The following is a 56,816-nucleotide window of genomic DNA, read 5'->3' as shown; positions in this document are numbered from 1 at the left end:
AGGTGGGCAGGTCGGACGAGGCCGGCTGGCGCTCGTCGGACACCGCGCGCTCGTCCTCGCGTCCGCCGTCGCCGCCACCGTCCAGCAGCCCGGTGCCGACGGCGACGGCGCACACCAGGGCGACGAAGGCCGCCGCCAGCGCGATCGCCAGCGGGCGCCGCCGGCGGTGCCCGGCCGGCTCCGGTCTCGGCGCGACCCCTGGGCCCTCGTCCGGGCCGCCCGCGTCCTGGCCGGCGCCGGTCGCGGCGCCCGGCGTACCGTCCGCGTCGCCCGCCCCGGGTCCGGCCGACGGGTCGTCGTCGAACAGCCGCAGGTCATCGGGGTTGGGGCCCGGGTCGACCGCGCCGAAGGCGGCGGTCGTGGCCCGGTCGTCGGATATCTGGGGCAGTGCGGCGGTCGCCTCGGCGTCCGGTCCCTGGAGCCCGCGCGCCGCGCAGGCGCAGCCGGGGCGACCGTCCGCGCGTGGCGGTGCGAAGCAGTGCGGGCAGAGTTCTCCCGTCACGGTGTTCCCTCCCTCGGAGTTCGCTGGCGATTATGCAGACCAAACACGTGTTCGCGCAGGCGGATGGCCCGGTGGGCGCGGCGCCCAGCAGGCCGTACCCGGGCAAACAGGTGAGGATGGGGTGGAGAGGCTGACCGCCGTCGGCGGATCAGCGGTCGCGCAGCCGGACCCCGAGGAGGCGCCATGGCCGAGGACGCCCGCCCGCCCGATCCCGGGCCCAGCGGGCCCGCCGCCTCCGGCCCCGCCACCGCGCACCGTCACCCCGGCCACGACCACGAGCGGCGCGCCGTGCTGGTCGCGATCGGCGCGCTGCTGCTGGGCATGCTGCTGGCCGCGCTCGACCAGACGATCGTCTCGACGGCCCTGCCCACCATCGTCAGCGACCTCGGCGGCCTGGACCACCTGTCCTGGGTGGTGACCGCGTACCTCCTCGCCGCGACCGCCGCGACACCGCTGTGGGGCAAACTCGGCGACCAGTACGGGCGCAAGGGCCTCTACCAGATCGCCATCGCCGTCTTCCTGGTCGGCTCGGCCCTGTGCGGCGTCGCCCAGAACATGCCCCAGCTCATCGGCTTCCGCGCGGTCCAGGGGCTGGGCGGCGGCGGGCTGATCGTGCTGTCCATGGCGATCGTCGGTGACCTCGTGCCGCCCCGCGAACGGGGCCGCTACCAGGGCCTGTTCGGCGCCGTCTTCGGAGCCACCAGCGTGCTCGGGCCGCTGCTCGGCGGCCTGTTCGTGGACCATCTGAGCTGGCGCTGGGTCTTCTACGTCAACCTGCCGGTCGGCGTCGTGGCGCTGCTGGCGATCGCCACCGCGCTGCACATCCCGCGCCACCGCACCCGGCACACCATCGACTACCTGGGCACCTTCCTCATCGCGGCCGTCGCCGCCTGCCTGGTCCTGCTCACCTCGCTCGGCGGGGTCAGCTACGACTGGGACTCCTGGCAGATCACCGGGCTCGGCGTGCTGGCCGTCGTGCTGCTGACGGAGTTCGTCCGGGTGGAGCGGCGCGCGGCGGAGCCCGTACTGCCGCTGCGGCTCTTCCGTGGCCGCACCTTCGCGCTCTGCTCGGCCATCGGCTTCGTCGTCGGCTTCGCGATGTTCGGCAGCATGACCTACCTGCCGACCTTCCTCCAGGTCGTCCAGGGCGTCTCGCCGACGATGTCCGGCGTGCACATGCTGCCCATGGTGCTCGGGCTCCTCATCGCCTCCACGGCCTCCGGGCAGATCGTCAGCCGCACCGGCCGCTACCGCGTCTTCCCCCTCGCCGGCACCGCCGTCACCGCGCTGGGCCTGCTCCTGCTCCACCAGCTCGACCGGCACAGCGGCGTGGTCGAGATGAGCGCGTACTTCTTCGTCTTCGGATTCGGGCTCGGGCTGGTCATGCAGGTCCTGGTGCTGATCGTGCAGAACGCCGTGGACTACGCGGACCTGGGCGTGGCCACCTCGGGCGCCACGTTCTTCCGCTCCATCGGCGCCTCGTTCGGCGTCTCCCTCTTCGGCACGGTCTTCGCCAACAAGCTCGGCTCCCGCATCACCGACGCCCTCGCCGGGCAGCGGCTGCCGCCCGGCGTCGACCCGGACTCGCTCAGCGCCGACCCGCGCGCGGTCAGCCAGCTCCCGCCCGCCGAACGGGGCGGCGTACTGGACGCGTACGCCACCTCCATCACGGACGTGTTCCTGTACGCGGTGCCGCTGGTGCTGCTCGCGCTGGTGCTCGCCTGGTTCCTGCGCGAGGAGCCGTTGCGCGGTTCGGTGACCGCCCCGGAGGCCAGCGAAGTGCTGGCCAGCAACCCGGTCGAGCGCACCTCGCGCGACGAGGTGGCCCGCGCGCTGTCCACCCTCGGCAGTCGCGAGGGCCGCAAGCACGTCTACGTCACCATCGCCGAGCGTGCCGGCGTCGAGCTGCGGCCGGCCGCCTGCTGGCTGCTGCTGCGGATCAACCAGCAGGGCCTGGTGGAACCCGCGCTGCTGGCCGAGCGCGCCGACCTGCCGCTCGGGGTGGTCACCGAGGCCGCCCGGCAGCTTGAGGAGCGGCATCTCGCGGTTCGCGAGGGGCTGGAGCTGGTGCTGACCGCACGGGGCCGCGAGGTCGCCGCGCGGCTGGTGCGGGCCCGCGAGGAGTCGCTGGCCGCGCTCCTGGGCGACTGGTGGGGCCCACACCGCCCGACAGACCTGGTGGCGCTGGTCCGCGAGCTGACGGGGGAGCTGTGCGGCTCCGACGGCGAACGCCCGCACAACGGCGACGCCTATCGCCCCCGGACCGGCGTGCGCCGTCGCGTGGTGTGAGCGGATGGCCCGCCCGGCGCGCTCGCCGGGGCGCTCCCGGGCGGCGCCGGCTGACGGAGCGGGGTGGTCGGCCAAAGGGGCGGGGCGGACAGCGGTGGGCCCACGGCGAGGGCCGACGGCTCAGGCCAGGTCTTTGGTGAACCAGCGCTCGGCGTACGGGTCCTCGTTGTAGCGCTCGGACTCGACGTACCCGTGCCGCGCGTACAGTGCCCGCGCCTCGACCAGGTCGTCGCGGGTGTCCAGGATGACGCGCCGGGCGCCCAGCTCCCGGGCGGCGGTGTGGGCGGCGGCCAGCAGCGCGGCGCCGCCGCCGGTGCCGCGCTCGGCGGGGCGTACGTAGAGCCGCTTGAGTTCGGCGGTGTCCGCGTCGTACAGCCGCACCCCCGCGCAGCCCGCCGGCTCGCCCCCGTACCGCCCGACCAGGAACACCGCGTGCGGCGGGACGAGGTCGTCGCTGTGGTGCTCCAGGAGACCCGACTCGATCTCCTCGGCGGTCGAGGGCCGGCCCTCGTGGAGCAGGTAGTAGCGGTCGCTCACCTCGGTGAAGTACGCGCGCAGCAGCGTGGCCGAGTCCGCCGCGTGCACGGCGCGCGCGGTGACCTCCCACGTCGGTCGGGGGGCGGGGGCAGCGGTCATGCGGGCCATTGTGAGCACCCGGCGCGCGATGTCGCAGCGGGTTTTCCCGGCACCCGGGCCGCGCGCCGCCCGGCCCGGTCGCCGGAGCGGGGCCTCAGCCCCTGGGTGCGGCCTGCTGGACGACCTCGAAGGACCACAGCGTGGAACCGGAGGCGGCCGGCTTCGGTCGCTCGCCGCCCTCGCCGCCGTGGCTGGCCTTCATGGTGCCCTCCATCCACGCCGTGAAGTCCTCCTCGCTGCGCCATCGGGTGTAGACGAGGTACTGATCGGTGCCCTCGACCGGGCGCAGCAGCTCGAACCACTCGAAGCCGTCGGAGTTCTCCACGGCACCGGCCCGGGCGGCGAAGCGCTTCTCAAGGGTTTCCCGCTGCTCGACGGGAACGGTCAGGACGTTGATCTTGACGACGCTCACAGGACACCTCTCACACCCGGAGGCCACCACGCGGTGACCTCGCCTCGATCTTGTGGGAGCAGTCTCCTACATCGCCCCGGGCGCCCCGGCGGCCGGCCGGCGGCGCGCTCGGTGGCGGCCCGGCGGCTACTTCGGCAGCTCGACGGTGAAGGAGGGTGCCTCGCCCCGGGCGTTGGCGTCGTAGTAGTGGACGAGCCCGCCCCGCCGCACGACGTCGAGCACCAGCCGGCCCGTCACGGACTGCCCGGGCCGGTACGTCGTGTCCAGTTGCTGCCCCTGGCCGACGCCCTCCAGCGTGGTGGCGTCCTGCGCGGCCGTCCGGGCGTCCTCCCACTTCATCATCCCGTACGCGGCGAAGTCGGCCGGTGCCTTGCCGACGTTGGCCACGGTGAGGGTGAGCGAGACGTACTGCCCCTTCTCGGGCTCGTTCGTCGTGTCCACCTGCGCCGGGCTCACGTACTCCGCGCCGACCACGGTGACCTTCATCGTCGAGGTGACCTCGAAGTCCTCGCCGTACTCGTCGGTCTCCCCGACCTCGTACGTGCCCGACTCACCGACCGCCAGCGCCGGGGCCGTAGGCGCGGGCGCGGCGGACGCCGTCCGCTCCTCGGGGACGTCCAGCGAGTCGTCGTCGGCCGCGCCGGTGGTGCCCTCGCCGTGCGCGGACGCGGATATCGCCTCCTTCGACGGGGCCGGGCCGCTGGCCCCGTCGTCGCCACCGTCGTCGGAGCAGCCGGCGAGTACGGCCCCCAGCAGCGCCGCGGACGTCAGGACAGCAAGGGCGCGGGACACGCGCATGGGGACCCCCCGGGAACCACGAGCGGCCCGAGCGCCGCTGGTGCGGGGCTCAGTATGCACCGAAGTGCACGGGTAGGACCCTCCTGTGCCGGGGCGGCGACGGCGGCCCGGGGACCCCGTGCCGGCGCCCCCGACGCCCTACGTCGGGGGCGAAAAGCGGGTGCGACGGCCCGGCCCGCCGTGCCACGCTCCCCACCGGCGCCGGCCCGCGCCCGGCCTCGGCGCGCGGCAGGCCGGTCGCCGCCCTGGGCGGTCGCCGGCCGGCCCCGCCGTCCCGACCGGAGGAGCCCGCGTGTCCACCACCCCGCCACCCGTGTCCGACCTCTTCTCGCGGGGGCGGCTGACCGCCATCCCGCGCCGGGCCGCGCGCCGCGAACAACTCCTGCGACATCTGACCGAGACGCTGTTCCAGCCGGCCCGCGCCTACCGGGAGCCGGAGGTGAACGCGGCCCTGCGCACGGTGCACGACGACTGCGCGGCCCTGCGCCGCTACCTGGTCACCGACGGCTGGCTCACGCGCACCCCGGACGGCGGCAGCTACCGCAGGTCGCGCTGAGCGCGTGCCCCGCCCGGCCCCGGCCCCGCCCGACGACCCCCGCGAGCGCCACGGAGCGCGACCGGCCGCGCCCGCCCGCCGCGGCACGCGCCCCGTGCGCGTCCGCGCGCTGGCGGTGCGCGGACCCGGCCCGCGCGACGCGCTAGCCGTGCGGGCGCAACCCCCGGACGACCTTGTCCACGCTCGCGCGGGGGCCGCGCACCGCCAGGCCCGCCAGGTCCAGCTCCGCCGCCGGAACGGCACGCACCGCGGCCCGGTTGTCCTCGTCGTTGTCCGTGCCGAACAGCTCCACCGGGAACAGCGCCGTGGCCACGCCCCGGGTGAGGGCTCGTGTGTGCGTACGGGACAGGGCCGGGGCGGGAGCCGCGTAGACGAGGACGGGTTCGCGGAACATCGGCGGGTAGCCGTTGCCCGAGCCGTCCTCGTACGGCTCGCCGACGACGTCGTCAGCGGCGTGAGCGATGCCACTGGAGAGGAAGGCGGCCACGTTCAGCTTCTGCCAGACGGCGAGGTCCTCCCGGACGATCACCGCGATCTTGGTGTCAAAGCGCATGTCAGCAGGGTGTCGGCGCGCGCGGGCCGCCGTCTTGGACGCTGGTGCGCCCCCGCCGCGCCCCCACCGTCGTACGCCGTGCGGCGCCCGCTCGCGGAGCGGCGGCGCCGAAGGTCGCGGCACAATGACGTGATGGAGACGGCGAGGTCGACGGCGGCACGGGCGCGGCAGCGCGCCCGCCACCGGTGCCGCGACCCCGGCCCCCTGGCGCGCGCCCCCGGGCCCGCCGCGCGCCCGCCGGCCGGCGGGCCGCCCCGGCGACCCAGTGGCGAGACGACGTACGGGAAAGTGGTGAAATTACTCCCGGCGACGTAGGCGCACAGGGGCGGTTACCCGGCGAACGGCGGACGGCTCACAGGCAACCGGCAGTGGCACTCAGGCGACGCGAGGGTTTTTCGCGTCTTTTCTGTGGGCTCAGTAAGTCTCGAACATTGGATGCGAGTGACACGGCGAGTGGGGGAGCAGCGGGGCGTGACGGACGTGGAGCGGAGTGGACTGGGCAGATCCCCAGGCGGGCGGTCGACTCCGACCGTCCGGTCGCGGACGGGCATGGCGCTCGCCGCACTGTGGGTGCTGGCCGGTCTGCTGGCCGCCCGCCAGGCGGCGGCGGTCCTGCGCCTGCCGCCCGACCAGCGCCTGACCGACCTGGAGACCTGGATCGGCGAGCGGGGCGTCCTGCACGTGCGCGGCTCGCTCTACGACACCGACGCCTTCACCGGGACCCCCTTCGCCGGCCTCGTCCTCAAGCCCCTGACCCGGGCCGCCGAGCAGAGCCTGGGCGTCGCCTGGACGTTCGGGACGCTGGGGCTGGTCGTCGTCCTGGGCCTGGTCGCCGCCCGCTCCCTGCCGGGCCCCGTCTCCCGGCGTACCGCGCTGCTCGCCGCCCCGGTCGCCATCAGCCTGATCGTCCTCTCGCTGCCGGTACGCAACGCCTTCACGCTCGGCCAGGCCAGCATCATCCCCGTCCTGCTGGTGCTGCTGACGCTGCTACCCAAGACCTCCGCCCGCCAGTCGGCCCTGCTCATCGGCGTCGCCGCGGCGCTCCAGCCGGCCCTGCTGCTCTTCGCCGGGCTGTTGTGGCTCACCGGTCGTCGCCGGGTCGCCGCGCTCACCGGCGCCACCTTCGCCGCCTGCTCGGCGCTGGCCTGGGCCGTGATGCCGCACGACTCGTGGACGTACTGGGTACACCACGTCGGCGGCGCGGGCCTGGGTGACAACGCGGCCAGCCTCGCCAACCAGTCCCTGCACGGCCTGTTGCTGCGCGCCGGGCTGCGCGGCCCGCTGGAGCTGGCCCTGCTGGCCGTGCTCGCCGCCGCGGTGATCTGGGTGGGCCTGCGCCGCGCCGCGCACTACGCCCGCGACGGGCAGGTGCTGTTGGCCGCCGCCATCACCGGCTGCGTCGCGCTGGCCGTCTCGCCCACCTCCTGGCAGCACCAGCTCCTGTGGATCCTGCTGGCCGTCGTCGGCCGCGTGGGCAGGCGGCAGGCCGACCGGCTGGTGTGGCCGGTGCTCGTGGTGCTGGTCATGACGCTGAACCGCACCGCCCTGATGCCGGCCGGCGTACGGGGGCTCGGCTTCGTCGGCGACAACGCGCAGCTCCTGGCCGCGCTGGCCGCCGCCTGTCTGGTGCCCTTCCTCGCGCGCAGCGCCCCGGAGTGGAACAGCCCGCTGCCGACGCCGAACGCCGAGCCCGCGCGCACCCGGTACTCCTGGGTGCCGCTGCTGGCGTTCTGGCGGCGCCCGCTGTCCCGGCCCAACCTGCTCCTGGAACTGATGCTCATCCGCGTCGGCTACTGGGGCTACTCGTTCATCCGAGGCCACGCGCCCGACGAGCGGAGCCTGGCCGAGGGGCACGGCCGGCAGATCCTCGACATCGAGAGCTGGCTGCACATCGACGTGGAGTACTGGTTCAACCACTTCGTGGCCGACACGCCGTGGCTCGAAGCGAGCATGAACTACTACTACTCGACCTTCCACTTCCTGGTGCCACTGGCACTGCTGGCCTGGCTCTACGTCTGCCGCCCGGCCACCTACCGCTGGGCGCGCACCCCGCTGGCCTTCGCCACGCTGATCGCGCTGATCGGCTTCTGGCTCTACCCGCTGGCCCCGCCGCGCCTGATGGACATGGGCTACATCGACACCGCGCACGGCCCGCAGGACCTGAACGACCCCGACTTCGGCGCGCTGACCAAGCTGTCCAACCAGTACGCGGCGATGCCCTCGCTGCACGTCGGCTGGTCGCTGTGGTGCGGCGTGGTGCTGTTGCTGGTGGCGCCGAAGATGTGGATGAAGGTGGCGGGGCTGCTGTACCCCGTGCTGACCACGGCGGTCATCGTCGGCACCGCCAACCACTACCTGCTGGACGCGGTGGGCGGCGCGGCCGTCGTCGCGGCCGGCTTCGGCCTCCAGTACGTGCTGACCGGCGCGGGCCGCCCGCCCGTCGAGGAACCCACGTCCGTGGACGTCCGCGGCAAGGCGACCGCGTTCTGGTCCGGCCTGCGGGCCAGGATGCCCGGCGCGAACCCGACGCTCCCGGCCGCCGTGCCGACGACCACTCCAGCCGACTCTCCGACGGCGGCGCGCACACCGGCGGCGGCGACACCGGCCACGGGCGGGGCGGCCGGCGCCTCCCCGGACACCTCGCGGGCGGCCTCCCCGCCCGCCGCATCCGACGCCGACCCGGACGACCGCCCGGCCCCCGCCGACGCGGCCCGGTAGGCACCGGGCGCGCCGGGGCCTGTGCCGACGGGCCCGATGACGGGCGGCCCGCTCCCACGCGCCGGCCGGGCCTCCGGTGGGCGAGACCTCACCAGGAGCCGGGCGCGAGCCGGCGTCGCGGGTCAGCGTCGGGAGCCGGGCGCGGGTCGGTGTCGGTGGCCGGAGGCGTCAGGGCGTGTTCCGTGGGGGGACGGGTGGCGCTGTCGGCGGGGCGCCCGGCCCGTTCGGGCCCCGGTCGCCGTGGCCCGGCCACCACGCCGTGTGGCCGATCAGCGCCGTCAGGCTCGGTGTGAAGATCATGGCCATGATGAACGCCGCCACCGCGATGCCGAACGACAGCGCGAAGCCCATCTGGGAGAGGGTGGCGTTGCCCGCGAGCATCAGCGTCGCGAACGTGCCGGCCAGGATGACGCCGGCGGCGGCGATGGTCGGCCCGGAGTGGCGCACGGCGGTGCCCGCCGCGTCGCGCGGGTCCCGCCCCTCGCGTGCCTCCTCGCGTAGCCGCGAGACCATCAGGATGTTGTAGTCGGTGCCCAGCGCCACCACGAACAGGTACATGATCACCGGCAGCATGAACATCAGCCCCGGCTGGGTGCCGATCCGCTGGAAGAGGATCGACGTCGCGCCGAGGGTGGCGCCGAACCCGAGCGCGACCGAGACCATCAGGTACCAGGGCGCCACCAGGCTGCGTAGCAGCAGCCCCAGGATGATCATGATGCAGAGCGCGGCGACCGGGAAGACCACGGCGTAGTCGCGGTCCACGGCCCGGTTGATGTCCACGTACACCGCCGTGATGCCACCCACCAGGGCCCGGGTGTCCCGTGGTGCCGCCTCGTCGGCCGTCGGGCGCAGCCCGTCGCGCACCGTGTTCAGGGCCGCGTCGGAGGCGGGCGGGTCCGCGAGCACGACCTCGTACGCGGCGGTCCGCCCGTCCTCGCTGAGCTTCGCCGGGTCGACCGAGCCCACGCCGTCCACCTGTCGCAGCCGGCCGCGGAAGGCGTTCACGTCGGCGCGCTCCAGCCGGCCGCCGCCGGTGGAGTCCAGGTAGACGGAGGTCGGGTCGGTGGTCCCGGCCGGGAAGCCCTTCTCCATGTCGCGCTGCGCGACCATGGACTCCTTCGTCTTGGGCAGCGAGGAGCCCGCGAGGTCGAAGTTGGCCCGGTAGCCGAGCGCGCCCGCCGTCAGCGCCCCCATGAACACGGCGGAGACCAGGGCCCACACCGCCGGCCGGCGGGCGAGCGCCGCGCCGAAGCGGGCGAAGCCGGCGCCGGAGGGCTCGGCCTGCCACGAGCGCGAGGGCCAGAACACCCGGGTGCCCAGCAGGGAGACCACCGCGGGCACCAGCGTCAGGCCGGCGAGCAGGGTGACGAAGACGGCGATGGCCAGCGCCGGGCCCATCGACTTGAGCATGCCGAGCGTGGACAGCGCGAGCGCGGCGAACGCGACGATCACGGCCCCGGCCGCCGAGGCGATGGCCTCGCCGACCCGTTCCACGGCGTGCACCATCGCGCTCTTGGCGTCCTCGCCGCCGCGCACCGCCTCGCGGTAGCGGAAGAGCAGGAAGAGGATGTAGTCGGTGCCGACGCCGAAGAGCACGACGGTGAGCAGTTCCTGGATGGACCGGTCGGCCTTCATGTCGAAGACGTCGTTGGCGCTGGCGATCAGGCCGGTGGCCATCGGCGAGATGAGGCCGATGAGCACCACGGGCAGCAGCGCGATGATCGGGCTGCGGAAGATGGCCAGCAGCAGGACGACGATGATGACGATGGTGCCGACGGCCACCAGGGTGCCGGCCCGGTCGGAGGACTCGCGCTCGTCCAGGGCCTGCGCGGCCGAGCCGGTGACGCCGGCCTTGAGGTCGGTGCTCGCCAGCGCCCCCGGCAGGTCGTCGCGGAGCGTCTGGACCGCGTCCTGCTGCGCGGTGTCCTCCGGGTTGGTCAGCTTGGGCATGGCCACGATCGCGGTCTGCACCCGCTTGTTGGGCGAGGTCGGGGTCGCGCTGACGTCCTGGACCTCGGGGATCTTCCGCCCGGCCAGGTCGGCGCAGATCCGTCGTACGTCGGCGGAGTCCGCCGAGGTCAACCGGGCGCCGTCGGAGCGCTGGAAGACGATGATCGCGCCGATGTTCTGCTGCTGGGGGAACTGCTCCTCCTGGAGGTCCATGGCCTTGATGGACGCGTACCCCGAGGGCAGGAAGCTGGCCTCGTCGCTGGTGGCGGTGAGTTTGGGGGCGAACGAGAGGACGGCCGCCGCCGCCAGGACCCAGGCGGCGATGACCCACCACGGTCGTCGCACCACGAACCGGCCCAGAGCTGCGAACATGCCTGCCCTCCCGCTCGCCCCCGATCGGATCGTCGCGTTCAGCCAGCATCCGCCGCCGCGTCGCCGCGCGCATCTCGACGGCGTACGGGCCACCGCCGCGCGGGGCCGGCGGGCGGGCGCGGGCGGCGCGGGACCCGGCGGGCGGGCCAAGGGCGCCCGGCGGTGGCGCGTCGGCCGGCGGGCCCGGGGGCGGTCAGGCGGGGTGGCGGTCGTTGAGGAGGCGCTGGAAGAGGACGTGGTCCTGCCAGGCACCGTCGATGTGCAGATAGCGCTCCGCCGTGCCGAACCGTACGAACCCGCACTTGGCCAGGACGCGCTGCGAGCGCACGTTGTGCGTCAGGGTGCCGGCCTGGACGCGGTGCAGCCCCAGGTCCCGGTCGGCGATCTGGCACACGGCCCGCGCGGTGGCGGTGGCCAGGCCCCGGCCGACGTGGCCGGCGGCGATCCAGTAGCCGAGGGAGGCGCTCTGGAAGGGGCCGCGCACGATGCCCGACAGCGTCGCCGCGCCGGCGATCTCGTCGCCGTCGACCAGCACCCAGGCCGCCACGCGCCCGGCGCGCCGCTCCGCCGCCTGCTCGCGCAGCCGCGCCCGCTGGCCCTCGGTGGTGAAGAAGTCCTCGGTACGCCGCGGCTCCCAGGGCCGCAGGTGCTCGCGGCTGGCGCGGTACGCGGCGGCCAGCGCCGCGGCGTCGGACTCGGCGGCGGGGCGTATCAGCAGGCCGTCGACGAGCGGGGTGGCCCCGGTGAGCGAGGCGGGGGTGGGGGTAGCGACCATGGCGTCACCGTAGGCCACGGCCGCCTCGCCGAGCACGGGAGTTATGGCGGCGGTCCGGGGCCGGCGGCGGGTCGCCGTCTGGTCTGGCCGAACGCCCCGACCGGGCGCCGGCGGAGGCCGGGCCGGATCGGGGCGCGGACGGTGTCGGTCAGGCGGTCACGGTGAGCGCGGCCGTCGGGTCGGTGACGTCCGAGACGTCGTACGCGGCGCTCAGCGAGGCCGAGGTGACGTCGGTCGGGCAGCCGGCGCCGCCGGTGATGGCCACCGGGACGCTGGACTGCGGGTAGGTGAGCTTGGCCGGGGCGCCGTTGGCCCAGGTGCCCGGGACGTTCGCGGCGCCGGAGGTGCCGGTGCAGGTGATCGCGCCGGTCAGGCTCATGACCAGGCCGCCGTTCGGCACGGTCAGGTTGGCCGCGATCGTCGTGCCGTGCTGGATGGAGATGCCCCAGGTGCCGGAGGTGGCGATGGAGACGTTCACGCCGGGCACGTTGGTGGTGCAGGACTCGAAGGTGGGCGCGGTGATGGTGCCGGCCACCGGGCCGCTCGCGTTGGTGTTGTTCGGCGCGGCGGGTATCTGGTTGGCGCTGCCGCTACCGGCCGGCTGAGAGGTGGAGACCTTACAGGTCACGGTCATGTCGCCGGCCTTGATGACGATGTCACCGGACTGCTTGGCGCCGAAGTAGTGGCCCGCCGGGGTCACCGTGGTGGACCCGGCCGCCGCCTGGGCCAGCGGCGCGGCGGTGGCGGTGCCGGTGAAGGGGAGTGCGAGGGCCGCGACGGCGGCGACGCCGGCGGAGGTGGTCAGAACGCGGGAGCGGTGCGTGCGGTTCGTCATGAAGGGGCTCCTTGAGAGCGGCGTTGCGGAGCGATCTCCGCGCACAACATGAACCGAGCTCATTACGCGATGTAACGGGCCTGAGCCTAAAGCTGCCAATGACCATTGACAAGATCAGCGCGAGCGGTTTTCGGCCGAGGGAGCTGGTTCTGACGAGCCGTCGGATCGTGGTGAACGACGCTGTTACGCCAACGAAGTGCAGGTACGCCTTCGTTGTCATCCATCGCTTGAAAGTCGTACTTGGCGGGATCGCACCGGACGCCGGACTCCGGATGTCGGCATGGGGTGTTCGACGTCGCCGAGAGTCGCCGGGCCGGGCCGGGCCGGGCCGGTCGGGCGGTGCGGGGGCTCGCCCCGAGGTGAGCCCGCGCGTGGGCGGGGGCTCATCTCGGGCGCGCGGCGCGGGCCTCGCGGGGGCGCGAGGGGGTGTGGTGGGCGGGGCCGAAGGGGCCTGGGGGTGGCGGGTGTTCAGGTGGTTGCGGGTGGTCAGGGTTCGGCGGGTGGGGCGGGTGCGTTGGCGGGTGGGGGTGGCGTGCCGTACTCCGTCGCCACCGCGTGCTCCACCGCCCGGGCGAACTCGGCGCCCAGCGCCTCGCCGGCCAGTGGGCGCAGGGTGGCCACCGCGTGGGCGACGCGGTGGGCCTCGGGCGGGGTCGGGCCGGTGCCCGTCGGGGCCGGGTCAACGGCCCGGCCGTCGAGGGCGGGCGCGCCGTCGGGCGTGTGCGCGCGGACGGCGGTGACCAGGTGGTGGGCCAGCTCGGCGGTGTGGGCCCGCACCATGGCACCCGCCGTCAGCAGCGCGTCCAGCGGCACCCCGCCACGCACCAACTCGGCCGCCGCCTCCATGAGTTCGCGGCTCGCGTGGGTGATGGTCTCGCCGTCGATGCTCAGGTAGCCGAGCTCGGCCGCGCGGCGCAGGTTCTCCTCGGTCGCCTGGTCGCCGAACCGCTCGCGCAGCTCCGCCCGACAGGTCGCCTCCGGCGCCGGGCCGAGGCCCTCGCGCGCGGGCCGCGCGGGTCGCTCCGGAGGGGCGGGCCGCTCCGGGTCGGTGGGTCGCTCCTCCTCAAAGCCCAGGAACTCGGCGAGGCAACTGCCCCGGTCCCAGGCGGCGAAGAGCTCGGCTATCCCGTTGACCGCGTAGCCGCGCGCGAGGAGGTCGCTGATCAGCCGCAGCCGGGCCAGATGGGCCTCGGAGTACAGCGCCACCCGACCCTCGTAGCGCGGCGGCGGGAGCAGCCCGCGCCCCTGGTAGTAGCGCAGGTTGCGCACCTTGACGCCTGCCGCGCGTCCCAGCTCCGCCACGCGGTACTCCCGGCCGTGCCCCGATGCCTGGTTCACGCGAGCGAGTGTAGGGTCCCGACATCACCGCCGGGTGTCAGGTCGACGAAGCGCAGGCGCCTGGCAGCAACCTGCCCGCCCCGTTGTCGCTTCCGCGCCCCCGCCTCCACCCGTCGCCGCGCCCATCGGCCCCCCGCGTCACCTCCCACGTCCCGTGCGCACGTGCTCCGGGGCGGACGAACGGAGCCGCCCGAGGGGCTAGTTGGCCCCCGTCGCCCGTACGCCGCCCGCATCTCGCCCGTACGCCGGGCAACGGGAGCGAACGCCGGGTGGGGGGGCGAACGCCGGGCGGGCCCGTACCCCGGTCGCCTCGGGTCGAGCCCCGAGCCCCGAGCCCCGGGCTCCGGTGCGCGGGCCGGCCGCGAGCGATGGCGTGTGGCCCGCGCCGGGAGCGATGGCGTGTGGCCCGGCCGAGCGCCGAACGCGACCGCCTTGGGCAGTACGCCCGTCCGCCCTCGGGAACCCGTACGCGGCGGGGGAGGCGGTGGCCGCGAGGCCGCCTCGCGTACCTCCGTCGCACGCCCCTCGCGCCCCGGCGTGGCTGGCCTCCGCGGACTGCGCGCCCGTCCACGAGAACGCGTACCGGTCCCGCACCCGGGGGCGCGCCGGCCGGCGCGCTCCGCGTCAGGGGGCGAGGAGAGGGCGAGCCATGGTCGAGGAAGCCGTCATCGCCGAGGCGGTACGCACCCCGATCGGCGGACGCGGCGGAGCGCTGTCCGGCGTGCGCCCCGCCCACCCGCTCGGCACGCCGTCCGGCGCACTCCTCCCCCGTACCGGCCTCCAGGCCGAGGACGTCGAGCAGACCGGCAGCGGCACCCCCACCCACGCCGGGGAGCGGTCGACGCACGTGGCCCGCCACGGGTGGCGGGCCCGGGGCCTGCCGTGCGTACGCGACCGCCGCGACCACCGTGGACTGCCTGTGTGACTTCTCGCGGCAGGCCAACCACGTGGTGGCCAGCGGGGTGGTCGACGTCGGTGTCGGCTCCGGCGTGGGGGCCGTGTCGCGGGCGCCGCTGGGCGGCGACCACCGGCACGGGCCCGGTCGGGCCCGGCCTGACCCGTGGCCGGTGGTGGGCCTGTCGGGTCACGTCGAGGCGGCGAGCGCATCGCCTGACACCGTGGCCTGGCCCGTGACCCGTGCCCCGGTGGGACACGGCGGGTCCCGCCTCGCGGGAGCGGGCGGCTCGGGCCTGGGCCGGGGGCCGGTTCACGCGCGGGACCTTTTCCGAGTGGGTGCCGCCATCCGGGACGAGCCGGTCGCCGACAGGCCGGCTGGCGGGTCCCGGAGCGCGCCGAGGGGCTGCGGGAGACCAGCCTGGCGGCGTAGGGCGAGCCACGGCCCGTGACGCCGGCCGCACCGCACCCGGCGGGCACCTCCGCGCCGCTCCTGGACGGGGCGCGTACCGTCCCGTGGGCCGCCCGGGCGGTCGCACACGCGCCGGGCCGCGCCCCCGGGCCCGCGTCCCGGCCCAGACCCTGGTCGGCGCCGATCCGTACTTTCACCTCGATGGCCCCGTCGACGCCACCCGTGCGGTCCTCGGCCGGGCGGGGACGGCGCTCGCGGACGTCGACCGGGTCGAGCTCAACGAGGCGTTCGCCTCGGTGATGTCGTCCCGGGCGCAGACCTTTGAGCAGGGCCTGGAGAAGGTGAACGCCAACGGCGGCGCGATCCCCTCGACCACCCCGTCGGCGCCACCGGCGCCCGCCTGGTCACCACGGCCACCGCCCCGCACGAGCGGGAACGCCGGGACGAGGAGGTCGCGCCCACCACGACGGGCGCGGGCGGCGGCCTGACCCACGGCACGCTGCCGCGACGCCTCTGACCGGCGCCCCCCGAGGCTCCACCACTCCCGAGCCTCCTCCGCCCCCAAGGCTCCGCCACCGAGCCTCCGTCGCCTCCGGGCCCCTCCGCCCCTGGGCCTCCGCCGCCGCCTGGTGCGGCCGTCGCCCCGTGGCCCCGTCGCGCCGCCGCCCCGTCCTCGGCCCGCCACCCTTCTCCGATCCGCCGCCCCGTCCTCCGCCCGCCGCCCCGCTCCAGCCCGTCGGCCTGCCCTACGTCGGGGGCAGGGGCCGTTCCGTCCTGCCCCGTCCCCCCGTCCATCGCCTTCGCGTCCGTCGTCCCTGGGGTGTCGTCGGGTGACGACGGTGCGCCGGATCACACGCCCCACGGGCCCATCGCGCACCACCGCGTCGTAGCCTGCTGGCCTGTTGACTTCTCGCCTCGGTGGCGTGGTGTGGGCCCAGGCCCCGCCCTCGGCCGCCGTGGTCGGTGTGGTGGGAGCGGTGTCATGCGCGGAACGGACCTCACGATCAGGCGGGCCACGGCGCGCGACGCGCGGCGGCTGACGCGGCTGGTCCGCGGCTCGTCGGCGTACGAGGGCCGGTACGCGTCGATGGTCGCCGGCTACCGGGTGGGTCCCGACTACATCGAGGCCCACCAGGTGTTCCTGGCCGAGGACGGGACGGATCGGCTGCTCGGGTTCTACGCGCTGGTTTTGGACCCGCCCGAGCTGGACCTGATGTTCGTGGCGGACGCGGCCCAGGGGCTCGGCGTCGGGCGCGGGCTGGCCGAGCACATGAAGGCGCGAGCGCGGGCCGACGGCGTCCGGCGTGTCCGCGTCGTCTCGCACCCGCCGTCCGAGGGGTTCTACCGCAGCGTCGGCGCGCGGCGCGTCGGCACCGTCCCCGCCTCCCCGGTCGTCTCCTGGGAGCGGCCCGAACTCGTCTTCGCCCTCGACTGAGCCCACGCCACCGCGCGAGGGGAACGCGCCCGGGGGAGTACGTCCACGGCGGGCGGCCTACGGGCGCGCCCGGCCTGGCGGTGGCGGGCCGTCGGGGCGCGCGGTGCCGGGGTCGGTCACGGCGCCGGCCGGGGCGGGTCGAAGGCCACCGGCGCGTCGAAGGCGGCCCGTCGGGTGGCGCGGCGCAGGGCCGCCAGGATGGTGCCGCCCAACGTGCCCACGAGAACGACCGTCAGCACCGCCCGGGGCAGGTCCCAGCCGAGCGAGGTGGCCAGGTGGTAGGCGAGGAAGCGGGAGAGGTTCTCCGGGAGCGGGTCGCCGGGGACGAAGGAGACACCGGAGCCCAGGCCGCCGATGTACGGCCAGCCCTGGAGGTTCATGACCAGCCCGTACAGCGCTGAGGCGAGGGCTCCGTACACCGCCAGCAGGGCGAGTTCCGCGCGCCCGCGCAGCCGGTGCGCCCCCGGCAGCAGCCCGGCGCCCATCGTGACCCAGCCCATGGACAGCATCTGGAACGGCATCCACGGGCCGACGCCCCCGGTCAGCAGCGCGGACGCGAACATGGCCACCGCGCCGAGCACGAACCCGAACCCGGGCCCCAGCACCCGCCCCGAGAGCACCATCAGGAAGAACATCGGCTCGATGCCGGCGGTGCCCGCGCCCAGCGGGCGCAGCGCGGCGCCGGCGGCGGCCAGCACGCCCAGCATGGCGATGGCCTTGGCGTCCAGGCCGGTGTCGGCGATCGTCGCGACCACCACCGCGAGCAGCAGCGGCAACAGCGCGGCGAACAGCCAGGGCGCGTCCCGCGAGTGGGCCAGCCCCGACTCGGAGTCGGCCAGCAGCGGCCAGCCGAACGCGGCCACCCCGACCGCGCTGACCAGCGCCAGCGCGACCACCGACCGCCAGCCCAGCCGAATCGGCCGCGCCTGCCGCTGAGGCCGCGCCCCGTCCCCGCCCCGCCCGGGGCGCTCACCGTCCCCCCGGTGCGTGCCACGGTCCACCCGCGCGGCGGAGTCCGGCTGCGCGGCGGAGTGCGGGCGCGTGGCGCGTACGCCGTGTTCCCCGCGTACGTCGCGCCGCCTGCGTCCCGGCGCCCTCACGCGGGGGCCGCCAGGGCGTGGGCCACCTGCGGGACGGTCAGATAGGGCAGCGGTGCGAGCACCTTGGCGACCTGGGGGGCGAAGGCCGGCGAGGAGACGACGACCTCGGCGGTCGGCCCGTCGGCGACCACCTCGCCGTCGGCGAGGATCACCACCCGGTGCGCGAGTTCGGCGGCGAGTTCCACGTCGTGGGTGGCCAGCACGATCGCGTGCCCCTCGGCCGCCAGCGCGCGCAACACCGCCACCAGCCGGGCCTTGGCCGCGTAGTCCAGGCCCCGGGTCGGCTCGTCGAGCAGGATCAGCGGCGGCCCGGCGGTCAGGATGACGGCCAGCGCGAGCGCGAGCCGCTGCCCCTCGGACAGGTCCCGGGGGTGGGCGGCGTCGACCACGCCCGGCAGCAGGTCGCCGACCAGGGCGCGACAGGTGCCCGGCGGCGCGTCCGCGTCGCGGTCGGCGGCCACGCACTCGGCGGCCACCGTGTCCGCGTACAGCAGGTCGCGCGGCTCCTGCGGTACCAGGCCCACCCGGCGCAACAGGTCGGCCGGGCGCGTACGGTGCGGTACCGCGTCGCCGACCCGCACGGTGCCCGCCGCCGGCTCGTGCAGTCCGACGAACGCCGACAGCAGCGTCGACTTGCCGGCCCCGTTGCGCCCCATCAGGGCGACGCACTCGCCGGGGCGCACCGTCAGGTCCACCCCGCGCAGGGCGTCGATCCGCCCGCGCCGCACCCGCAGCGCCTCGGCCCGGCCGGCGGGCGCGCCGGACGCGGGCGGCGGCGCCTGGCCCGGCGCCGGCGGCGCGCCCAGCCGTTCGCGCAGCGCCCCGGCCCTGCGCCGGGCGTCCCGGACCGACAGCGGCAACGGCGACCAGTGGGCGAGCCGGCCCAGAGCCACCACCGGCGGGTGCACCGGCGAGCGGGCCATCATCTCCCCGGGCGCGCCGACCAGCGGCGCCGCGCCCGGCTCGGGCAACACGATGACCTGGTCGGCGTACTGCACGACGCGCTCCAGGCGGTGTTCGGCCAGCAGCACGGTGGTGCCCAGGTCGTGGACGAGGCGTTGCAGCACGGCCAGCACCTCCTCGGCGGCGGCCGGGTCGAGCGCGGAGGTCGGCTCGTCCAGGACCAGCACCCGGGGGTGCGCGGTGAGTACCGAGCCGATGGCCACACGCTGCTGCTGGCCGCCGGAGAGGGTGGCGATGGGGCGCTCGCGCAACGCCGCCAGGCCCAGCAGGTCAAGGGTCTCCTCGACGCGGCGGCGCATGGTCTCCGGCGGCAGCCCGAGCGACTCCATGCCGTACGCCAACTCGTCCTCGACGGTGTCGGTGACGAAGTGCGCGAGCGGGTCCTGGCCCACGGTGCCCACCACGTCGGCCAGGTCGCGGGGCCGGTGGGTGCGGGTGTCACGGCCCGCGACGGTGACCCTGCCGCGCAGCGTGCCGCCGCTGAAGTGCGGCACGAGCCCGGACACGGTCCCCAGCAGGGTGGACTTGCCGACCCCGGACGGGCCGACGAGCAGGCACAGCTCGCCCTCGTCCACGGTCAGGTCCACCCCCTGGAGGGCGGGCCCGGCGGCGCCGTCATAGGTGAGCGACACCTGCTCGAAGCGGATCACCGCTCGGTCTCCTTCGTTGTCGGGGCGGCGCTCGGGCGCGCGCCGTGGGGCGCCGGGGCCCGGCCGCGAGCGCCGGGGCGGGCCGCGTCCTCGGGCTGGTCGTCGTCGGACCGGGACGGACGGCCGGCTTCGGGGCCGGCCTTCGGCACCCCGCTGGCCGCGTCCGCGGGCACGGGGGCGACGAGGGCGGGCAGCAGGCCCAGCAGGATCGATGCGGCCGGCCACAGCGGCAGCGTCGGCGCGGTCAGCGGCACGGCGGGCGGGTGCAGGGCCGTGGGCGCGTACGAGCCCGCCCAGATCATCAGCCCCGCGACCGCCACCCCCGAGCCGGAGACCCACCAGGCCCGCGCGCCCCACCGGTCGGGCCGGTAGCGGGTGCGCGCGGAGCGGCGCCCGCCCAGCCACAGCCCGCCCAGCGCCGCGAGCAGCCCGCCGACCAGCACGGGCGCCGCGTACCCCGCGCCCTCGGCGGCGAGCAGGCCGTAGGTGCCGGCGCACACGCCGAGCAGGCCACCGACGCTCAGCACGGTGGTGGTGTGCCGCACCGCGCGCGGCACCTGGGCCGTGCGCCCGTAGCCACGGGCGTCCATGGCGGCGGCCAGTGCCACCGAGCGCTCCAACGCCCCCTCCAGAACGGGCAGCCCGACCTGCGCCAGGGCCCGCAGCCCCCGGTCGGACCGGCCGCGCAGCCGCCGCGCGGCCCGCAGCCGCTGGACGTCGGACACCAGGTGCGGCGCGAACGTCATGGCGACGACGACGGCCACCCCCGCCTCGTACAGGGCCCCCGGCAGCGACTTGAGCATGCGGGCCGGGTTGGCCAGCGCGTTGGCCGCGCCCACACAGATCAGCAGCGCGGCCAGCTTCAACCCGTCGTACAGCGCGAACACCAGCCCCTCGGCGGTCACCCGGCCGCCGAGCCGCACCCCCTTGGCCCAGTCCGGCAGCGGCACCTCCGGCAGCGTGAACAGGGTGTGGGTGCCCGGGATCGGTGAGCCGAGGAAGACCGCGAAGACCAGCCGGATGCCGATCACCACCAGGGCGATCTTGACGAACGCGCCGTACGAGCGGGCCCACGGGGCCTGTGTCCGGCGCACCGCGACCACGTACCCCGCGACCGCCACCAGCAGGCCGAGCAGCAGTGGGTTGGTGGTGCGGGAGGCGGCGACGGCCAGCCCGAGGGCCCACACCCACCACGCCCCGGCGTGCAGCGCGCCCGACCGGGTGGCGACCGGCGCGCGGACGGCCCGCAGTACGCCGGCGGTCCGTCCCCCGCGCGGGCCGGGGGCATCGGCGCGGTCGGCGACGACGCGGGCGCGCGGGCGGCTCTCGGCGCTCATCCGCGTCGGCGGCGCGCCTGCCACAGCGCCGCCGCGCCGAGCGCGAGGACGGCGGCGACGCCACCGATCAGCCCGGCCGACGGCCCGCCGTCGTCCGTGTCGTCCGTCGCGCGCCCGCCCGCCGTCGTGCCCGGCGTGGGTGAGGCGTCGGCCGAGGCGTCCCCGTCGCCGGCGCGGCCGACCTGTTCGCCGCAGCCGCTCGTGGGGTAGCCGGCGATCGCGCACAGCAGGGCGGCGGAGTTGTACCGCAGCGGCTTCGCCACCCGGGCCAGCGCGTCGGCCGCGGTGCCGTCGTCGCCCACCCGCGCGCACGCCGTACGGGAGGCGGGCGGCCGGTCGCCGCCCGGCGCGTCCCCCGGCGTGCCGAAGTCGAGGACGACCGCGATCCGCTTCGCCCCGTCCCGGGCGGGGGTGTCGGCGCAGATCGCGGCGAAGTCCGCCGGGCCCCGGGGCCGCACCGCGTCCCGGGTGTCGCGGCTGACGGCGAACCGGAAGCCGACGGTGTCCCCGTCCCCGGGCCGCGGGGTGGCCGGTCCCTGCGTGGCGTACGTCCACGCGCCGCCGTCCCGCTCCCAGAACGACCAGTAGCGGTAGCCGTCGGCGGCGGCCGGCGTGGCGCCCCACAGGCCGAGCGATGGGAGTGCCAGGGCGAGGGTCGTCAACGCGGCGGCCCCGCCGCGCCGCGTCCGGGGAAGGGCGGGGCGCCGTGCGCGCGCGCCGGCGGCCGGCCCAGCCGACCCGACCCGCCCGCGCGCCGTCGCCGCGCGGCGGGCGGGCCCGGCCACGGGCCCCTCCGTCGCCTGCCCCGAGCCCATCAGAGCTGCTGCTTCTTACGCCCGCTCAGCAGGAAGCCGATGCCGACGCCGGCCACCAGACCCACGCCGACGATCCACCAGACGCTGACGCTGGTGCTGTCGTCGTCCTTGTCCTTCTCGTCCTTGTCCTGGTCACCCTTGTCGCCCGCGTCCTCGGAGGAGGTCGCGGGGGTGGGGCCGGTGGCGTTGAGCTGCTCGACCAGGTCCTGGCCGCCGAACGCGCGCGGGTCGCCGCCGGCCGCGTGGCTGGCGAGCACCAGCTTGGCCAGCGCGCCCGGGTCGCCCTTCGCCCAGGTCAGCGTGCCGCTCTTGGCGGACTGGAGCCAGGTGAGCGGGCCCTGTGCCGCGCCCTTGTGGTCGCCGGCCGCCAGCGCGAGCACCGCGTCGGCGGTGCTGCCGTGGTCGGGCTGCTGCTCGGCGCCGGGCATCGCGGTCGTCAGGTGCTGGCCCCCGGCGGAGAGCGTGGTCACGAGGTACGCGGCGGCGGCATCGGCCGCGGCCTTCGGCTCCTTGTCCCCGTCCGTGTCCTTGCCCGCCGCGTCCTTCGCGTCGCTGTCGCAGGCCAGCGGCTTGGGGGCGGCGCCGTCCGACTCGGCGGGCTCGACCTGGAATCCCTCGCCCCGCGCGGCGAGCGCGCCGTCGGCGCTGGCCAGCGCGTTCGGGGCGAGCTTGCCGCTCTTGTCCGGCTGGTAGCCGAACGCGCCCCGGTCGGCCCGCTTCGCGTCGCAGCCGAGCTGGAAGCCGAGCAGCGCGTCGTACGGGTTCTTGCCCCCCTTCGCGGTGACCTCGCCCGGCTCCCGGTCGGCGGCGGCGAACGCGCCGACGGCCACGGCCGTGGAGTTCGGGTCGCTGGGGCTGCCGGGGTTCATGCCCCAGCCACCGTCCGCGTTCTGGTGCCGGGTGAGCCAGTCGAGTCCCCTGGTCACCTCGGCGGCGCGCCCCCCGACGGTGGCCAGCGCCTGGACGGCGGCCCCGGTCGCGTCGCTGAACTCGCCCTTCCTCGCGTCGCACGGGCTCTTGGGGTCGGCCCGGTAGGGGGCGAACCCGCCGTCCGCGCACTGCTGTCCGGCCAGCCAGTCGATGGCCTCGGTGGCCGGGGTGACGCCCACCGCGTCCTGCGCGAGGAAGGCCAGCGACTGCCGCCACACGCCGTCGAACTTCGGGTCCTTCGCCCCGTACAGCCCCTTCGGCTGCTGCTGCGACCCGGGCTGCGCGGCGGAGGACGTCGCGGGCGACGGCGACTCGTCGGCGGTGGCGACGGGCGTCGCCGCCACGCCCAGGACGGCGGCGCAGGCCAGCGCCACGGCGCCGCGGCGCGCGTGGACGGCGAGGGAGGGGGCCATGGTCGGTGCCTCTCGGTGGGTAGCGTCGCGATGTCCGTCATCGCGGCGTCGGTCGTCGCGGTGCGCAGCCGCCCACGTCGCCCTCCGCGCGACGGACAGTCGCGCGGTGGCACCGGGCTCAGCTCCGCAGACCTCGACGGGCGCCGGCGACCGGGCCGGGCCCTCGCGAGGCACGGCCGGCTCCGGGAGCCTTCTCGCCCCGGCACGGGTGGTCCGGCTCGCACGGCCGCGCCACGGGGGCACGCCGCGCTTACGGTTGCGGGTCAGCGCCGGTCTTCCACCGGCTTTCCCCGTCCCGGGGCGGGATGAAGTTGTCCGCGACAGCTTATCCGCCGCCCCCGGGCCCACCGCCGCCCACCGCCCCACGGCCACCGCACGTCCGCGCCGCCGGCCGGGAGGTGGCCGGCCCGAGAAGGGGGGCACGCCGGCGTACGTCGCCCGCGACCGGGGCGGCCCACGCCTCGCCGGACGGGGCGCGGGCCGGCCGAGACGGGCGGGGCGGGCGCGCGTGGCCGGCCGCGTGCCGTACGCGACCGGGGGGCGGGCCCGCGATCCCGTCCGCCGCCGGGGGCGGTGCCAGCACGTCGGCCCCCACCGCCCGTGAGGGGCGGCGAAGGCCGATGTGGTCAGGCTGTCCGGCGAGGCCGGGCGTCAGGTCAGCACCAGTGCGGGGCCCGGCCGATGTTGGCGATGTAACGGGCCGCGCCCCACGCCCACTTGCCGTTGTCCAGCAGGTACCAGCGCGGGTTGCCGTCGATGTTCTGCCCGTTGACCTTGCACACGATGTTGACGATCGTGCCGTACGGGAGAGCGCCGACGACCTTGTGCTTCTGGCTCGGGCCGCTCCGGATCAGCAGGCCCGACTTCGCGATGACGCGGCCCTTGTAGTGGGCGGGCTTGGCCTTGACGGAGGAGCTGGTGTGCTCCGCGGCGGCCGTGGGGGTGGCCGCGAGAGCGGGGGTGGCGGCGGTGGCGAATGCCAGGGCACCCGTCGCCGCCGTCAAGGCGATCTTGCTGAACGTGGACTGCAGGAACATCTGTTTCTCCAGGAGGTGAAGGAGCGGCTCCCCCGGCGGGGAGCGCGTGAGCTGAGCCAGCGGAAAGAGTGCGACTGTGTCGACGTCGGGGCGTTCGACGACGCCGGCGATCACACACCGGCGCCACGGTGGGCACCCGACAGCGGCCGGTCGGATGTGATGAAAATCCCACCTAACCGCCACAAAGCACGCTAAGTAGGTCACGGAAACTTTGCAAGTCATCACGTTCCGTGACGGTCGCGCGTCCGCGCCCCGCCCACGCGGCCTCGCCCCCGTCGCGACCCGGCCCGCCTGACGGGCGCGGGCCCGGGCGCGCGCCACCCCCGACTCGTGCCGCCCGCCTCGGGGCGGTGGAACGCCCCCGCCGCCCCGAGGCCGTGCGCCCCGCGCCCCGCCCCCGCCGTACCGCCGCCCGCCCCCGCCGCCCCGCTGTCGGTCGCGCCGGGTGTCTCGTACGCGCCCCGCCGCCTCGAACACCCCACCGCCCCGTGTGTCGGCCGCTCCCGGGTGGGCCCGCCCGCCTGTCGGTCGGCCCGGCGGCTGGCGGGCGGGCTCGGGCTGGAGGCGGGTGGGGTGTGCGCCGGGAGTGGGCCTGCCCGGGGGCGGCTGGAGGGGGTGGGGGCGGGGTGGGCTCCGGCCGGGTGGCGGCCTATCGTGCGCGGGGTGATCAACGGGCCCTCGGGGGCGTACGCGGAAGGCGGGACGGTATGACGGAGCGTTGGCGGATCGAGGTCGATCAGGGCGTGTGCATCGGGTCGGGGCTGTGCGCGGGGGAGGCGCCCGCCGCCTTCCGGTTGGGCGCGGCGCGCCGGTCCGAGCCGGTCACGGCCGAAGTGGCCGCCTCCGAGCGGGTGTTGGACGTCGCCGAGAGCTGCCCGGTGGAGGCCATCTCCATCCGACTCGCGCGCGACGGGGAGGCCGTGTTCCCGCCCGCGGAGTAACCCCCGCCACCGGTCGCCGCCTCGCCCGGCGCCGGTGAACCCGCCGCTGGTGGAGCCGATTCGAGTGGGTCCGCCGCCCGGCCCGCCGCGCCGTGCCGCCGCCCGTCCGGCTCGCCCCGTCGCCGCTCCGGCCCGAGGGGCGGCCGGCCACGGCCCCGGCCGGGGCCCGCTCCGCCCGCGCGCGTCCACGTACGCGGGGCGCGGCTTCCCGCGACCCCTTCCACGCCCCCGCCCGACCGACAGGTCCGAACCGCACCAGATGCGAACCGAGTTGGCCACCGGCGGTCCGCCGGGCCGAGCCCGTACGCCCGACCTCGGCCCTGACCCGACTCCGCTCCTGACGCCGACTCCGGCCGCGACCCGACCCCGAAGTTCCGTGCGGGCGCGACGACCTGCCGTACGCACGCTGTGGCGGCCTCGCGCCTCGCCACCGCGCGAACGCCACAGGGCACCGGCGTCCGTCCCCGGTCGGGCGGTGCCGGCACGTGGCCTTGGCGACAGGTGGCCGCGCCGAGACGCGTCGTCACGAACCAGCCGACGCCAGGCGGGAGTTCGTATGGCTGGCGTCGCCCCTTCGCCGTCGTCCGACGCGCCGTGGGGGAGGGGGCGTGGCCGGTTGGGCGGCTGGAGGGTGCCGGACGGGGCCAGGGGGGAGCCCCGGCCCGGGAGCGTGGTGCAACCGGTCCCAGCGGTCAGTTGGGGTCGGTGAGGTCGATCAGGCGGCAGACGGTCTCGATGTCGATCTTCACCTGGGCGATGGAGGCCCGCCCGGAGAGCCAGGTGATGAGGGCGGAGTGCCAGGTGTGCTCGATGACGCGTACCGCCGAGAGCTGGGCCGGGGTCGGCGTGCCGGTCAGGCCCATCGCGTCCAGGATGATCGCCGTCGTCAGCCGCGAGACCGTGTCCACCTCGGGACTGACCGAGCGGTCGGCGAAGGTCAGGGCGCGCGCCATCGCCTCCGCGAGGTGCGGCTCGCGCTGCATCGCCCGAAAGGCCCGCATCAGCGTCTGGGCGACCCGCGCCGAGGGCTCCTCCTCGGTCGGCGGGCGCTTGCGCAACGTCTCGTGCAGCCGCTGCAACTGGTCCTGCATCGTCGCCACCAGCAGATGCACCTTGGACGGGAAGTAGCGGTAGAGCGTGCCGAGGGCCACCCCCGAACTCTCGGCCACCGCCCGCATCTGGACGGCCTCGAACCCGCCCCGGCTGGCCAGTTGGGCGCTGGCGTGCAGGATCCGACGGCGGCGCGCCTCCTGCCGCTCGGTGAGCGGCGCCGAGGTCGCCTTCGAGACTGCGGTCATCTGTCCTACTTCGGTGCGGGCCCCGAGCGTGCGCGGGCTGGTGGCGAACACCGTGCATGATGACAGGGCCTTCGAGGCCGCGCGAGCGCTGAAACCTGTTCCACTTCGCCAGGCCCCCGCGAGCGGCCCCCGACTCCGCGTCGCCGCCCCGCCGACCCGTGCGGCGGCCGGGCACACCCCCGCGACCACGGTTCACCCAGTGGCGCGAATCACCCGGGCCCGGCAGGGGGTCCCTGGGGGTGGCGGGTATCTTCGAGACTTCCCGCACGTTCCGCTGGTGGAACTTGTTCTACATCTCGGCGAGCGATTACGCTCCCGCTGGACCGCATCGAGAAGGGGGCCGCGAGTGAGTGCCGAGGCCGTGCAGGCGACCGGGCCCGACCCGCTCCGGGCGGCGCCCCCCGCCGCCGAGGGAGCGCCACTACGCATCGCGCTCCTCACCTACAAGGGCGACCCGTTCTGCGGCGGCCAGGGTGTGTACGTGCGTCACCTCTCCCGCGAGCTGGCCCGGCTCGGCCACCGCGTCGAGGTGCTGGGCGCCCAGCCCTACCCGGTCCTGGACAGCGTGGCGGGCCCCGGCTTCCCCGCCGGCGGCGGCGTCCACCTCACCGAGCTGGCCAGCCTCGACCTCTACCGTCAGCCCGACCCGTTCCGCACGCCCAGGGCGCACGAGTTCCGGGACTGGATCGACGCGCTGGAGGTCGGCACGATGTGGACCGGCGGCTTCCCCGAGCCGCTCACTTTCAGCCTCCGTGTGCGCCGCCACCTCGCGGCCCGCCCCGGCGCCTTCGACGTCGTGCACGACAACCAGACCCTCGGCTACGGCCTGCTCGGCCTGCCCCGCGCCGGATTCCCCCTGGTCACCACCGTCCACCACCCGATCACGGTGGACCGCAGGCTGGAGCTGGACGCCGCGACCGACTGGCGCCGCCGGGCCTCGGTGCGCCGCTGGTACGCCTTCAGCCGGATGCAGAAGCGCGTCGCCCGGCGGCTGCCCTCGGTGCTCACCGTCTCCGGCTCCTCCCGTCGCGAGATCGTCGCCGACCTGGGCGTGGCGCCGGGCCGTGTGCACGTGGTGCCCATCGGCGCCGACGCCACCCGCTTCGCACCCGACCCCTCCGTCGCGGAGATCCCCGGCCGCGTCGTCACCACCGCCAGCGCGGACGTCCCGCTCAAGGGCCTGGTCCACCTGGTCGAGGCGCTCGCCAAGCTGCGTACGGAACAGCCCGACGCGCACCTGGTCGTGGTCGGCAAGCGCGCCGACGACGGGCCGGTGGCCGCAGCGATCGAGCGGTACGGACTGGCGGACGCCATCCGCTTCGTCAAGGGCATCAGCGACGACGAGCTGGTCGACCTCGTCCGCAGCGCCCAGGTGGCCTGTGTGCCCTCGCTCTACGAGGGCTTCTCGCTGCCCGCCGCCGAGGCCATGGCCACCGGCACCCCCCTGGTGGCCACCACCGGCGGCGCCATCCCCGAGGTGGCCGGCCCTAACGGCGAGACCTGTCTGGCGGTGCCGCCCGGCGACGCGGACGCCCTCGCCCAGGCCCTCGGCCGACTCCTGGCCGACCCGGAGCTGCGGGCCCGCCTCGGCGCCGCCGGACGTGAGCGCGTCCTGCGCCGCTTCACCTGGGAGCAGGCGGCACGCGGCACCGTCGAGCACTACCGCGAGGCCATCCGCGTCCAGGCCGCCGCCGCGCGCCGCCGCTGACCCCGCCACCGCCCCGCCGCGCCCCCGACCACCGCGCGGCCCGCCCGCGCGGAGTGCCCGAACCGCGCCCCGCCCCGTACGCCCCGCCCACGACCGTCCCGCTCCCCGGCCCGGCCTCCCGCCGGCCTCGGAGCGCGCCCCCACCGCGCACTACCGCCTGATGGAAAGAGAGGCAGACCCCCGTGCTGACCGTCGACTTCTCCCGCTTCCCGCTCGCCGCCGGTGACCGGGTCCTCGACCTGGGCTGTGGCGCGGGCCGGCACGCCTTCGAGTGCTACCGGCGCGGCGCGCACGTCGTCGCGCTGGACCGCGACGGCAAGGAGATCCGCGAGGTCGCCCGGTGGTTCGCCGCGATGCGCGAGGAGGGCGAGGCACCGGCCACCGCCACCGCCATCGCCCTGGAGGGCGACGCCCTCGCGCTGCCCTTCCCCGACGACAGCTTCGACGTCGTGATCATCTCCGAGGTGATGGAGCACATCCCCGACGACAAGGGCGTCCTCGCCGAGATGGTCCGTGTGCTGCGACCGGGCGGCCGGATAGCGGTCACCGTCCCCCGGTATGGGCCGGAGAAGGTGTGCTGGGCGCTCTCCGACGCCTACCACGAGGTCGAGGGCGGCCACATCCGCATCTACCGGGGCGACGAACTGCTCGACCGGATGCGCGAGGCGGGGCTGCGGCCGTACGGCACCCACCACGCGCACGGGCTGCACAGCCCGTACTGGTGGCTCAAGTGCGCGTTCGGCGTGGACAACGACAAGGCGCTGCCGGTCCGCGCGTACCACAAGCTGCTGGTCTGGGACATCATGAAGAAGCCGCTGGCCACCCGGCTCGCGGAGAGCGCGCTCAACCCGCTCATCGGCAAGAGCTTCGTGGCGTACGCGACGAAGCCGCACGACCCCGCTCCGCTGGCGCCGACCACCGAGCCGGCCGGGACCATCGCCGCCGACCCCGCGTCCACCGACCACGCCACCCACCAGGAGCGGGAATGACCGTCGCGGGTCGCGGGCCGGGGCGTACCGACCGGCTGGTACTGCCCGGCGTGCTGACCGCCGAGCAGGCCGGGCAGACCGTCGCCGGCATCCTCGCCGTCCAGCGCGCGGACGGCGCCATCCCCTGGTTTCGCGGACACCACCTGGACCCCTGGGACCACACCGAGGCCGCCATGGCGCTGGACGTCGCCGGCGAACACGAGCGCGCCGACGCCGCCTACCGTTGGCTGGCCCGCCACCAGAACGCCGACGGCTCCTGGTACGCCGCCTACCCCGACGCCCCCGACGGCGTCGCCGCCGACCAGCCCACCGACCGCGCCAAGGAGAGCAACTTCTGCGCCTACGTCGCCGTGGGCGTCTGGCACCACTACCTGTCCACCGGCGACGACGCCTTCGTGGACCAGATGTGGCCCACGGTGTACGCGGCGATCGAGTTCGTCCTCACCCTCCAGCAGCCCGGCGGCCAGATCGGCTGGAAGCGCGCCGCGCCCGAGGACGGCGGCGAGATCGTCACCGACGCCCTGCTCACCGGCTGTTCCTCGGTCCACCAGGCCCTGCGCTGCGCCCTGGCCATCGCCGAGCACCGCGAGGACCCGCAACCCGACTGGGAGTTGGCGCTCGGCTGGTTGCGGCACGCCATCGGCCACCACCCCGAACGGTTCCTCGACAAGAGCCGCTACTCCATGGACTGGTACTACCCGGTCCTCGGCGGGGCACTGACCGGCGCCGCGGCCAGGGAGCGCATCGCCGAGGGCTGGGACCGCTTCGTCGTCCCCGACCGCGGGGTGCGCTGCGTGACCCCCAACCCCTGGGTCACCGGAGGCGAGAGCTGCGAACTGGCCCTCACGCTGTGGGCGATGGGCGAGTCCGACCACGCGGTGCGCGTCCTGCGCTCCATCCAGCACCTCCGCGCCGACGACGGCATGTACTGGACCGGCTACGTCTTCGACGACGACGCCGTCTGGCCCCGCGAGCTGACCACCTGGACCGCGGGCTCCCTGCTCCTGGCGGTGGCCGCGCTCGGCGGCGACGAGGCCACCACGCGGGTCTTCGGAGCCGAGCGGCTGCCCGCCGGGCTGCCCCCGGACTGCTGCTGAGCCCATCCCGCGCCCGCCACCGGGCCGATGTCAGACCCTGGTCGTACCGTGCCGTCATGAGCGAACTGGGATACGACAGATACCGTGCCGCGCTGGCCCGTCAGACCGATCTGCTGCGCGCCGCCGTGGCCGGGGCCGATCCGGCCGCCCGCGTACCGACCTGTCCCGAGTGGACCGTCACCGACCTGCTGACGCACGTCGGCCAGGCCCACCGCTGGGCCGAGTTCCTGCTGACCTCGCGGGCCACCGCGTACGCGGAGGACGAGCGGCCCGCGTCGAAGGGCCCGAGCGACGGCGACCCGGCGGCCATGGACGCCTGGCTGGCCGAGGGCGCCGCGATGCTGGACGCCGCGCTCGCGGCGGCGGGCCCCGGCGCCCCCCTGTGGTCCTGGGGCCAGGAGCAGAGCTCGTCGTTCTGGGCGCGCCGCATCACGCACGAGACGGCGATCCACCGCGCGGACGCGGTCGCCGTCACGGGCGCGGAGTACGCCGTGGACCCGGACGTGGCCGCGGACGCGATCGACGAGTGGCTGGAGATCGTCAGCAACCCGTTCGCCGCCCACTTCAACCCGAGCCTGGCCGAACTGCGCGGCACCGGGCAGGCCATCCGCCTCCGGGCCACGGACACCGAGCCCGAGCAGGCCGCCCACTGGACCATCGAGCTGACTCCGGACGGGGTGCGCTGGGCCCGCGCCCAGGGAGCGGCGGCCGTCACCGCCACCGGCGCCCTCACCGACCTGCTGCTCCTCTTCTACCGGCGGCTGCCCCCGAGCAGCGACCGGGTCACCGTCACCGGCGACCGCGCGCTCCTGGAGTTCTGGCTGGACCGGGCCAGCTTCCGCTAACCGCCCCCCGCGCGTACGCGACAGGCACGCCGCCCGTCGCGTCGGTATGTCGCCACGTCACCACGTCGGCCCGGGACGGGCACGCGGGGCGGGTGAGCGAGCCCGGACACGGCGACGGCCCCCCACCCACCAAGGGGCGAGGGGCCGTGCCGACACGAACGACCGAGGGTCAGCCGCGCTGAATGCCGGTGGTGTCCTGCAGGACGCCGCGACGGCCGTCCTGCGTCTGCGCCACGAGCGCCTGCCCGCGCTGCTCCACCGCCAGGTACCAGGTGCCCGGCGCCAGCTCGGCGATCGGCGTGGCCGAGCCGTCCTCGGCGTAGAGCGGACGGGCCACCGGAACGGCGAACCAGAACGGGGCGAACTCCCCGCCACCGGCCGCGGCCGGAGCAGCGCTCGCGCCACCGGGCTGACCGCCGTACGGAGGCTGACCGGCGGCCGGCGCACCGTACGGGGACGGGGCGCCCTGCTGCGCGCCGCCCGGGTAGCCGTAGCCACCGGCCGGCTGACCGGGCTGACCCGGCTGACCGCCGTACGGGGCCACGGGCTGCGGCGAGGCGGCACCCATGAGCGGGGCCTTGAGTGCGGGAACCCGCGAGCCCATCAGCGCGGCACCGGCCAGCACCAGCAGCACGATGAAGCCCATGATCTGCCCGGCGCCCTTCTCCAGGCCGTCCGGGTGGCTGAAGACCATCGTCCAGGTGGAGGTGAACGCGGCGGCGACCACGACGGCCGTCCCCCACTGCTCCAGCGTGAGGCCGAACAGGTTGCGCTGCGGCAGCAGGTGCGAGAGGACGACGAGAGCCGCGCCGACCACACCGAGGACGAAGATGCCGGCCGTGGTGGAGGCGAAGTCGGAGCTCCAGCCGTTGTAGGCCGGGCAGGCCGAGTCCGGCGCGCCCGACGGGCAGTCGACGGCAATGAAATCAAGGAACGAGGCGACGAACAGCAAAACCGCTGCTCCGATCACCACGCCATCGCCTCGAGTGAGGGAGCGGATGTTCACGTAAGGTCCTCTATCGGTCTCGTCTGTTGTCGTCGCTGTCGCCGGACGCGAAGTGCGAGGGCGCGGGGGTGGCCCCCCATCGTACGGGTGAATCTATCGCCGAAACGGCCGGGTGCTCACGTTCGAGGGCGACCGTTACGCCTGCTCAACCCGGCCGTTATCGCTTCCCGCGCAAGAAGTCCGTAATGCCGTCGGCAATACCACGCGCCGCCCGCTGTCTCCAGCGCGCATCGGTCAACAACGCCGCATCCTTCGAGTCGCGCATATTGCCACACTCGATGAACACCTTGGGAACCGTGGAGAGATTAAGTCCGCCCAAATCGTCGCGGACCATCAAACCGTCACCGCCACCCAGGTAGTTGGCGAGGCCGCTTCCGGTGGCCCTGGTGAAGCCGCGTACCAGCGAATCGCCCAGGTGACGCGAGGGACCGGTGATGGCCGACGTGTCGGCCCCGCCCCCACGTACCGACGCGGGCAAGATCACATGAAATCCGCGTTGACCGGCGCCCGCGCCGTCGGCGTGGACGGAGACGGCGGCGTCCGCGCGCGCCTCGTTGCCGATGGCGGCCCGCTCGTCCACGCAGGGGCCGAAGGGGCGGTCGTCGTTCTGGGTGAGCTTGACGGTCGCGCCCCGTTCACTCAGCAACGTCCGTACGCGCCGCGACACGTCGAGTGTGAACGCGGCCTCGGCGTACCCGGCGTTGGTCGAGGTGCCCGTGGTGTCGCACTCCTTGCGATGCGTGCCGACGCTCACCAGGCGGGCGATCTCGGCGGTGTGGTCGCGGTTGCGCGGGTTGTGCCCCGGATCGATCACCACGACCTTGCCCGCCAGCGCGCGCTCCTGGCTCGTCCGCCCCGGCGACGGCGGGCGGTGCGAGGCGGCGGCGTCCTCCCGGCCGCCACCGCCGGGCGTCGCGGACGGGGGCGCCGGGGCGCCCGGCGCGCCGGTGGCCTGCGCGTCGTCCTCGTCCGTGGCGCGCCACACGAGCCAGCCCGCGAAGCACACGGGTACGAGCACGGCCAGCACGATGACGAGGGTGCCGCCGAGTCGGCGTGGAGTGGGGGGGAAACTGCCGTTCGACACGCGGGCGATGGTAGTCCGCCGCGCGCCGGCCGGCGCGCGCCGGGGCGCGATCGGGTGGACCGGGGTGCGGGGTGGGGGAGGCGCGCGGGGCGGGGCGAGCCGGGTGACGGGAGAGGAGCCCGGGGCGGGACGGCGGCGGGGGAGCGGTGTCGGGAGGCCCGCGGGTGGGGCGGGCCGCGCGCGCCGACTACGCGCCCGGAGCGGTGCGGCGCAGGACGCGCAGCGAACCGGTGTCGGAGACCTCGGTGAAGGCACCCGACTCCAGCGCGCGCCGGTAGACGCGGTACGGCGCCTGCCCACCGTCGGCCGGATCGGGGAACACGTCATGGATCACGAGCAGCCCGCCGGGCGCCAGGTGCGGCACCCAGCCCGTGTAGTCGCCGTTGGCGTGCTCGTCGGTGTGGCCGCCGTCGATGAACACCAGGGCGAGTTGGCCGCCCCACACCGAGGCCACCTGCGGCGACCGCCCCACCACCGCGATCACGTGGTCCTCAAGCCCGGCGGCGTGCACCGTGCGACGGAAGGCGGGCAACGTGTCCATGCGGCCGACCAGCGGGTCCACCAGCGACGGGTCGTGGTACTCCCAGCCCGGCTGCTGCTCCTCCGAGCCGCGGTGGTGGTCCACCGTGACGACGACGGTGCCCGCCTCGCGCGCGGCGGCGGCCAGCAGGAGGGTCGAGCGCCCGCAGTACGTACCGATCTCCAACAGCGGCAACCCGCTCGCCCCCGCCTCCCGCGCCGCCTCGTACAGGGCCAATCCCTCGTCGAGCGGCATGAATCCCTTGGCCGCCTCGAAAGCGGCGATGATCTCGGGCGTGGGCGACATGGTCGGTTCCCCTGCTCTCTGTGCGGACTCGGGGTGATCTCTGGGTGATCCGAGCGTGAGCGCGCCGGGTACGCGACGCGTCCGGTCACCGTACGGGTTCGGGAAATCGTCCGCGCCGCGCGGTCGTATCCGGGCGTTCCGTCATCCATTTCACCGTCCGACGGCGCCCGGGACGGAATTCCCGAACGGCCGGATTTCCCGCCGCATTTCGGATCGCATATCCCGATGCCGGATACGGGCCCACGTGTCGCACCGCACGACGCGTGATCCGCCACCCGCGCTCGGTGACCGGTACGCCGTGTGTCCAAACTCCCGCGAGCCGCCCGACCCGCGAGCTCGTGACGTGGGCCGCGAGCTGTGTGGAGGCGGGGGCGGGGCGGGAGGTGGAGGCTGGGCCGCGCACTCGTGACCGGTGACGGGCGATCTCGTGATCGGTGACGTGCGGTCTGCGATCGAGGCGGCGTGATCGCGGTACGCCCTGTCGCGCGCGGCCCGGCGCGCGGACCGCCACCGCGCGCCGGCCGGTATGTACGGCCGTTCCCGGACCGAGTGCGATCGCCCGCCGTCGCGCACGCGCCGTCGCGCGGCCCGGAACGTGGGCCGGGACGTGGGCGCGCGATGTGGAGTGTGGGGCGCGGAGTGCGGGGCGGCCGGGCCGGGGCGGTCACGGGCTCTGTCGGTCACGGGCTGTGGCGTGGTGAGGGGTGGGGGAGCGGGAGCCGTGGCTCGCGGCGGGGTCTGACGCGGGGTGGGCCTCGGCGTGGGGAGGGGGCGGCTGGCGGGGGGCAGGGCCGTTGACCTGCGCTTCGGTCGTGCGTCATAGGCTCCGGGGCATGGCGCGAGGCGAGCGGGTTCGGCGGGTGGTCGTGGACGCGTTCTGGTCGGTCGACCGGGCTCTGGGGGGACAGCGGCGCCCGACCCGGTCCCAGAGGTGGGGAGCGCGGCATCCGATCGCCGTCGGCGGGGGCGTCGCCGTAGTGTTCGCCCTCTTCCTCTGGACGATCTCCGAGGGCGCCGGACCGACGGACGCGCTCCTAGCCGTGGCCCTCGGCGTCGTCATGGGGCTCTTCTTCCTCCTCGTGACTCTGGCCGAGCGACGTCGACAGCGCCGACTCGCACGGCTGGCCGGGCGCGGCGGCGGGCGATAGCCGCGCCACGGGCCGGGTTCCGGCGGCCGGGCCCGCCGCCCGCGACGTCCCGGGCGGCCTCAGCGCGGCGGTTCCGGGCGCCGGTGCCGCCCCTTCGTCGGAGGCACCCGGAACATCGCCCGCCGCAACGGCCCGAAGAGCACGGCCCGCCCGACCATGACGAGCCCGATGCCGAGCGCGCCACCTCCCACGGCCATGCCGCAGTGGGTCAACCACCTGATCCGCTGCTCCTCCGCCCAGGCCGCCGTGGCCGCCCCGACCAGGAACACCACCAGACATATGAGCCCCATCAAGGCGTACCACCATCGCGAAAGCACGAACAAACTGTCGCATGCGCCCGATGCCGTACAGAAATGTCCACGACCGCGTGCCGCGTCCCACGTGCCGCGTCCCACGTCCCACGTCCCACGTGCCGCGTCCCACGTGCCGCGTCCCACGTGCCGCGTGCCGCGTGCCGCGCGCTGTGCTCTGTGTCTCGTGCTCACGTCCCGTGTCCTGCGCTCCGTGCGCGCGTCCCGTGCGCGGGTCCCACGTCCCGTACGCCGCGCCTCGCGCCTCGCACTCCGTGCCGTGCGCCTCGCAGGCCGCATCCGTGCCCCGTGCCTCGCGCTCCGTGCCCCGTGTCACGGCTGTCACCGCCGCCGCGCCCGTCGGCCATGAGCGGTCACGGGTTCCCGTGACGCCGGGCGAGCTCTCAGGCGGGGCGTCCCGGGCCGACGGCCGTGCCCGCACCCCCTCCGTTCGCGCGGATCACGGGCAGTTCCCGTACCCGCGACGCGTTCTCCAGGCGCCGGCACCCGCGCCGGCCGGCCAGTTGGGCAGGCCGGAGCTGCCCACGTGACATCCGTTCGCTACCCCAGCGCAGGACGCCTCCCCTGGTACGACCCGGACGACAGCGCGCCGGGTGCGACCGCGACCGGGCCCCTCTGGTTCCCGCTCGACCCCGCGCCCGCCTGGCCGGCGGCCCCCCGGGTGCCGGTCGCCGTCACGGGGTCGCGCCGCGCACGGCCGGCGCGCGGCGGCGCCGTGCGCACCACCGACCTCGACCCCGCCGTGGCACGAGCGCGAGCGACACGCCCCGCCACCGGAATTGCCGGCCCGCGCCCGGGCCGCACCCGACAGCGGTCGAGGCCAGATCAGGTCAGGTCGGGTGAGGCCGGACAGGGCCCGACCACGGCGGGACCCGACCGACCCGGGTGGAACGGAGCCAGCGGACGGGGTGGGACCAACACGGTTGGGACCGGGCCAGGCTGGGCGGAGCCGGACGCGATCAGGTCGGGCGTGCCGGGGTGAACAGGCGGGACGGGGCTGGGCGAGGGCGGGGCTCGACCGGGTCTGTGGGACGAGCGGCCGGGGCGGCCCAGACCAGGTCAGGCGGGGTCGGACTTGGCCAGAGCGGGCGGGGCGGCGTGAGTAGTCGGGGTCGGCCGTGGCGGGCCGGGCTGGAGCGGGGCCGGTGGGACGGGGCGGCGATCGGGGCGGGCCGAGGCGGGCAGAGCCGAGCGGAGCGGCCCGGGCTCAGCCCGGCTGGGTGGGGCCCGGCCAGGCCGAATGAGACGGGGCCAGCGAACGGGGTGGGCCACAGCAGGCGGAGCCAGGGCGGGTCGGGCGGGGCCGGACTTGACCGGGTCGAGCGGTACGTGCGGAGCAGACCAGGCGGGCCAGGTCGGGCGGGCCAGGTCGGGCGGGCCAGGTCAGGCAGGATGGGGCAGGCGGGATGGGGCAGACCAGAGCAGCCTGAACCAGGCCAGGCAGGACCTGACCGGGACAGGCAGACGGGGCAGGCCAAGGCAAACGGGGCCAGGTCGGGCAGGGCGGGACCCGACCGCGTCGGGCGAGACGGGGTGAGCAGACGGGGGCAGACCGGAGCAGGCCGTGCCGAGTTGGGCTGTGCCTGGCCGGGCGGTGGCTGGTCGGTACGGTCTGGGCGACTCTCGCAGGGCGCACGCCTTCGTACGCCGGGCGGCCCGATCGCGTCGCGACGGTACAGGGAACCACGCGGGGCGCGACTCGGACCGGTCTCGGGGTGTCGCACGCCGGAGAGACGTACGCCACCTCCGTACGCGGCCCCCGGCGCATGCGGCATAGGCTGCGCCGTGCGGCGCCGCCCAGCGCGTACGGCGTCCGACGTACGTCCTTCGCGTCCGTGTCCGTGCCTGTCCGCGCACGCGCGTCCGTGCCGGGCCCGGTACGGGGCCTGTGCGGAGCAAGAGCGCCAGGGCAAGGCGCGTGCGGGCGCCGGCACTTGGCCGACGCCGGCCGGGCGGGCCAGGTCGGGCGGGCCCGTACCGGGTCGGTCGGTGTCGGGTCGCGTCGGAGCGGTGTCGTGCCGGGGCCGGTCCCGCGTGACGCGTACGGCGCCAGCGACGTGGCCGGGCCGGTCGCGTGGCCGTGTCGATCGCGCGGCCTCATCCGGAGAGCGACAAGGAGCACGCCGTCATGAACCAGAGCCCCACCCCCGCCACTTCGCCCGCCCCCGGGGCGGCTTTTCCCGCCACCGGGCGGCGGGTGCTCGTCAGCGGTGCCTCGCGCGGCCTCGGCCGGGCGGTGGCCGTGGCCTTCGCGACGCACGGCGACCGGGTCGCGGTGCACTACGGCACGCGGCGCGCGGACGCCGAGACCACCCTGGCCGCGCTACCCGGCACCGGGCACGCCCTCGTCGGCGCGGACATCTCCACACCGGCGGGCGCCGAGGAGTTGGCCCGTTCGGCGGCCGAGGCGCTCGGTGGCGTCGACATCCTGGTGAACAACGCGGCCGTCAACACCCCCCACCCGCCGGCCCAGACCTCCTACGCGGAGTGGACCTCGGCCTGGCAGACACACGTGTCGGTCAACCTGCTGGGCACCGCCCACCTCAGCCATCTCGCAGCCCAGCGCATGATCGAACAGGGCTCCGGTGGCCGCATCGTCAACATCGGTTCGCGCGGCGCCTTCCGTGGTGAACCCGACCACCCCGCGTACGGGGCGACCAAGGCCGCCGTACACGCCCTCGGCCAGTCGCTGGCCGTGGCCCTGGCCCCACACGGCATCGCCGTCGCCTCCGTCGCCCCCGGCTTCATCGACACCGACCGCGTCGCGCACCGCCTCGCCGGAGCCGAGGGCGAGGCCATCCGCGCCCAGAGCCCCTTCGGCCGCGTCGCACACCCCTCGGAAATCGCCGCCGCCGTCCTGTGGCTGGCCTCCCCCGAAGCCCAGTGGAGCTCGGGCACGGTCCTGGACCTCAACGGCGCCTCGTACCTCCGCACATAGCCCCTGACGGGAAACCCGAAGCCCCCCGCCCCCGAGACCCGCCGCCCACCCTCGCAGCCCCCGAGCGATACGCGGCCCGGGGTGCGGCCCGGAGGCGTCGTCCCTCTCCGTGGTGTGTGGTCAGCCGCCGCCGACCGGGCTTCGCGGGGCCCTTCGCGGCCAGGGCAACGTGATCGGCGAGGCCGGGGCCCGAACCTCGGCCCGCCGGGCAGCCTCGGGGGAGAGGCGACGAACCCCCGGGGTGCGTTACCCCTCCGGGGTCGTGGTGCGCGGTCAGCCGATGCCGGCTGAACCCAGTGGGGGAGGGCCACCCGTGGTCGGGGCTACGCCTCTGGTAGGTCCCGAGGCTCAGCCCTCGCGAGCAACCAGGCGGCTGCCCGCCCCGGCCGCATCACCACGGGTGCACCGGCTGCTCGACCGGCTTCGTCCCGGGACGAAGCACGGCACACGGCTGGCCAACTCCGTCCGGGGCAGCGGAGGAGGGCCGCTCGCGGCCGGGGCGACGCCCCCGACGGGGTGAGGGCAACACCGCCAGACGGAGCCCGCCCGCGCCGGGCCTCCGGGGGCTCGCCCCCGCACGCTCATGCCCCGCCCGCCCGGCGCTCGGACGACTCACCAGAGCCGACCGCCCACCCGCCATACGGTCAGGCCAGATCAGGCCAGGTCAGATCAGGTCGGGTGGGGTCGGGCCGACCTACCTGCTCGCACGCCGCGTCGGGGCCGTAGGTCACAGCCAGCCGTTCTGTCGGGCGGCGCGTACGGCCTCCATGCGGTTACGGGTCTGGGTCTTGCCGATGGCGGCCGACAGGTAGTTGCGGACCGTGGCCGGCGAGAGGTGGACGCGGGTCGCGATGTCCGCCACGGTCGCGCCGTCGGCGGCGGCCGACAACACGTCACGCTCGCGCTGGGTGAGCGGGTTGGGCCCGGCGCTGAGCGCCGCCGCCGCGAGCGCCGGATCGATGATCCGCTCACCCGCGAGCACCCGGCGGATCGCCGCGGCCAGCCCCTCCACGGGGCCGTCCTTGACGAGGAATCCGCTCGCTCCCGCCTCCATCGCGCGCCGCAGATAGCCGGGGCGACCGAAGGTCGTCAGGATCAGCACCCGACACTCCGGCAGGGCGGCGCGCAGGTCGACCGCCGCGTCCAGACCGCTACGCCCGGGAAGCTCGATGTCGAGCAACGCTACGTCGGGGCGCGCCGCCAGCGCCCGTGGCACGATGGCATCGCCGGTGCCCACCTGCTCCACCACGTCGATGTCCGGCTCAAGCCCGAGCAACAACGCCAGCGCGCCGCGCATCATGCCCTGGTCCTCGGCGAGGAGAACCCTGATGCCGCCCGCGTCGGGGTCGTCCGTGGCTGGGGTGGCGTCCATGCGGCTCAGCGTAGGCGGGGTGGTCAGAGCCGCGCGGACCAGGTCGCGGTCGCGGCTGCGCTTGCGCTCGCGCAGGACGGTTCCGGGCCTCGTGTGTCCGCCCCGGAGCGTGCGCCGTGCGCTGCCCTCCGTCCCCGCCCGCCGTGCCGCGCACCCCGGGAGCCGGTCAGGCGCGGCAGGGCGCCCGGGCCGGTCAGCGCCCCGCCTCGCGCCGGCCCGGCCGTCCCTGCCGGGAGAACCCGGACAGCGCTCTTCCACACCCGCCCCGCCCTCTCGCGACGCACCGTCCATCAGTACCTCCCGTCCATCAGTACGTCGTCCACCGGCAACTCGGCGGTGAGCCGGAAGCCGTGGCGGCCGTCCGGGCCGCAGCGCAACGTGCCACCGGCCGCCGCGAGCCGCTCCGTGAGACCGGCGAGGCCCGTGCCGCCACCGGACGCGCCGGGCTGCCCCGCGTGCGGGGCCGTCGCGTGGGGGACCGCCACATGAGAGGTCAGCGCGCGGACCGCGCTCGTCGGGGCACCGGTCCCGTCGTCCACGACGCTCAGGCGCACCAGGTCCACGCCCGTGTGGAGCTCGATCTCGCAACGCGTCGCGCCGCTGTGCCGGACCGTGTTGGTCACCCCCTCCCGCACCACCCAGCCGAGCAACGCCTCGACCTGGGGCGACAGCGGCGGCCCCGACCGCCGTACGACCGCCGTCATGCCGGCCGCCTCAAGTAGCGAACGGGCCCGGTCCAACTCGGTGGCCAAACCACCCTCGCGGTAGCCGCTGACGGCCTCGCGGATCTCGGTGAGGGCCTGCCGGCCGATCGCCTCGATGTCCGCCGCCTGGGCGAGGGCCGCGTCCGGATCGCGCGGGACCAGCCGGCGCACCGCCTCGGCCTTCACCACCACGACCGACATCGTGTGGCCGAGCAGGTCGTGCAGGTCGCGGGAGAAGCGCAGCCGCTCCCGCTCGATGGCCGAGCGCGTCAACGCCTCCTGGGCGTCGTGCAGTTTGTGGACGGTGGTGATCAGCCGCCGGACGATGGCGACCACCGCCCCCGACAGCAGCGAGGAGTACGCCACGGTCAACACCTCGTCCGAATGACCGCCGAGCAGGGCGCTGAGGACGCCGACGGCCACCACGCCCAGCAGCGCCGGCAGCACCGACGGCGGGCGCACCGTGACCCCGGTGGCCAGGGACAGCAGGGAGAACAGCGTCAGCCAACCACCCCCGTACGCGGCGCCGAGCGTGCTGGCCAGCAGCGTGGCCGGCACGAGGAACAGGACCCCGGCGCGACGTCGGGCGAGGGCGGGCGCGCTACCGACGAATATGGCGGCGAGATAGCACCCGACGAACGAGGCCAACCCCGCCGCCGCCAGCCACCGGGGAGCGGCCTCGCCCTCCCACACGTCCATCGCGGCCCCGCTCGCCAGCAGCAGCCAGGGGACGAGCACCCACTCGCTCGGTCCGTCGTCGGGCACCCGCGATCCCCCGTCGACGCGGCCACCCGCCCGGCGCCCGAGCCGCGCGCTGATCGTCTCCCGCCACGCCATCACACCCCTCCTCCCCTCGCCCCCGCCCGGCCACCCCGCCCCCGCCCGCGCGGTCACAAGCGTCGGATTCCGACCAGCACGTACCGTACGCTCCGGCGTGGGCGCCTGCCCCGATCCGGGGCGGACGCCAAGGGGCGTGCGTGGCCGCGCTGGTAGCGGCCGCGATGGCGGGTCATGTCGTACGGGCGCACGCGCGGTAGGCGTGCAGGGCGTAGCCGGCGAAGAGGGCGAGCCAGGCAGTCAGGACCAGCACCGCTGCCAGCGCGGGTGCGTGCCCGTCGGCCACCCCCCAGCCCAACTCGGCGAAGCGGTGACTGGGTGTCCAGGCGGACAGGGCTCGCAACCAGGCGGGGAAGGTGTCGGTCGGCACCCACAGACCGCCGACGACGGACAGCCCCAGATTGCAGACGAGGTTGACCACGCCGGTGGTCTGCGCGCTCATCCGGTATCCGTTGCCGAGTCCCAGCAGCGTGAAGGGCGCGGTGCCCAGCCAGAGCAGGCCGAGCAGCGCGGCCCACTGCCAGGGGGCCAGTGCCACGTGGTTGACGAGACGGCCGGCGAGCAGCACCGCCGTGATGGCGGGCAGCACGATGACCGATCCGGTCAGCGCGCGACCGGCGACCACGCGCGAGGGCGCGAGCGGGGTGAGCCGCAACTGCCGCAGCCAGCCCAGCGAGCGGTCCTCGGCGAGCCCCGTGCCGAGGCTGAGCGCGGAACCGAGCGCCCCGTACGCCGCCATGCCGACCATGAGCGAGACCGCCGCCTCCTCGCGCCGCTCGTCGCCGTCCAGGCCCAGGTTGGAGAAGAGCAGGTACATCACCACCGGCATGCCGACGCCGAAGATGACGAATCCGGTGTCGCGCAGCGTGCGCCGTATCTCGAGGCGGAGGTAGGCGATCACCGGGCCACCTCCATGCCGTCGTGCCGGGGTTCGGGCGTCGAGGTCAGCGCGAGGAAGGCGTCGTCGAGGCTGGCCGGGGACACCTCAAGGCTACGGATGGCGCCGCGTTCGGCCAGTGCGATGACGGTGGCGTCGGAGTCCAGACTGCGCAGCCTGGCGCGACCGCCGTGCACGCGCACGGCCGTCACCCCGGGCAGCCGCGCGAGATCGATGTCCGACGCCCCCGCCAGGTCGAAGGCGACCAGGTGCCCGCCCACGGAACGCTTGACCTCGTCACCGGAGCCGTCGGCGACGATCCGCCCGCCGTCGATGACGACGATCCGGTCCGCGTTCTCGTCGGCCTCCGGTAGGTAGTGCGTGGAGAACAGCACGGTGTTGCCCCGCCCCGTATAACGCCGCATGGCCTCCCAGAACGCCCGTCGCGCCGCCACGTCCAAGGCCGTGGTCGGCTCGTCCAACACGACCAGCTCCGGGTCCCCCGCCAGCGCCAGCGCGAACCGGACGCGCTGCGCCTGGCCTCCGGAGAGCCGGTCCACGCGCCGGTTGGCGAGCGTGTCGAGCCCGGCCAGCGCCAGCGTCTCGTCCATCGGCGGTGGTGTCGGATAGGTGGCGGCGACGAACCGGACCAGCTCCCGCACCGTCACGCGCGGGATGGGGCGGCCGTCCTGGAGCATGGCGCCGACCCTGCCCTCGCGCACCGCGCGCTGCGGCGCGACGCCGAACAACTCGACCTCGCCGGCCGTCGGCGGCAGCAGGCCGAGGAGTACGTTCAGGGAGGTGGACTTGCCCGCGCCGTTGCGGCCGAGCAGGGCGACGGTGGTCCCGCGCGCGATTCGCAGGTCGAGGCCGTCGACGGCGCGGACCGCGCCGTAGTGGCGCGAGACGCCGCGCAGTCGTACGGCCGGCGCGGCCTCGCCGGATCTCCGCCCCGCGACCGCGCGGACCTCGCCGGACGCGGCCGGCGCTGGTGGGCTCGTACGAGCTGTGTGCGTCATGGCCCAAACGCTACGATCCCGCCGCTGACCTGGGCAGGAGCAAATGTCAGCAGCTCGTTGGGACAAATGTCACGGCTGCGGGCGGGGACCACCGCAGGTCACCGAGGACGCGAGGTTCGGGCGCGGGAAGCCCTGACCGCGAGGCGTCAGCGCGCCGCCTCGCCCCCGCCCCTCCGACACCGCCACCCGTCATCGCCGCCCCGTCATTGGCGCGGAGCGCCTGGGCGGGCGGTCGCCGAGCCCGGCACCGCCCCCGGCCCGCCTGCCCGGCCCGGACGGGCCCCCTGGCCAGCGGGCGAGGGGGGCTGACGGCGGACCGGGGTGCGCGGGCGCGTGTGCCTCGTGTCGCGGTTTCCGCTATTCGCCCGAGGGGCGGCGGTGTTTGCCGTGGGCCTGTTCCTGGCCGTTCTCGGCGGCGGCCGGCCCCCGGTGCCTGCCCGCACTCGCCGGTTCGGCCGTCGTCGGGTTGCCTATCTGTGGGGAGGAGCCCCACTGACGCGTCTCGGGGGAATTCGTTCGGGCATTGACCATGAGGGACGTCACTCCGTGAACTGTCGCTACGTGTGGTGCGCGCGGGGGGTCACTGCCCGTGCACGCGGGCTCTGACCAGCGTCAACACGCCACCAGCGCAATCCCGTTCGGCGCACAAGAACGTGCCCCGCCTGCGGTTGCGCAGCCCCCACCGAAGTCTAACCAGCTCGTGGATCACCCGCCGACTGTGGAGCCGCGCCAGATTTCACCGCCCGTCCCTGTCGCGTCGCCACCGCGTCGAACGGGCCGCTCACGACGCCGAACAGCGCGCATTTCCCCCTGAATTCGACGACTCTCCCGAGGCGTTCTACTAGCCCGAATAGAGCGGAACTGTCATACCCCGTAGAGGAGCGGAGAAAGGGAGCGAGAGCGCGGGGACCGTCAGCGCGCGTGCCGACCAGACCCCCCCGGGAGGCCCCGAGCCCCGCCCCCGGAGGAGGGCCCCGCGACGCCTCCCGGGTCAGAACAGCTAGGCCACCCCGTCCAGCGGTGCCTGCTGGAGCGGTACGGGCCGGGGTGCGGGCGACGCGGCGTGGTGGGGAGCGGGGTGCCAGGTGGTCGGGGGTTCGTGGTGCGGGGCGGGGCCCTCGTGCCAGCGCCGCGTCGTGTCGAGGGGAGCCGGCGCGCCCAGGTGTCCGGCAGCGGGGTGCCCGTGTGGATCGGCGCACCGCTCGTGCGCGGGGAGCGGCGCCTCGTACGCGGGCAGGGGCGCGCGGAAGAGCGTCGCCTCGTGCGTGGCCAGGGAGTGCCCGCGCGCCACCGGGCGGGCGTCTTCGGTCACGGCGGGTCCGCCCCACGCGGCCGGCCCACCTCGTGGCAGGTGTCCCGCGCCCGCCCCGTCCCAGGTGCCGGGCCCGCCCCGCGCGCCCGGCTCCCCGCGCCCAGCCGGCCCGGTCCAGACGCCGGCGCGTCCGCCCGCGCGCTCGCGTCCGCCCACGCCGTCCCGTTGCCCGGGCCCCTCCCGTACGCCCGTGGTCGGGGCCGTGGGCCGGGCGGCCGGGGGCCCGGCCGGTGGGGGCTGGCGGCGGGCCGGAGGGTTGGGGGCGAGGTCCGTCGCGCGGAGTCGGGCCAGGCCGCAGGTGGTCTGCGTGGTGGCGTAGGGCAGGTGCAACTCTCCCTCGCGGGTCCACAGGCCCGTCCCCGGCAGCCAGCCGGACGGTGGGGACACGTGCCGCAGCCGGCGCTCGGCGGGGCGCCACACCGCGACCCAGCTCGCGCCGCCGCCCGGGTGCGCCGGCGTCAGCCGGAAGGCCACGGCGCAGTTCTCCGGGGTCAGGGTCTGGCCCGGCTGCGCGGCGAACGGGGCCAGCGTCACGGCGGGGTGCGCCGTGCCGCCGGTGCGCGGGTCGAAGGGCCGTGGGTCGAGGCAGTCGGGGAAGCGCACCGGCAACTCGCTGCCGAGCACACCCCAGCCGAGCCGGTCCCGGCCCGGCGCGTTCGACCGCACGAGCAGCAGGCCGCTGTCCGGGTCGGCCAGCACCAGACGGTCGTCGCTGTCCTCGGTGATCTGGAGCAGCGGGGTCGTCTCGCCGCCCCGGTGGAGGTCGACGACGACCGACTTGACCCGTCCGCCCAGCTCGCGGTCGAGCGCCAGCAGCCGCCCGGTGCGGTCGAGCCAGCTCCCCGCCGTGCACCGCCCCGGCACCTCGGCCACGTGCTCGGGGCCGAAGGAGCCGCCGTGCACCAGCCACACGTGGGTGGAGTGCTCGCCGGGCGCCAGCGCGTAGGCCAGCGTGCCGCAGGGGGCCGGCGGCAGCAGGGACAGCTCGCCGCACTCGATGAAGCCGAGCCGGAGCTCACCGGTGCCGGGTCCGGTCGGGTAGAGCAGCGAGAGCGCGTGCCGCTCGGCGACGCGGCGGCGGATCAGCACGCGCCCGTCCGCCAGCGGCAGCACCTCGCTCTCCGCCTCCTCCGGCTGCCGCGCGGGCAGCGACACGGCGTACGGCTCGGGGCCGCTGAGCGTCCACCGCTCCGGGAACCGTTCGCCGGTCGCGCGACAGACCGCGAGTCGGGCGGCGTACGAGCCGTCCGCGGTGAGCGTGAGGGCGGCCGGGCCGCGCTGGGCGGCGGCGCCCCCACCGGCGCGCTCGGCCCCGCTCCGTACGGCACCGCCCGGAGCGGGGCCCGGGGTGGTGTCGGGGCGGGTGGAACGCGTGGTGCGGTCGCTCTGGGGAGCGGTCTCGATGGCACAGGCCGTCATGGGAACGGTCACCTCCGGCGCCTGAACGTAGTTTTCCCGACCCGGGTACGCGGGGGACCGGTGCGCTACTTCACGCGAAAGTGTGGCTATCGCCCGGATTTCCGGCATGTGGGTGGTTGGTGTGCTTGGCCCGGCTGCGGGTGGTCCGGTCCGACGGCGGGTGACGCCGGGCCGTCCCGGGCGTCCGGGGAAGCGGGGCGCCACAGCTCAGGGGCGTGGGGGCGGGGCGGGCAGGTAACCTCTGACCCGTGCCCGCACTCTCTGAAGTTCTCACCGCGCTCGACGCCCTGTGGCCGCCTGAGCGGGCCGAGGAGTGGGACGCCGTCGGCACGGTCTGTGGGGATCCCGACCAGTCCGTGGACCGCGTCCTGTTCGCCGTCGACCCCGTCCAGGCCGTCGCGGACGAGGCCGTACGACTCGGTGCCGACCTGCTCGTCACGCACCACCCCCTCTACCTGCGCGGCACGACGACCGTCGCGGCCTCCACCTTCAAGGGCCGTGTGGTGCACACCCTGATCAAGAACGACGTGGCGCTGCACGTGGCGCACACCAACGCGGACCGCGCCGACCCCGGGGTCTCCGACGCCCTCGCCGGCGCCCTGGACCTGCGTGTCACCGCGCCCCTGGTGCCCGACCCGAGCGATCCGGCGGGCCGTCGCGGCCTCGGCCGGATCTGCGCGCTGGACGCGCCGCTGACCCTGGCCGCGTTCGGCGAGCGGGTCGCGGCCCGGCTGCCGCGCACCGCGCAGGGCGTCCGCGTCGCCGGCGACCCGGAGCGCCTCATCCGCACCGTCGCGGTCTGCGGCGGCTCCGGCGACAGCCTCTTCGACGCCGTCCGGGCCGCCGGCGTGGACGCGTACGTCACCGCCGACCTGCGCCACCACCCGGCCTCCGAGGCCCGCGAGCACGGCCCGCTGGCGCTCGTGGACGCCGCGCACTGGGCCACCGAGTGGCCCTGGATCGAGCAGGCCGCGGCCCAGCTCGACGAGATTTCCGACCGGAACGCGTGGGGCCTGCGTACCCACATCTCCCGCACGGTCACCGACCCGTGGACCGCGCACGCGTCCGCCACACCCCAAGCCGACACTCCTCAGCCCTCTGGAGCCCCGAACTGAACGCCGCGCCCGCCGACCAAATCCGCCTTCTCGACGTCCAGGCGCTCGACGTCCGGCTCTCCCAGCTCGCCCACAAGCGCGCGAGCCTGCCCGAGCACGCCGAGATCGAGACGCTGAGCGCCGACCTGGCCCAGCTTCGCGACCTGCTCGTGGCCGCCCAGACCGAGGAGAGCGACACCGCCCGCGAACAGACCAAGGCGGAGCAGGACGTGGACCAGGTGCGCCAGCGCGCCGCCCGCGACCAGAAGCGCCTGGACTCCGGCGCCGTGACCTCGCCCAAGGACCTGGAGAACCTCCAGAGCGAGATCGCCTCGCTCGCCAAGCGCCAGGGCGCGCTGGAGGACGTGGTCCTGGAGATCATGGAGCGGCGCGAGTCCGCCCAGAGCCGGGCCGCCGAGCTCACCGAGCGGGTCGCCGCCGTCGAGGCCAAGGTCGCGGACGCCACCGGGCGCCGCGACAGCGCCGCCGAGGCCATCGACGCCGAGATCGCCACGGCCACCAAGGAGCGCGAGGTGGTCGCCGGTTCGGTCCCGGCCGACCTGCTCAAGCTGTACGAGAAGCTGCGCACCCAGCAGGGTGGCGTCGGCGCGGCCCGGCTCTACCAGCGCCGTTGCGAGGGCTGCCGGCTGGAGCTGAACATCACCGAGATCAACGAGGTCAAGGCCGCGGCCCCGGACGAGGTCGTGCGCTGCGAGAACTGCCGCCGCATCCTGGTCCGTACGCCCGAGTCGGGTCTGTGAGCCAGACCCCTCACCGCTTCGTCGTCGAGGCGGACGGCGGGTCCCGGGGCAACCCGGGGCCCGCGGGCTTCGGCGCCGTCGTCTTCGACGGGGCGACCGGGGAGGTGCTGGCCGAGGCCGCCGAGTTCATCGGCGTGGCCACCAACAACGTGGCCGAGTACCGGGGGCTGATCGCCGGCCTGCGCGCGGCGTACGCGCTCGACCCGACGGCGCGGGTCCTGGTACGCATGGACTCCAAGCTCGTGGTCGAGCAGATGTCGGGCCGCTGGAAGATCAAGCACCCGGACATGCGCCCGCTGGCCACCGAGGCGGCGGCCGTCTTCCCGGCGGGCCAGGTGGAGTACGCCTGGGTGCCGCGCGAGCGGAACAAGCACGCGGACCGGCTGGCCAACGAGGCGATGGACGCGGGTGCCCGGGGCGAGCGGTGGCGACCCGCGGACTCCACGGCGGCCCTCGTCGCGACAGACTCCGCCCGGAGCGGCCCCGGCCCCACTCCGACGGACCCCGCCCCGTCGAGCTCCGGGACCGGCTCCGCGCCCGGCGGCCCCGGCTCGGAGTCCGCCACGACACCACGGGTCGGCTGGGGCGCGTCCGCCGACATGAGCCCGCCCACCACCTTCGTCCTGCTGCGACACGGCGAGACCGCGCTCACCCCACGGAAGCGGTTCTCCGGCAGCGGCGGCGACGACCCCGAACTCTCCCCCGTGGGGCGCCGGCAGGCCGAGCACGCGGCGGCGGCGCTGGCCGCGCGGGGCACCGTCCAGGCGGTCGTCGCCTCCCCGCTGCGGCGCTGCCGCGAGACGGCGGCGGCCGTGGCCGCGCGCCTGGGCCTCACGGTGGACGTCGAGGAGGGCCTGCGCGAGACGGACTTCGGCGCGTGGGAGGGGCTGACGTTCGGGGAGGCACGCGAGCGGTACCCGGACGACCTGGCCGCCTGGCTGGCCTCCGCCGAGGTCGCCCCGACCGGTGGCGGCGAGAGCTTCGCGACCGTCGCCGAGCGGGTGGCGCGCTCCCGCGACGCGCTTCTCGCGCGCCACGCGGGTCGCACGGTCCTGGTGGTCACGCACGTCACGCCCATCAAGACCCTGGTCAGGCTGGCCATCGGGGCCCCGCCGGAGTCCCTGTTCCGGATGGAGCTCGCGGCGGCCTCCCTGTCGGCCGTGGCGTACTACGGCGACGGCAACGCGTCGCTGCGCCTGCTCAACGACACCTCGCACCTGCGCTGAGCCGGCCGGCGCGCGCCGGGGCACCCGGCCGGCCCGCGTGGTCCCGGCCCGCCCCGGGCACCCGGCTTCGGCGTGACGACCTGGGCACCCGACGTTACGTGGCGGGTGCCAGGGCCGCGGCCTCCCGGGCCAGGTGCTCGACGCGCGCCCAGTCACGGGCCCGCACCGCGTCCGAGGGGAGCATCCAACTGCCGCCCACACAGGCCACGTTGGGTAGCGCCAGATAGGACGGGGCGGAGGCCAGGCCGATGCCGCCGGTGGGGCAGAAGCGCGCCTGGGGCAGCGGGGCGGACAGCGCGCGCAGGTACGCGACACCGCCGGCGGCCTCCGCCGGGAAGAACTTCATCTCGCGCACCCCGTGCTCCAGCAGCCCCAGCACCTCCGACGCGGTGGACACACCGGGCAGGAACGGCAGCCCCGAGCCCTGGAGCGCGCCGAGCAGCCGCTCCGTCCAGCCGGGGCTGACCAGGAAGCGGGCGCCGGCCGCGACCGAGGTCCGCACGTCACGCGGGGTGAGTACGGTGCCAGCCCCGACCACCGCGTCCGGCACCTCGGCGGCGATGGCCCGGATCGCGTCGGGCGCCGCCGCCGTCCGCAGCGTCACCTCGATCGCGGGCAGCCCGCCCGCCACCAGGGCGCGCGCCAGCGGTACCGCGTCCGCCGCGTCGTCGACGACGACCACGGGGATCACCGGCGCGAGGCCGAGCACCGAGTCCGGCGTGCCGCTCGCGGGCGTGCCCGTGGCGTCGGCGGTGGCGGAGGGGGCGGCGGTGGCCGCGGCGAAGGAGTCAGTACCAGTCACGGCGCCATCCTCCGCCCACGGCTCATCATTCGCAATGTCTGTTGCATAGTGTGCAATGTCGTCGTGTCTCGGGTCAGCGGGTCCCGACCCGGCCGGCCCCGAGCTCAGAGGTCGGTGACGATGACATCCAGGGCCCACGCCGTGCCCCGGCGCGCCGGCGCCTTCGCCTCCACCGCGTATCCCAGGTCGCGCAGCGCCTCGACCAGCTCCGCCGGCCCGCGCGGCGCGGCTCCCGTCGTCAGCAGGTCGCGCACCAGTCGGCCCTTGGTCGCCTTGTTGAAGTGGCTGACCACCGTCCGCTTCTCCACGCCGCCCACGGTCCTCGACTGCAGGACGCGCACCGTCGCCGTCCGCTCGGCGACCTCACCCGCCGGCTTCCACGGCGTCACGTACGCCGCCGACCGCAGGTCGAGCACCAGCCCACGGCCCGCGACCTCGGGCAGCGCCTGACTCATCGGGCGGCGCCAGTAGGTGCCGAGCGCGCCGAGCCCGGGCAGCCGGACGCCCATCGAGCAGCGGTAGGAGGGGATGCGGTCGCCGATCCGCACGGCGCCCCACAGCCCGGAGAAGACCAGCAACGAACGCGCCGCGCGGCGCCGGGCCGCCGCGTCGAGGGTGGCCAGGTCGAGCGCGTCGTACAGCACGCCGGTGTAGATCTGGCCGGCCGGCCTGGCACCCGCCGTCCGCAGATCCGCGTTCTTGGCGATCTCGCCGCGCAGCCCCGCGCTGAGCCCGAGCACCCGCGCGGCCTCGTCCTCGTCCCCCGTACACAGCGCCACCAGCTCATCGAGGACCGCGCCCCGCGCCGCGCCGAGCTCCGGCAGTGACAGCCCCTCCGGCTTCAGCGCGGCACCCGACCCGCTGGGGGCCTTGCCCTCGGACGGCGGCAACAGAACGAGCACGGTGGATTCTCCTCATCCGGGCGGTACGACAACGACGGGGCGCACCCGAAGACGGCCCGCGGCGGTCCGACGTCCGGCCCGGGGAGCGGTGCCCGCGCCGTCGCGGAACACCCCGTGCGCTTGCGGGGACGCGGTGCGGTGGGGAGCGCCGGGGGAGCGCGCCGGAGCCTCGGCCCCGGGTGGCGCGCCGTCGGCGGCCCCGCCGCAGCCTATGCCGCCCACGCGGGTGCGGAGAAACCGCGCCCGGCCCGCCGGCTCGCCCGGCGGTGACGTGCGCCGGCGCGGAGCCCGGCCCGGACCACCGGGCGGGTTCAGCCCGCGTCGGTGGGGCGGCGCCACCGCCGGCGTACGCCGTAGGAGAGCGCGCCCGCCGCCAGGACGCCCGCGCCCGCCAGGACTGAGGCCAGCGGGAGGGCGAAGCCGACGACGAGGCAGCCCACGAGGCCCAGGATCGGCACGGCGCGCGGTGGCCGCCGCTCGGCGCGGGTCAGTGTCAGGGCGCTGGCGTTGGCGACCGCGTAGTAGGCGAGCACGCCGAAGGAGGAGAAGCCGATGGCCCCGCGCAGGTCCACCGTCGCGGCGATCAGCGCCGCCACGACGCCGACCGCGATCTCCGCGCGGTGGGGCACCGCCGTCCGGGCGTGGACGGCCGCCAGGGGGCCGGGCAGGTGCCGGTCGCGGGCCATGGCCAACGTGGTGCGCGAGACACCGAGGAGCAGGGTGAGCAGCGCGCCGAGCGCGGCCAGCGCCGCCCCGACACGCACCACGGGCGCCAGCCATCCGGCGCCGGCGGCGCGCACCGCGTCGGCGAGCGGGGCGTCCGCGTCGGCCAGCGCGCCCGGCCCCAGCGCGGCCAGCACGGCGGCGCCGACGGCCGCGTACACCACCAGGACGATGCCGAGCGCCCACGAGATCGCCCGCGGGATCGTCCGCGCCGGGTCGCGCACCTCCTCGCCCAGCGTGGCGATCCTGGCGTACCCGGCGAACGCGAAGAACAGCAGCCCCGCCGCCTGGAGCACGCCGCCGAACGTGACCGCCCCGGCCGAGGAGTCCGCCGCCCACGGGGCCCGGGAGTGCGCCCCGCTCCCAGCGGCGACACACACGGCGACCAGCACGAGCAGCACCACGCCGACGATGAACCGGGTCAGCCAGGCGGACTTGCGCACCCCCAGGCAGCCCAGTGCCGTGAGCGCCAGCACGGCGACGACGGCCACCACCCGCTCGTGTCCCGGCGCCGCGTACGCGCCCACGACCAGCGCCATCGCCGCGCAGGACGCGGTCTTGCCGACCACGAAGCCCCACCCGGCCAGGTGCCCCCAGAACGGGCCGAGCCGCTCGCGCCCGTAGACGTAGGTGCCGCCGGAGGCCGGGTAGCGGGCGGCGAGACGGGCCGAGGAGGTGGCGTTGCAGTACGCCACGACCGCGGCCAGGCCCAGCGCCAGCAGCAGCCCCGAACCGGCGGCGTCGGCGGCCGGCGCGAAGGCGGCGAAGACGCCGGCCCCGATCATCGCGGCGAGCCCGGTCAGCACGGCGTCGAAGGTGCCCAGTTCCCGGCGGAGCCCCGGCTCGGATGTCATGGACCCGATTCTGCGGGGCACCGGACCCGACCACCACGGTCCGGCGCCTCCCAGCGCCGCACACCGGCGCGCCGACCCGGCGCGCGCCCGCCCCGTGCACGCCCGGCGCCCGGTGTTCTCGCGTCCCGTACGCTCCCGGCCCCGGCCGGCGCGAGGGCCGGGGGACCGGCGGGTAGCATGGTGCGCACGACGGACGAGTCGGCTGGGCGGTCGCGTCGGGCGCGGCGGAATTCCCCGGAATTCCATTCGCTGCCCGCCGAGGAACGTCCGGGCTCCACACGGCAGGGTGGTGGGTAACGCCCACCCGGGGCAACCCGCGGGACAGTGCCACAGAAAACAGACCGCCGGGCGCCGCGAGGCATCCGGTAAGGGTGAAACGGTGGTGTAAGAGACCACCAGCGTCCGAGGTGACTCGGACGGCTAGGTAAACCCCACCCGGAGCAAGGTCAAGAGGAACCGCCGACTGGTGGTTCTGCGCGAACGACCGAGGGCTGCCCGCCCGAGTTCGCGGGTAGACCGCACGAGGCTGTCGGCAACGGCAGCCCTAGATGGATGACCGCCTCCCCCGCGCGCCGCGAGGCCACGGGGAGACAGAACCCGGCGTACAGGCTGACTCGTCCGTCACCCAAGGGCTTCCGATCAGTGGCGACGCTGATCAGGAGCCCTTTCGTCATGGGCCCGGCCCGTCCAGCTCTCATCCGCCCGCGTGGGCCCTCGCACACGCGGCCTGGGCGTATCCCGTACGACCCGGCCTCGCGCCTCCCGTCCCGTCGGGCCGGCACGGCGAGCGGTCGCGGGCGGGCTCCTCCCACCTCACGGGACCCGGTGCCCCGCCGCTGTCACTTCTCATCGTGCCACCACCTGTGTACTTCTGACGGAGCGTCTACTGTTGCCTCGTCCGGGTCGCAAGGGGGGCGCATGCAGGATGAGGACAGGTCCGGGGCTGGTGGCCCGGCCGATCACTGGGGGGATGGCGCCGCACGCCGCCCGCACTCCGAGGCGACCCAGCGGTGGCCCCGCACGCCGTCGCACGAAGTCCCCGCCGTCCCCGACCGCCCGCACCCGGTGATCGAGGGTCGTTACGAACTGTTGGAGCCGATCGGCAGCGGCGGCATGGGCGAGGTGTGGAAGGCCCACGACCGGCGGCTGCGACGCTTCGTCGCCATCAAGGGGCTGCTCGACCGGCGCGCGACGACCGTCGCCACCCAGTCCGTGGCCATGCAACGGGCGCGCCGCGAGGCGGAGGCGATCGCCAAGATCGAGCACCCGAACGTGGTGACGGTCCACGACCAGGTCGAGACGGAGGACCAGGTCTGGATCGTGATGAAGCTGCTCGACGCCAGGTCGCTGGCGGACCTGCTGCGCGTCCAGACGGTGCTCGCCGTCCCGCGAGCGGCGGACATCGGTCACCAGATCCTCCAGGGCCTGCGGGCGGTGCACGCGGCGTCGGTCGTCCACCGCGACGTGAAGCCGGGCAACGTGCTGGTCCGGGACGACGGGCTGGTGATCCTGGTGGACTTCGGGATCGCGACCTTCGAGGGCGCCACTCCGGTGACCCGCTCCGACAGCGTCATCGGCACCCCCTCCTACCTGGCGCCCGAACTCTTCGCGCGCGGCTCCAGCGGCTCCACCCCCGCCTCCGACCTGTGGGCGTTGGGCGTCACGCTGTACGAGATGGTCGAGGGCCACCTCCCCTTCGGCGGTGGTGAGATCTGGGAGGTCCAGGAGAACATCCTGCGCTCGCCGCACCTGGACCCCCAGTACGCCGGCCCCCTCACCCCGCTGATCCGGGGGCTGCTGCGTACGAGCCCCGGCGAGCGCCTGGACGCGGCGACGGCCGAGACCATGCTGCGCGAGGTGCTCAGTGGCTCGGCGCACACGGCCTCGATCAGGGCCGCGACGCGTGCCGCGACGCCCGAGCCCGGACCTGACCCCGCGCCGCGGGCCCCCGACCCGGCCACGCCCTCCCGGGGCGAGCCTGACCCGGTCTCCCCGACCCCCGTGGCGAAGCGCCCGCGGCGTGGCCTTCGGGGGAGAGCGAGAGTACTGGCGGCGACGGCGTGCGCGGTGGTGCTGGCCACCGCCGGCTGGCTGGTGGCGAACGGTGGGCTGGGCGAGGAGGGCCAGGGCGGGGACAAGGGCTCGGGCGGCACGAACAACGCCGCCGCGGCCCAGCCGTGGAAGAAGACACACCCCGTCCTGCGGATCGGCGTCAAGTACGACCAGCCGGGCCTGAGCGAGCGGGTGCGGGGCCGGTACGTGGGCTACGACGTCGACACGGCCTACAAGGTCGCCAAGCGCATGGGGTACAACCGGGACGAGGTGAAGCTGGTCCCGGTCACCACCGAGAACCGGAACAGCGAGCTGAAGAAGAAGACGGTCCATCTCGTCATCGCCTCGTACACCATCAGACAGGACGACGAGATCGACTTCGTCGGCCCGTACTACACGGCGGGCCGGGGATTCCTGGTGCGCGAGAAGTCGAGCAAGTACACGATCAAGGACTCCAGCGACCTGAAGAGCCTGGGCGTGGAGGTCTGCACCGCCAAGGGGTCGACGTACTGGGACGAACTGCCCAAGCGCGGCTTCACCATGATGAAGTCACCGCCGGCCACCTACCAGCGCTGCCTGGAGCAGTTGCTGGACGAGCGGACGGACGTCTACGCGGTGGCCTCGGATGACGTCATCCTCGCGGGCTACGCCAAGCAGAACCCGGGCAAGGTGCGCCGGTTGACCAGCATCGACGGCACGGAGGACTACGGCGTGGCGATGCTCTCCGGGCAGGCGGGCCTCAAGGCCGAGGTGTGCTCGGCGGTGCGCGGCATCCTGGCGGACAAGGAGGGCTGGGAGGCCGCGTACCGGAAGAACCTGGCCGACCTGATGGACGCCGAGGCCCCGCCGGGCCTCCCGGACCTGGACCCGACGACGTGCGGCGCCGCCGAGGAGGGCCAGGAGAGGACTCCCTGACCCCGCGCCCGTCCAACGGGCGCGCCGCGCCGCCCCGCTGTCGGCCGTCGCATGGCTCACGATTTGGCCCGCGCCGGGTGAGCGCGGGCCGGGTGAGCGCGGGCCGGGCCGGATCGCGCGCCCGCGCCGGCGCGGCCCGCGCGAGGCGCCGCGTCTACGTCGCCGACCGGCCCGCCCCGGCGTCCGGCGCGGCGTGCCGGTACAGCTCCGGGACGGAGACCTTGACCGGTTCCTGGGTGGTCCGGGCGATCACGACGACCGCCGGCTCGTCGGGGTCGGGGTTCTCCTCCCGGTGTGGGACGAACGGCGGGACGAGGAAGAAGTCGCCCGGGTGGCCGTCGAGCCGCACCTCCCCGCTGCCGTCGTGGTAGACGAACACGGGGTGCCCGCTGACCACGTAGATCCCGGCCTCCGAGGCGCCGTGGTGGTGGTTGTCCGTCGAACTCAGCGGCGGGTTCTCCACCAGACCCATCCAGAGCCCGCGCGAACCGACCGTGCCGCCGCTGATGGCGGCGTACCCGTCCAACTCCCCCGACCCCACCCGGTGAACGCGGTCGTTGACCGGCGCGTCGTCGGCGGAGTCGGGTGCGGGGGCGGCGTGGTGCTGGAACGTCATGACATGACCTCTCCGATGTGGGCGTGCTGACCGACGACAGGCTGCGCCGCCCGCATGAGAGGCGGCAACTAACGTTGCCGTTCCGGCAACGCCCGCACGTCTGGCGGGCGGTGGGCCGTGCGAGACCCGGGGCCCGGGGCGGGGTGACAGGGCGCGAGGTGCCCGCTGACCCCCACCCGGCGCGGGTCAGCGGGCGGTGAAGCCGCCGTCGACGGCGAGGGCGGCGCCCGTGACGAAGGCGGCCTCGTCGCTCAGGAGGAACGCGGCGAAGGCGGCGATCTCCGTTGGTCGGGAGATGCGGCCCAGCGGGTGCAGGGCCTCGATCTGGGCGACGGCCTCGGGAGTGGCCCCCATGGTGGCGCGGAAGAGTGGGGTGTCGACGCCGCCGGTGACCAGCGCGTTGACGCGTACGCCCGGTTCGGCGCCCTCCAGCGCCGTCGCGCGGGTCAGGCCGATCACGCCGTGTTTGGCCGCCACGTACGGCGCGACGCCCGGCATGCCGACGACGCCGAGGTTGGACGCGTTGACGACGACGGAGCCGCCGCCCGCGGCCACGAGGGCCGGGAACTGGTGCTTGAGACTGAGGAACACGCTCGTCAGATTGTGCTCCACCTCGGCCGACCACTTCTCGACGGGCGTCTGGTGGAGCGGGCCGACGGAGTTCACGCCGCCGGCGTTGTCGAACGCGCCGTCCAGTCGCCCGAATTCACGGACCGCCGTATCCACCAGGCGGGCCTGGTCGGATTCCACGGTGACGTCGGTCGGCACGAACAGGGCCGTGCCGCCACGGGCCCTGATGCCCGCCACCACCTCGTCGCCGAGGTCCTTGCGCCGCGCGGCGACGACGACCCGGGCCCCCTCGGACGCGACCCGCTCCGCGACCGCCCTGCCGATTCCCGAATTTCCCCCGGTGACGATGATTACCTTGGATTCCAGTCGCGCTGACATCGCGGCTCTTTCCTTTCTCTGAACAACGAGGCCGTATGTGGCTCGCGTATTCGGTGACGAGGAAAAGCCTGGCCGAGGGCCCGGCGGCGCGCTGGCGGGATACGGACGGGGCGGTGGGCGGGCCTCAGCCGAGGCGGGTCGCCGCGCCCGTCACCGTCACGCGCGGGTCCTCGGCGGTGATCCGCACCTCCAACCGGCCCGGCCGGCCCAGGTCCTCGCCCTGCAACAGGGTGAGGGTGGCGGGCGCGGTGGCGATGCCCAGGGCACGGGCGTAGGCGCCGAAGGCCGCCGCCGCCGCGCCCGTCGCCGGGTCCTCGACCACTCCGCCGACGGGGAAGGGGTCGCGCACGTGGAAGGTGGCCGCCTCCGGGGTGCCGCCGGGCTTGGCCCACACCAGTTGCAGCGTGGTCAGGTCGTGGGCGTGCATGAAGGTGGCGAGCCGGTCGAAGTCGTAGTCGAGGTCGGCCAGTCG

At 75.4% G+C, this 56,816-nt stretch carries 46 protein-coding genes, 1 other RNA gene, 1 pseudogene and 1 riboswitch (2 of these 49 cut by a window edge); of the genes and pseudogenes, 17 read left to right on the top strand and 31 right to left on the bottom strand.

Annotated elements, in window-relative coordinates; genetic code table 11:
* Window positions 1–502, bottom strand: the 5' portion of a protein-coding gene (locus ACFVFR_RS12210) for a peptidoglycan-binding protein (RefSeq protein ID WP_383700170.1). The gene continues 491 nt to the left of window position 1, outside the view; only the first 502 of its 993 coding nucleotides appear in the window; the start codon lies at window positions 500–502; its stop codon lies beyond the left edge, outside the window.
* Between the two features lie 183 nt (window positions 503–685).
* Here ACFVFR_RS12210 and ACFVFR_RS12205 point away from each other — a divergent pair, with 183 nt between their 5' ends.
* Window positions 686–2,791: a DHA2 family efflux MFS transporter permease subunit gene (locus ACFVFR_RS12205; protein ID WP_383700168.1), complete on the top strand. Its 2,106-nt coding sequence runs from the start codon at window positions 686–688 to the stop codon at window positions 2,789–2,791.
* A 120-nt stretch (window positions 2,792–2,911) separates the two neighbouring features.
* Here the strand turns inward: ACFVFR_RS12205 and ACFVFR_RS12200 are convergent, their stop codons facing one another.
* The 3 genes from ACFVFR_RS12200 to ACFVFR_RS12190 all read right to left on the bottom strand — a co-directional run bounded on the left by ACFVFR_RS12200 (window position 2,912) and on the right by ACFVFR_RS12190 (window position 4,637).
* Window positions 2,912–3,427 (bottom strand): GNAT family N-acetyltransferase, encoded by a 516-nt coding sequence (locus ACFVFR_RS12200; protein ID WP_383700166.1) that lies wholly within the window; start codon window positions 3,425–3,427, stop codon window positions 2,912–2,914.
* Window positions 3,428–3,521: 94 nt separating this feature from the next.
* Window positions 3,522–3,839 carry an antibiotic biosynthesis monooxygenase family protein gene (locus ACFVFR_RS12195; RefSeq protein WP_383700163.1) on the bottom strand — a complete coding sequence of 106 codons (318 nt, stop codon included), beginning with the start codon at window positions 3,837–3,839 and terminating at the stop codon, window positions 3,522–3,524.
* Between the two features lie 126 nt (window positions 3,840–3,965).
* Window positions 3,966–4,637: a DUF4352 domain-containing protein gene (locus tag ACFVFR_RS12190; protein ID WP_383700161.1), complete on the bottom strand. Its 672-nt coding sequence runs from the start codon at window positions 4,635–4,637 to the stop codon at window positions 3,966–3,968.
* A gap of 292 nt (window positions 4,638–4,929) precedes the next feature.
* Between ACFVFR_RS12190 and ACFVFR_RS12185 the strand changes: the two genes are divergently transcribed.
* Complete coding sequence (locus tag ACFVFR_RS12185) at window positions 4,930–5,193, top strand: DUF2087 domain-containing protein (protein ID WP_383700159.1); 264 nt, start codon at window positions 4,930–4,932, stop codon at window positions 5,191–5,193.
* Between the two features lie 142 nt (window positions 5,194–5,335).
* Here ACFVFR_RS12185 and ACFVFR_RS12180 read toward each other — a convergent pair whose 3' ends face one another.
* Entirely contained in the window at window positions 5,336–5,746 is a 411-nt protein-coding gene (locus tag ACFVFR_RS12180; protein ID WP_383700157.1) for a DUF2000 family protein, read from the bottom strand.
* A 549-nt stretch (window positions 5,747–6,295) separates the two neighbouring features.
* On the opposite strand from ACFVFR_RS12180, the gene ACFVFR_RS12175 reads away from it, so the two are divergent.
* The gene (locus ACFVFR_RS12175; protein WP_383700155.1) at window positions 6,296–8,464 is read left to right on the top strand and encodes a bifunctional glycosyltransferase 87/phosphatase PAP2 family protein; all 2,169 of its coding nucleotides are present in this window, start codon (window positions 6,296–6,298) and stop codon (window positions 8,462–8,464) included.
* Between the two features lie 168 nt (window positions 8,465–8,632).
* On the opposite strand, the gene ACFVFR_RS12170 is transcribed toward ACFVFR_RS12175, so the two are convergent.
* The 4 genes from ACFVFR_RS12170 to ACFVFR_RS12155 all read right to left on the bottom strand — a co-directional run bounded on the left by ACFVFR_RS12170 (window position 8,633) and on the right by ACFVFR_RS12155 (window position 13,734).
* Window positions 8,633–10,786, bottom strand: a complete 2,154-nt coding sequence (locus tag ACFVFR_RS12170) for an MMPL family transporter (protein WP_383700154.1) — start codon at window positions 10,784–10,786, stop codon at window positions 8,633–8,635.
* Window positions 10,787–10,979: 193 nt separating this feature from the next.
* Entirely contained in the window at window positions 10,980–11,561 is a 582-nt protein-coding gene (locus ACFVFR_RS12165) for a GNAT family N-acetyltransferase (protein WP_383700153.1), read from the bottom strand.
* Between the two features lie 148 nt (window positions 11,562–11,709).
* Entirely contained in the window at window positions 11,710–12,396 is a 687-nt protein-coding gene (locus tag ACFVFR_RS12160) for a hypothetical protein (protein WP_383700152.1), read from the bottom strand.
* A gap of 486 nt (window positions 12,397–12,882) precedes the next feature.
* Complete coding sequence (locus ACFVFR_RS12155) at window positions 12,883–13,734, bottom strand: MerR family transcriptional regulator (protein WP_383700150.1); 852 nt, start codon at window positions 13,732–13,734, stop codon at window positions 12,883–12,885.
* A gap of 649 nt (window positions 13,735–14,383) precedes the next feature.
* Here ACFVFR_RS12155 and ACFVFR_RS12150 point away from each other — a divergent pair.
* Both ACFVFR_RS12150 and ACFVFR_RS12145 read left to right on the top strand, forming a co-directional pair.
* Window positions 14,384–15,557: pseudogene (locus ACFVFR_RS12150) on the top strand (steroid 3-ketoacyl-CoA thiolase).
* A 465-nt stretch (window positions 15,558–16,022) separates the two neighbouring features.
* Window positions 16,023–16,475 carry a GNAT family N-acetyltransferase gene (locus ACFVFR_RS12145; RefSeq protein WP_383700148.1) on the top strand — a complete coding sequence of 151 codons (453 nt, stop codon included), beginning with the start codon at window positions 16,023–16,025 and terminating at the stop codon, window positions 16,473–16,475.
* Window positions 16,476–16,591: 116 nt separating this feature from the next.
* Here ACFVFR_RS12145 and ACFVFR_RS12140 read toward each other — a convergent pair whose 3' ends face one another.
* The 6 genes from ACFVFR_RS12140 to ACFVFR_RS12115 form a co-directional block, all read right to left on the bottom strand.
* On the bottom strand, window positions 16,592–17,476 hold the full coding sequence (locus tag ACFVFR_RS12140) for an ECF transporter S component (RefSeq protein WP_383700371.1): 885 nt from the start codon (window positions 17,474–17,476) through the stop codon (window positions 16,592–16,594).
* Between the two features lie 95 nt (window positions 17,477–17,571).
* Window positions 17,572–19,188 carry an ABC transporter ATP-binding protein gene (locus tag ACFVFR_RS12135; protein ID WP_383700146.1) on the bottom strand — a complete coding sequence of 539 codons (1,617 nt, stop codon included), beginning with the start codon at window positions 19,186–19,188 and terminating at the stop codon, window positions 17,572–17,574.
* Window positions 19,185–20,525: a CbiQ family ECF transporter T component gene (locus ACFVFR_RS12130; protein ID WP_383700144.1), complete on the bottom strand. Its 1,341-nt coding sequence runs from the start codon at window positions 20,523–20,525 to the stop codon at window positions 19,185–19,187. Before ACFVFR_RS12130 ends, ACFVFR_RS12135 begins: the two co-directional genes overlap by 4 nt.
* The gene (locus tag ACFVFR_RS12125) at window positions 20,522–21,187 is read right to left on the bottom strand and encodes an SCO2322 family protein (RefSeq protein ID WP_383700142.1); all 666 of its coding nucleotides are present in this window, start codon (window positions 21,185–21,187) and stop codon (window positions 20,522–20,524) included. Before ACFVFR_RS12125 ends, ACFVFR_RS12130 begins: the two co-directional genes overlap by 4 nt.
* A 152-nt stretch (window positions 21,188–21,339) precedes the next feature.
* Complete coding sequence (locus tag ACFVFR_RS12120) at window positions 21,340–22,683, bottom strand: prenyltransferase/squalene oxidase repeat-containing protein (protein WP_383700140.1); 1,344 nt, start codon at window positions 22,681–22,683, stop codon at window positions 21,340–21,342.
* Window positions 22,684–22,889: 206 nt separating this feature from the next.
* Window positions 22,890–22,974, bottom strand: a riboswitch (cobalamin riboswitch).
* A 365-nt stretch (window positions 22,975–23,339) separates the two neighbouring features.
* Entirely contained in the window at window positions 23,340–23,720 is a 381-nt protein-coding gene (locus ACFVFR_RS12115) for an SH3 domain-containing protein (protein WP_383700138.1), read from the bottom strand.
* Between the two features lie 707 nt (window positions 23,721–24,427).
* On the opposite strand from ACFVFR_RS12115, the gene ACFVFR_RS12110 reads away from it, so the two are divergent.
* On the top strand, window positions 24,428–24,661 hold the full coding sequence (locus ACFVFR_RS12110) for a ferredoxin (RefSeq protein ID WP_383700136.1): 234 nt from the start codon (window positions 24,428–24,430) through the stop codon (window positions 24,659–24,661).
* Between the two features lie 692 nt (window positions 24,662–25,353).
* Here ACFVFR_RS12110 and ACFVFR_RS12105 read toward each other — a convergent pair.
* Window positions 25,354–25,959 (bottom strand): TetR family transcriptional regulator, encoded by a 606-nt coding sequence (locus tag ACFVFR_RS12105; protein ID WP_383700134.1) that lies wholly within the window; start codon window positions 25,957–25,959, stop codon window positions 25,354–25,356.
* 346 nt (window positions 25,960–26,305) lie between these two features.
* Here ACFVFR_RS12105 and ACFVFR_RS12100 point away from each other — a divergent pair, with 346 nt between their 5' ends.
* The 4 genes from ACFVFR_RS12100 (at window position 26,306) to ACFVFR_RS12085 (ending at window position 30,598) form a co-directional block, all read left to right on the top strand.
* Entirely contained in the window at window positions 26,306–27,667 is a 1,362-nt protein-coding gene (locus tag ACFVFR_RS12100; RefSeq protein WP_383700132.1) for a glycosyltransferase family 4 protein, read from the top strand.
* 182 nt (window positions 27,668–27,849) lie between these two features.
* Window positions 27,850–28,656 carry a methyltransferase domain-containing protein gene (locus ACFVFR_RS12095; protein WP_383700130.1) on the top strand — a complete coding sequence of 269 codons (807 nt, stop codon included), beginning with the start codon at window positions 27,850–27,852 and terminating at the stop codon, window positions 28,654–28,656.
* Window positions 28,653–29,753, top strand: coding sequence for a prenyltransferase/squalene oxidase repeat-containing protein (locus ACFVFR_RS12090; protein WP_383700128.1), 1,101 nt, complete (start codon window positions 28,653–28,655; stop codon window positions 29,751–29,753). Before ACFVFR_RS12095 ends, ACFVFR_RS12090 begins: the two co-directional genes overlap by 4 nt.
* A 56-nt stretch (window positions 29,754–29,809) precedes the next feature.
* A complete protein-coding gene (locus ACFVFR_RS12085) occupies window positions 29,810–30,598 on the top strand; it encodes a maleylpyruvate isomerase family mycothiol-dependent enzyme (RefSeq protein WP_383700126.1) in 789 nt (262 codons plus the stop codon).
* A gap of 169 nt (window positions 30,599–30,767) precedes the next feature.
* Here ACFVFR_RS12085 and ACFVFR_RS12080 read toward each other — a convergent pair whose 3' ends face one another.
* From ACFVFR_RS12080 to ACFVFR_RS12070, 3 genes are all read right to left on the bottom strand, one after another.
* On the bottom strand, window positions 30,768–31,604 hold the full coding sequence (locus ACFVFR_RS12080) for a hypothetical protein (RefSeq protein ID WP_383700124.1): 837 nt from the start codon (window positions 31,602–31,604) through the stop codon (window positions 30,768–30,770).
* Window positions 31,605–31,761: 157 nt separating this feature from the next.
* The gene (locus ACFVFR_RS12075; RefSeq protein WP_383700122.1) at window positions 31,762–32,688 is read right to left on the bottom strand and encodes an N-acetylmuramoyl-L-alanine amidase; all 927 of its coding nucleotides are present in this window, start codon (window positions 32,686–32,688) and stop codon (window positions 31,762–31,764) included.
* Between the two features lie 187 nt (window positions 32,689–32,875).
* Window positions 32,876–33,514, bottom strand: coding sequence for a class I SAM-dependent methyltransferase (locus ACFVFR_RS12070; protein ID WP_383700120.1), 639 nt, complete (start codon window positions 33,512–33,514; stop codon window positions 32,876–32,878).
* 833 nt (window positions 33,515–34,347) lie between these two features.
* Here ACFVFR_RS12070 and ACFVFR_RS12065 point away from each other — a divergent pair.
* A complete protein-coding gene (locus ACFVFR_RS12065) occupies window positions 34,348–34,662 on the top strand; it encodes a hypothetical protein (protein WP_383700118.1) in 315 nt (104 codons plus the stop codon).
* A gap of 59 nt (window positions 34,663–34,721) precedes the next feature.
* Here the strand turns inward: ACFVFR_RS12065 and ACFVFR_RS12060 are convergent, their stop codons facing one another.
* Window positions 34,722–34,952 (bottom strand): hypothetical protein, encoded by a 231-nt coding sequence (locus ACFVFR_RS12060; RefSeq protein WP_383700116.1) that lies wholly within the window; start codon window positions 34,950–34,952, stop codon window positions 34,722–34,724.
* Window positions 34,953–37,101: 2,149 nt separating this feature from the next.
* Here ACFVFR_RS12060 and ACFVFR_RS12055 point away from each other — a divergent pair.
* Complete coding sequence (locus ACFVFR_RS12055) at window positions 37,102–37,911, top strand: SDR family NAD(P)-dependent oxidoreductase (RefSeq protein ID WP_383700114.1); 810 nt, start codon at window positions 37,102–37,104, stop codon at window positions 37,909–37,911.
* A 727-nt stretch (window positions 37,912–38,638) separates the two neighbouring features.
* On the opposite strand, the gene ACFVFR_RS12050 is transcribed toward ACFVFR_RS12055, so the two are convergent.
* The 5 genes from ACFVFR_RS12050 to ACFVFR_RS12030 all read right to left on the bottom strand — a co-directional run bounded on the left by ACFVFR_RS12050 (window position 38,639) and on the right by ACFVFR_RS12030 (window position 45,451).
* A complete protein-coding gene (locus tag ACFVFR_RS12050; RefSeq protein ID WP_383700112.1) occupies window positions 38,639–39,283 on the bottom strand; it encodes a response regulator in 645 nt (214 codons plus the stop codon).
* A gap of 290 nt (window positions 39,284–39,573) precedes the next feature.
* Window positions 39,574–40,824: a sensor histidine kinase gene (locus ACFVFR_RS12045; protein ID WP_383700110.1), complete on the bottom strand. Its 1,251-nt coding sequence runs from the start codon at window positions 40,822–40,824 to the stop codon at window positions 39,574–39,576.
* A 172-nt stretch (window positions 40,825–40,996) separates the two neighbouring features.
* Window positions 40,997–41,725 (bottom strand): ABC transporter permease, encoded by a 729-nt coding sequence (locus ACFVFR_RS12040; protein ID WP_383700108.1) that lies wholly within the window; start codon window positions 41,723–41,725, stop codon window positions 40,997–40,999.
* Window positions 41,722–42,720, bottom strand: a complete 999-nt coding sequence (locus tag ACFVFR_RS12035) for an ATP-binding cassette domain-containing protein (protein ID WP_383700105.1) — start codon at window positions 42,718–42,720, stop codon at window positions 41,722–41,724. The genes ACFVFR_RS12040 and ACFVFR_RS12035 overlap by 4 nt, the downstream gene beginning before the upstream one ends.
* 1,000 nt (window positions 42,721–43,720) lie before the next feature.
* A complete protein-coding gene (locus ACFVFR_RS12030; protein WP_383700103.1) occupies window positions 43,721–45,451 on the bottom strand; it encodes a hypothetical protein in 1,731 nt (576 codons plus the stop codon).
* Window positions 45,452–45,699: 248 nt separating this feature from the next.
* On the opposite strand from ACFVFR_RS12030, the gene ACFVFR_RS12025 reads away from it, so the two are divergent.
* From ACFVFR_RS12025 to ACFVFR_RS12015, 3 genes are read left to right on the top strand one after another with little or no spacing between them, the layout of a single operon-like run.
* Window positions 45,700–46,566, top strand: a complete 867-nt coding sequence (locus ACFVFR_RS12025; RefSeq protein WP_383700101.1) for a Nif3-like dinuclear metal center hexameric protein — start codon at window positions 45,700–45,702, stop codon at window positions 46,564–46,566.
* The gene (locus tag ACFVFR_RS12020) at window positions 46,563–47,306 is read left to right on the top strand and encodes a zinc ribbon domain-containing protein (protein ID WP_383700368.1); all 744 of its coding nucleotides are present in this window, start codon (window positions 46,563–46,565) and stop codon (window positions 47,304–47,306) included. The genes ACFVFR_RS12025 and ACFVFR_RS12020 overlap by 4 nt, the downstream gene beginning before the upstream one ends.
* A complete protein-coding gene (locus tag ACFVFR_RS12015) occupies window positions 47,303–48,532 on the top strand; it encodes a bifunctional RNase H/acid phosphatase (protein WP_383700099.1) in 1,230 nt (409 codons plus the stop codon). Before ACFVFR_RS12020 ends, ACFVFR_RS12015 begins: the two co-directional genes overlap by 4 nt.
* Window positions 48,533–48,626: 94 nt before the next feature.
* Here ACFVFR_RS12015 and eda read toward each other — a convergent pair whose 3' ends face one another.
* From eda to ACFVFR_RS12000, 3 genes are all read right to left on the bottom strand, one after another.
* Entirely contained in the window at window positions 48,627–49,241 is a 615-nt protein-coding gene (gene eda, locus ACFVFR_RS12010) for a bifunctional 4-hydroxy-2-oxoglutarate aldolase/2-dehydro-3-deoxy-phosphogluconate aldolase (RefSeq protein ID WP_383700365.1), read from the bottom strand.
* Window positions 49,242–49,438: 197 nt separating this feature from the next.
* A complete protein-coding gene (gene yaaA / locus ACFVFR_RS12005) occupies window positions 49,439–50,236 on the bottom strand; it encodes a peroxide stress protein YaaA (protein WP_383700097.1) in 798 nt (265 codons plus the stop codon).
* 311 nt (window positions 50,237–50,547) lie between these two features.
* The gene (locus ACFVFR_RS12000) at window positions 50,548–51,813 is read right to left on the bottom strand and encodes an APC family permease (protein ID WP_383700095.1); all 1,266 of its coding nucleotides are present in this window, start codon (window positions 51,811–51,813) and stop codon (window positions 50,548–50,550) included.
* A gap of 194 nt (window positions 51,814–52,007) precedes the next feature.
* Here ACFVFR_RS12000 and rnpB point away from each other — a divergent pair.
* Window positions 52,008–52,434: RNase P RNA component class A (gene rnpB / locus ACFVFR_RS11995), an RNA gene on the top strand.
* 297 nt (window positions 52,435–52,731) lie between these two features.
* The gene (locus ACFVFR_RS11990; RefSeq protein WP_383700093.1) at window positions 52,732–54,780 is read left to right on the top strand and encodes a serine/threonine-protein kinase; all 2,049 of its coding nucleotides are present in this window, start codon (window positions 52,732–52,734) and stop codon (window positions 54,778–54,780) included.
* A 154-nt stretch (window positions 54,781–54,934) separates the two neighbouring features.
* Here ACFVFR_RS11990 and ACFVFR_RS11985 read toward each other — a convergent pair whose 3' ends face one another.
* From ACFVFR_RS11985 to ACFVFR_RS11975, 3 genes are all read right to left on the bottom strand, one after another.
* Window positions 54,935–55,396 carry a cupin domain-containing protein gene (locus ACFVFR_RS11985; protein WP_383700091.1) on the bottom strand — a complete coding sequence of 154 codons (462 nt, stop codon included), beginning with the start codon at window positions 55,394–55,396 and terminating at the stop codon, window positions 54,935–54,937.
* Window positions 55,397–55,582: 186 nt separating this feature from the next.
* Window positions 55,583–56,344: an SDR family oxidoreductase gene (locus ACFVFR_RS11980; RefSeq protein ID WP_383700089.1), complete on the bottom strand. Its 762-nt coding sequence runs from the start codon at window positions 56,342–56,344 to the stop codon at window positions 55,583–55,585.
* A 124-nt stretch (window positions 56,345–56,468) separates the two neighbouring features.
* Window positions 56,469–56,816, bottom strand: the 3' portion of a protein-coding gene (locus tag ACFVFR_RS11975) for a PhzF family phenazine biosynthesis protein (RefSeq protein ID WP_383700087.1). 597 nt of this gene lie beyond the right edge of the window; the window shows 348 of its 945 coding nt (coding positions 598–945); its start codon lies off the right edge, out of view; its stop codon occupies window positions 56,469–56,471.

Origin of the sequence: Streptomyces sp. NPDC057702, from assembly GCF_042799315.1 — a bacterium.
GTDB lineage: Bacteria > Actinomycetota > Actinomycetes > Streptomycetales > Streptomycetaceae > Streptomyces.
Note: the sequence above shows the minus strand (reverse complement) of the source record. Positions and strands in the feature narration are given on the sequence as shown.

Excerpts from the sequence above, each read along its gene's own strand:
- ACFVFR_RS11980 (WP_383700089.1), bottom strand. The coding sequence starts at position 56,344 with ATGTCAGCGCGACTGGAATCCAAGGTAATCATCGTCACCGGGGGAAAT.
- ACFVFR_RS12055 (WP_383700114.1), top strand. The coding sequence starts at position 37,102 with ATGAACCAGAGCCCCACCCCCGCCACTTCGCCCGCCCCCGGGGCGGCT.
- ACFVFR_RS12110 (WP_383700136.1), top strand. The coding sequence starts at position 24,428 with ATGACGGAGCGTTGGCGGATCGAGGTCGATCAGGGCGTGTGCATCGGG.
- ACFVFR_RS12170 (WP_383700154.1), bottom strand. The coding sequence starts at position 10,786 with ATGTTCGCAGCTCTGGGCCGGTTCGTGGTGCGACGACCGTGGTGGGTC.
- ACFVFR_RS12035 (WP_383700105.1), bottom strand. The coding sequence starts at position 42,720 with ATGACGCACACAGCTCGTACGAGCCCACCAGCGCCGGCCGCGTCCGGC.
- ACFVFR_RS12165 (WP_383700153.1), bottom strand. The coding sequence starts at position 11,561 with ATGGTCGCTACCCCCACCCCCGCCTCGCTCACCGGGGCCACCCCGCTC.
- ACFVFR_RS12200 (WP_383700166.1), bottom strand. The coding sequence starts at position 3,427 with ATGACCGCTGCCCCCGCCCCCCGACCGACGTGGGAGGTCACCGCGCGC.
- ACFVFR_RS11990 (WP_383700093.1), top strand. The coding sequence starts at position 52,732 with ATGCAGGATGAGGACAGGTCCGGGGCTGGTGGCCCGGCCGATCACTGG.
- ACFVFR_RS12130 (WP_383700144.1), bottom strand. The coding sequence starts at position 20,525 with ATGAGCGCCGAGAGCCGCCCGCGCGCCCGCGTCGTCGCCGACCGCGCC.
- ACFVFR_RS12045 (WP_383700110.1), bottom strand. The coding sequence starts at position 40,824 with ATGGCGTGGCGGGAGACGATCAGCGCGCGGCTCGGGCGCCGGGCGGGT.
- ACFVFR_RS12175 (WP_383700155.1), top strand. The coding sequence starts at position 6,296 with ATGGCGCTCGCCGCACTGTGGGTGCTGGCCGGTCTGCTGGCCGCCCGC.
- ACFVFR_RS12070 (WP_383700120.1), bottom strand. The coding sequence starts at position 33,514 with ATGTCGCCCACGCCCGAGATCATCGCCGCTTTCGAGGCGGCCAAGGGA.
- ACFVFR_RS12180 (WP_383700157.1), bottom strand. The coding sequence starts at position 5,746 with ATGCGCTTTGACACCAAGATCGCGGTGATCGTCCGGGAGGACCTCGCC.
- ACFVFR_RS12050 (WP_383700112.1), bottom strand. The coding sequence starts at position 39,283 with ATGGACGCCACCCCAGCCACGGACGACCCCGACGCGGGCGGCATCAGG.
- ACFVFR_RS12090 (WP_383700128.1), top strand. The coding sequence starts at position 28,653 with ATGACCGTCGCGGGTCGCGGGCCGGGGCGTACCGACCGGCTGGTACTG.
- ACFVFR_RS12060 (WP_383700116.1), bottom strand. The coding sequence starts at position 34,952 with ATGGGGCTCATATGTCTGGTGGTGTTCCTGGTCGGGGCGGCCACGGCG.
- ACFVFR_RS12205 (WP_383700168.1), top strand. The coding sequence starts at position 686 with ATGGCCGAGGACGCCCGCCCGCCCGATCCCGGGCCCAGCGGGCCCGCC.
- ACFVFR_RS12145 (WP_383700148.1), top strand. The coding sequence starts at position 16,023 with ATGCGCGGAACGGACCTCACGATCAGGCGGGCCACGGCGCGCGACGCG.
- ACFVFR_RS12105 (WP_383700134.1), bottom strand. The coding sequence starts at position 25,959 with ATGACCGCAGTCTCGAAGGCGACCTCGGCGCCGCTCACCGAGCGGCAG.
- ACFVFR_RS12065 (WP_383700118.1), top strand. The coding sequence starts at position 34,348 with ATGGCGCGAGGCGAGCGGGTTCGGCGGGTGGTCGTGGACGCGTTCTGG.
- ACFVFR_RS12120 (WP_383700140.1), bottom strand. The coding sequence starts at position 22,683 with ATGGCCCCCTCCCTCGCCGTCCACGCGCGCCGCGGCGCCGTGGCGCTG.
- ACFVFR_RS12030 (WP_383700103.1), bottom strand. The coding sequence starts at position 45,451 with ATGACGGCCTGTGCCATCGAGACCGCTCCCCAGAGCGACCGCACCACG.
- ACFVFR_RS12115 (WP_383700138.1), bottom strand. The coding sequence starts at position 23,720 with ATGTTCCTGCAGTCCACGTTCAGCAAGATCGCCTTGACGGCGGCGACG.
- ACFVFR_RS12000 (WP_383700095.1), bottom strand. The coding sequence starts at position 51,813 with ATGACATCCGAGCCGGGGCTCCGCCGGGAACTGGGCACCTTCGACGCC.
- ACFVFR_RS11985 (WP_383700091.1), bottom strand. The coding sequence starts at position 55,396 with ATGACGTTCCAGCACCACGCCGCCCCCGCACCCGACTCCGCCGACGAC.
- ACFVFR_RS12085 (WP_383700126.1), top strand. The coding sequence starts at position 29,810 with ATGAGCGAACTGGGATACGACAGATACCGTGCCGCGCTGGCCCGTCAG.
- ACFVFR_RS12190 (WP_383700161.1), bottom strand. The coding sequence starts at position 4,637 with ATGCGCGTGTCCCGCGCCCTTGCTGTCCTGACGTCCGCGGCGCTGCTG.
- ACFVFR_RS12160 (WP_383700152.1), bottom strand. The coding sequence starts at position 12,396 with ATGACGAACCGCACGCACCGCTCCCGCGTTCTGACCACCTCCGCCGGC.